This is a genomic window from Pseudomonas sp. PS02288 (assembly GCF_029959715.1).
GTDB lineage: Bacteria > Pseudomonadota > Gammaproteobacteria > Pseudomonadales > Pseudomonadaceae > Pseudomonas_O > Pseudomonas_O kuykendallii.
Window position 1 is genome coordinate 1 of record NZ_JASCPA010000028.1, and the last position, 56,882, is coordinate 56,882.

A 56,882-nucleotide genomic window follows, 5' to 3' on the forward strand; every position below is an offset into this window, starting at 1 on the left:
GTCTACAGCGAGTTCTGTGGGGTCGTAGAGCAGCGCCTGCCGGTGTTCCAGCCGCGCCCGGTGCCGCGCAGCCTGCCGGTCTTCCCGCAGGCTGCGCAGGACATGCTGCTGCCGATGCCCACGCTGTCGCAACTGGGCCTGGGCGAACCGCTCAGCGTGCCGAACAGCGCCTTCCCCTTCGCCGGTGGCGAGCCGGCGGCGCAATCGCGACTGCGCGACTACCTCTGGGAACGCCAGGGTGTGCGCAACTACATCGAAAACCGCCACGGGCTGATCGGCACCGAGTACTCCTCGAAGCTCTCGCCCTGGCTGGCCAACGGCAGCCTGTCGCCGAGAAGGGTCGCGGCCGAACTGCGTCGCCACGAGTCGCGCTACGGCCGCAACGAGTCCACCCACTGCCTGTGGCAAAAGCTGCTCTGGCGCGAATTCTTCCGCCTGACCCTCGAGCGCCACGGCCAGGCGTTGTTCGAGCCCGGCGGCGTGAAAGCGACCGCTCGCGCGCCGGACAAGATCGACGAACGCTTCCAGCAGTGGTGCCAGGGACGCACCGGGATGCCGATCGTCGATGCCAACATGCGCGAACTGGCCGATACCGGGTTCATGTCCTACTGCGGCCGGCAGATCGTCGCCAGCTACCTGGTTCACGACCTGAAGCAGGACTGGCGCCACGGCGCCGCCTGGTTCGAGGAACACCAGCTCGATTACGACCCGGCGAGCAGCTGGGGCAACTGGGCCTACGTCGCCGGTTACGCCAGCGATCCGAAGCGCAGCGACACCTTCAACGCCTTGCGCAAGGCGCGCGATCTCGATCCGGAGGGCACCTACGTCAGCCTCTGGCTGCCGGAATTGCGCGTGGTTTCGCCGCAGCTGCGGCACACGCCGTTCCTGCTGCCCTTGCTGCAACTGGAGATGATCGACTATCCACGCCTGTCGAAAGTCCCGGAATCCTGGACCGACTACCTGCCCAATGCCGAGGAGCAGTTCTACGGCGTACCCAATGAGGACAAGGAGTCGTTGCAGGCGTCATAGCGCTCACTCTCGATACGATTGCGCCCGCCACGCTTGGCGCGATACAGCGCCTGGTCTGCGCGCTCGAAGACCTGTTCGGCCACCTCGCCCGGGTGATACGCGGAAAGACCGCCGGACAGCGTGATCGTTACCGGTTGCCCCTTGAAGTGGAACGGACAGGCCTCGATGGCCGTGCGCAGCACGTCGAGCAGCTTGAGCCCACCTTCCATCGGCGTGGAAGGCATCAGCAGCACGAACTCCTCACCGCCGAAGCGCGCGATGAAATCGGTCACCCGCACCCGCTTGGCCAACTCGCCCGCGATGATCTTCAGCACCTTGTCACCGGCGAGGTGGCCATACTCGTCGTTGATCCGCTTGAAGTGGTCGATATCCAGCACCGCCATCAGCAGCTCGCCCCCATAGCGTTGCCAGCGCGCGCCCTCGATTTCCAGACGCTCGTTCCACGCCGCCCGGTTGGGTAGACAGGTGAGCGCGTCGACCAGCGCCTTCTGCCGCTGCTCCTCGAGGTTCTCGCGAAAGCCCTTGGCTTCCTGCGCCATGCTGGCGACCCGCTCGACCAGCGTCTGCAACCGGCCGGCGATCTGCTCCTCGCGCTGGTCGCGCTGGCGCTGGTACTCGTCCATGGTATGGAGCAGCCCTTCGAGGCGGCTTTCGATCACCTGCTTAAGGCCGGACAGATCATTCGCTTGCTGCACGCTGCTGTGCAGCCCGGTGACCTGCTGGCGCAAGTCGCTGTCCAGCTCGCGCGCCGACGCCAGGCCATCGACGTAGCCCTCCTGGGCGTCCACCAGGCTGCCCTGGAAACTCGCCAGGCGCTCGTTGAGCTGTCGGAGATACACCTCGAACTCGTGCTGCCCGCTGCCGACCACGGCCTGCATCAGCACGGCCAGGTCCTCCAGCGCCGGAACCAGCTCATACCAGTTGAGGCCGCCGCGAATCCGCTCGGCGAGCGCCGCGGACTGCGCGTGATGGCTCTCGGGCAACGGCAATTCGTCGAGCATGCCCAGCAGGATCGCCTCGACCCGGGCCGCGATGACGATGTAGGCCGGCTCGCTCTGCGCCGGCAGCGCATAGGCGGGATCGGCCGGCTCGAGTATCGCGGCGGCCATCGGCAGGCTGTCGAGGTGCATGCGCGGAAGGCCGACTCCCGCGGTCACTTTCGGCTGGGCCGGCAGCGCCTGGGCGACCGCCTCGGCATCCGGTTCGACCAGCGGCAAGGACTCTTCGGCAGGCGGCGCCGCAACGTCATCCGCGAGCGCCTCGCCCCCGGCGGAAATCGGCGGCGGCGCGACAGCGGCCTCGGCGGCAGGCTCGCCAAGAGCGCGCGGCGGACTCTCGACCGGCCCTTCATCGGTATCGGCCGCATCGACGGGGTCACGCGTGCCGAACAACCGTTGCAATAGGCCGGGACGCTCCTTCTCGTCGTTTTCCAGTTGGGTAAGCGCCTGGCGTTGCAGGTCGCTGAGCTCGATCATCAGCGCCGGCAATTCGCGTGTCTGCCCGGCGCGCTCTTCGATGCCGCGGGCGAACCGCTTCAACGCCTTGCGCACGTCGCGGGGCAACGGCAGCTGCTGCAACTGGGTGACCAGCGAGGCAAGCGCGCCGTTGAGCTGGCCGACGCGTTCCCCGCGGCGGCGCTCGGAATCGAGCACGGCCTTTTCCAGGCGCGGAATCAGCGCCGACAGGCTGGCGTCGAAGTCGTCGCGACGAACGATCTCGCGCAGCTCCTGCATGCACTGGTCGACGCCGCGGTCGCTGCCCTCGGCGGCGAGGCTGCTGCGCACCAGGCCGCGGCGCAGCAGATCGAGGCGAACCTCCCAGCGCTTCTCGAGCCGCTCCTGCTGCTCGAGGCTTTTCAGGTACTTGTCTTTCCAGCGCTGAAGATCGTCGCTCATGGCTCCACCGGTGTGAACGGGCGCGGCACCAGCGCAGAATCGCCACCGAGGCTGCTCGGCAGGCGGATTTCGACGGCGACCGGCAAGTGGTCGGAAATGGCCTGGCTCAGCACTTCCACTCGTTCGAGAGCGAGACCGGGGCTGAGCAGGATGTGGTCCAGGCAACGCACCGGGCGCCAGCTCGGGAAGGTCGCCTCCACCTGTGGCGCCAGCAGCCCGAGATCACGCAGCGGCGAATGTTCGATCAGGTCGGCGGCGAGGGTGTTCATGTCACCCATGAGGATCTGGTGGCGATAGCCGCCGATCAATTCGCGGATGTAGGCGAGTTGGCGGGATCGCGTCTTCGGCCCCAACGACAGGTGCATCATCACCACGACCAACGCGTCCTCGCCTTCGCCGAAGCGCATGAGAATCGCGCCGCGACCGGGCGGGCCGGGCAGCGGGTGGTCTTCGAGCTGGCTGGGGTTCAGCCGGCTGAGCAACCCGTTGCTGTGCTGGGCGAATCGTCCGAGGTTGCGGTTGAGCTGCTGGTACCAGTAGGGAAACTTGCCCAGCCGGGCCAGGTGTTCGACCTGGTTGACGTAGCCCGAGCGCAGGCTGCCGCCATCGACTTCCTGCAGGGCCACTAGGTCGTAACCGTCGAGCAGCGCGCCGATGCGCTGCAGGTTCAGCGACCGTCCGCCGTGCGGCAGCAGGTGCTGCCAGCTGCGGGTCAGGTAGTGGTGATAACGGGCGGTGCTGATTCCGACCTGGATATTGAAGCTGAGCAGGCGCAGGCGTCCGTCAGCCGGCAGGCCGTTGGACGAGAGAAAATGCGGGTTGACCTGCGCATTGCACAGGCTGACCGCGCGTTCAGAACTCCAGCGCCGCAACATGCCACGCTCCAGCGCGCGCCGCTCAACGTGCGGCACGCTCCTTCTCGATCAGGAAGTCGGCCAGTTTCAGCGTTTGCTCCGGGCCGCCGGCGGTGCCCAGGTCGAAACGGTACTTGCCATTCACGACCATGGTCGGCACACCGGTAATCTGGTAGGCCATGGCCAGCTTCTTGTCCTTCTCCATCTGGCTCTTCACGCCGAAGGAGTTGAAGGTCTTCAGGAAGGCTTCCTTGTCGACACCCTGGTCGGCGAGGAAGTCGGCCATCTCGTCTTCGTCGGCGAGCTTCTTGCCTTCCTTGTGGATCGCTGCGAAAACGGCGTCATGCACCTTGGCTTCCACGCCCATGGCTTCCAGGGTGATGAACAGCTGGCCGTGCACGTTCCACACGCCGCCGAACATGGCGGGTACACGAACGAAGTTCACGTCATCCGGCAGCTTCTTGGCCCACGGGGTGATCGTAGGCTCGAACTGGTAGCAGTGCGGGCAGCCGTACCAGAACAGCTCGACCACTTCGATCTTGCCGGGCTTGGATACCGGTACCGGGTTGCTCAGCTCGATGTACTGCTTGCCAGCCTCCGGATCGGCGGCCTGGGCGAGCCCGCCGATCAGACCCGCGGTGGCGAAAACGGCGCTGAGGATCAGGTTACGCATGCATGACTCCTTGGGTTTCATAGCCGCCCACGGCGGGCCTGGCTTCGACCGAGGCAAACGGTTCGGGTTCGGGCTATTGTAGCGGCGCCGGAAACGAAAAAGGGTGGCCATCGCCACCCTTTTTCCTACCCCTCGGCCGGCGTCAGTGCAGACCCTGGATGTAGCTGGATACCGCTTCGATATCCTTGTTGCTGAGCTTGGCGGCGATACCGCGCATGATCATGGTGTCGCCGTCGTTGGTGCGATTGCCTTCGCGGAAGTCGGTCAACTGCTTGGCGACGTAGGCGGCATGTTGGCCGCCGAGATGCGGGAAGCCGGCGGCGAAGTTGCCGCTGCCGTCGGGCGAATGGCAACCGGTGCAAGCTGGCATGCCGTCAGCTACCTTGCCACCCCGGAACAGCGCCTCGCCCTGCTTGACCAGCGCCGGATCGGCAGCGCCGATGGCGATCTTCTGGCTGGAGAAATAGGCGGCGATGTCGGCCAGATCCTGATCGTTGAAGCCCTCCAGCAACCCGGTCATCTCCAGCACCTTGCGGCCGGTACCCGGTTCGGCGGTCGGCGAGGTGCCGGCCTTGATGTCTTTCAACTGCTTCAGCAGGTAGCGCTCACCCTGGCCAGCCAGCTTCGGGAAGTTGGGCGCAGGGCTGTTGCCGTCCGCACCATGGCAGGCACCACAGACAGCGGCCTTGCCCTGGCCGGCAGCGGCATCACCCGCAGCGTGGGCCATACCGGTGATGCCCAGGGTCAACAGCAGACTCACGAGTACTTTGTTCATCAGCTAATCCAATTACGGCTAAGGTTGAAAGAGTTATGGACCGGGCTCATGGCGCACAAATCGGACCAGACAAGCCTCGGCTTTGCAGTCCATGCACAACCCGCGAGGCGGCATACAGCGAGACCGCCATGAGGTTCGCGTCTTGTCGCGCGAATCCATGGATCGACGTGAACTCACCCCCGTGCAACAGGATGAAAGCGCACACAAAATCTGCGGCATTATATACTGGCGTCGCCGAAACGGAAACGAAACCGCCTCCTGCGACACCCGGTCGCACTCTGGAAAACCCATGTCATTCAAGAACCCGATTCTCGGTCTGTGCCAACAGGCCGCCTTCCTCATCAGCGCAGCAAAAGTCGACCAATGTCCTGCGGACGAAGGTCTGGAAGTGGCGTTCGCCGGGCGCTCCAATGCCGGCAAGTCGAGCGCGCTGAACACCCTCACCCATGCCAGCCTGGCGCGCACCTCGAAGACGCCGGGGCGCACCCAGTTGCTGAACTTCTTCAGCCTCGACGAGCATCGGCGCCTGGTCGACCTGCCCGGTTATGGCTACGCCAAGGTGCCGATCCCACTCAAGCAGCACTGGCAGAAACACCTGGAAGCCTACCTGAGCAGCCGCAACAGCCTGGCCGGGCTGATCCTGATGATGGACATCCGCCATCCGCTCACCGACTTCGACCGGATGATGCTCGACTGGGCCACCGCCAGCCGCATGCCGATGCACATCCTGCTGACCAAGGCCGACAAGCTCGCCTACGGCGCGGCAAAGAACGCTCTGCTCAAGGTGCAGCGCGATATCCAGCAGGGCTGGGGCAAGGACGTGGTGAGCATCCAGCTGTTCTCGGCGCCCAAACGCCAGGGCATCGAGGAGGCGCAGCTGGTGCTTGCGCAATGGCTGGGACTGCTGGACGACGAGGAAAAGGAAGACCAGCCTGAGGAATAGGCCGTGGTCGAAATGCGCGCGAAAAAAAACCTCGAACTTCGTATGGGGAGGGAGAAGTTCGAGGTTTAAGTCCGGACCGCTAGGGCGGGGTCCAGATATCTGCCAACACTAAAACACAACAAGGAGCATTGAACGGCTTCACCCATTCAGAATCTGTGACCGGCCAGCTCCGGAAAAAGTTCCCGCCCGGGGCGCGGACCCGGGCCTGGAATCAGTGCGCTTCGTCCCAGTTGGCGCCGACGCCGGCCTCCACCAGCAGCGGCACGTCAAGCGTCGCGGCGCCGCTCATCAGCGCGCGGACCTTCTCGCGAGTCGGGTCGACCAGGTCCTCGCGCACTTCCAGCACCAGTTCATCGTGCACCTGAAGGATCACCCGGGCGTCCAGTTCGGATTCGTCCAGCCAGTCCTGCACCGCCACCATCGCGCGCTTCATGATGTCCGCCGCCGTGCCCTGCATCGGCGCGTTGATCGCCGTGCGTTCGGCCGCCTTTCGCAGGCCCTGGTTCTTCGCGTGGATTTCCGACAGGTACAGGCGCCGGCCGAACAGCGTCTCCACGTAGCCCTGATCGCTGGCCTGCTCGCGAGTGCGTTCCATGTAGGCGAGCACGCCCGGATAACGGGTGAAGTAGCGGTCGATATAGGCCTGCGACTGCTTGCGGTCGACGCCGATCTGCTTGGCCAGGCCGAAAGCGCTCATCCCGTAGATCAGCCCGAAGTTGATCGCCTTGGCGCTGCGCCGCTGCTCGTGGGTCACTTCTTCCAGGCTCACGCCCATGACTTCGGCGGCCGTCGCGCGGTGCACGTCAAGGTCGTTGCGGAAGGCATGCAGCAACCCTTCGTCCTGCGCCAGGTGGGCCATGATGCGCAGCTCGATCTGCGAGTAGTCCGCCGCCAGCAGCCTGTAGCCGGGCGCGGCGATGAACGCCTGGCGGATGCGCCGCCCCTCGGCGGTGCGGATCGGGATGTTCTGCAGGTTCGGGTCCGACGAGGACAGCCGCCCGGTGGCGGTGACTGCCTGGTGGTAGGACGTATGGATACGCCCGGTACGCGGATTGATCTGTTCCGGCAGGCGGTCGGTGTAGGTGCTCTTGAGCTTGCTCAGGGTGCGGTACTGCATGATCACCTTGGGCAGCGGGTAATCCTGCTCGGCCAGTTCGGCGAGCACCGCTTCGGCGGTCGACGGCTGGCCGGTGGCGGTCTTGCTGATCACCGGCAGGCCTAGCTTTTCGTAGAGGATGGTACCGAGTTGCTTGGGCGAGCCCAGGTTGAACTCCTCGCCAGCCAGCTCGAAGGCTTCGCGTTGCAGCGCGACCATCTTCTCGCCCAGCTCCAGGCTGTGGCGACCCAGCAGGTTGGCGTCGACCAGCGCACCGTTGCGCTCGATGCGCGCCAGCACCGGCACCAGCGGCATCTCGATGTCCCGCAGCACGCCCGCCAGCGACGGCGTGGCCTGCAGCTTCTCCCAGAGCGTCTGGTGCAGGCGCAGGGTGACGTCGGCGTCCTCGGCCGCGTAGGGGCCGGCCTGTTCGAGGGAAATCTGGTCGAAGGTCAGCTGCTTGGCGCCCTTGCCGGCGATGTCCTCGAAACGGATGGTTTCGTGCTCAAGGTAGCGCTGCGCCAGGCTGTCCATGTCGTGACGGGTCGCCGTGGCGTCCAGCGCATAGGACTCGAGCATGGTGTCGAAGGCCACGCCGCGCACCTCGATCGGCACCGTGGCGTTGGCCAGCACGTTGATATCGTACTTGGCGTGCTGGCCGACCTTGGCCTTGTTCGGGTCTTCGAGCAGCGGCTTGAGCGCGCGCAGCACGGCGTCGCGGTCGAGCTGTGTCGGCACGCCCATGTAGGAATGCGCCAGCGGCACGTATGCGGCCTCGAACGGCGTCACCGCGAAGGACACCCCGACCAGCTCGGCGACCTGCGCGTTGAGGCTGGTGGTCTCGGTGTCGAAGGCGAACAGCTCGGCGGCCTCGAGCTTCTTCAGCCAGGCATCGAACCGCGCCTGGTCGAGGATGGTTTCGTACTGCTGCGACACTTCCGCCTGCAGGTGATCGCTGCCTGGCGGCGGCACGTCCGGCGCGTCGAACAGGCCACCGCTGGCGGGCTGTTCGAGCTTCCTGGCCTTCGCTTCGCGCTGCAGGTCTTCCAGCCAGCTCTTGAACTCCAGTGCGCCGTAGAGCGCGGCGAGCGCCTCGCGGTCGGGCTCGCCGGGGTGCAGCGAGTCGATCTCGATGTTCAGCGGCACGTCCAGCTTGATGGTCGCCAGCTCGTAGGAGAGGTAGGCCATCTCCTTGTGCTCTTCGAGCTTGGCGGCCAGCGACTTGGCTCCGCGCAGCGGCAGCTCGGCGACCTTGCCGAGGTTGGCGTAGATCACGTCCAGCCCGCCGCCGATGCCGGCCAGCAGGCCCACCGCGGTTTTTTCGCCGACGCCGGGCACGCCGGGGATGTTGTCGATCTTGTCGCCCATCAGCGCCAGGTAGTCGATGATCAGCTCGGGGCCGATACCGAACTTCTCGACCACGCCGGCCGGGTCCATCACCAGCCCGGTCATGGTGTTGACCAGAGTGACGTGCGGGCAGACCAGTTGCGCCATGTCCTTGTCGCCGGTGGAAATCACCACGTCACGTTTTTCGCCGGCGGCCTGGCGCGCCAGCGTGCCGATCACGTCGTCGGCTTCGACGCCCTCGATGCACAGCAGCGGGAAGCCCAGCGCGCGAACGCTGGCGTGCAGCGGCTCGACCTGGTCGCGCAGATCATCGGGCATCGGCGGCCGGTTGGCCTTGTAGTCGGCGAAGATCTCGTCGCGGAAGGTGCCGCCCTTGGCATCGAAAACCACGGCGAAGGGGCTGTCCGGATACTGTTTGCGCAGGCTCTTGAGCATGTTCAGCACGCCCTTCACCGCGCCGGTCTGCATGCCTTTGGAGGTGGCCAGCGGCGGCAGGGCGTGGAAGGCGCGGTACAGGTAGGAAGAGCCGTCCACCAGGACGAGGGGGGCTTGGGACATGCGTGGGACCAACCTTTTGCATAGGGCCGGGTTAGAATGACCGGACCGTTGACGTTAAAGAAGGAAGGTTAACATGCGCGCACCCACCTACCTGCTGACTGGCCTCCTGGCTTGTCTGCCCTTGGCGGCGATCGCCCAGGAACGGCCCGATGCCGACCCCGAGGTGACCATTCGCCAGGACGGCGACAAGACTGTGCAGGAATACCGCCAGAACGGCTTTCTCTACGCGATCAAGATCACCCCCAAGCATGGCAAGCCGTACTTCCTGGTGCGCGCCGACGGCAGCGACGGCAACTTCATCCGCTCGGACCAGCCCGACATGCTGATTCCGGCCTGGGAAATCTTCAAATGGTAGGACGCTGATGTCGGTATTCACGCCGCTCGAACAGCCGCAGCTGGAAACCTTCCTCGCGCCCTACGGACTCGGGCGCCTGAGAAGTTTCCAGGGTATCGCTGCGGGTAGCGAGAACAGCAATTTCTTTGTCAGCCTGGAGCACGGCGAGTTCGTCCTCACGCTGATCGAGCGCGGCCCTTCGCAGGATCTGCCGTTCTTCATCGAACTGCTCGACGTGCTGCACGGTGCCGAGCTGCCAGTGCCCTATGCGCTGCGCAGCGCCAACGGCGACGCCCTGCGCAGCCTGGCTGGCAAGCCGGCACTGCTGCAGCCACGACTGCCGGGCAAGCACGTCGCCCAGCCGAACGCGCACCATTGCGTGGAGGTCGGCACCCTGCTGGGCAAGCTGCACAAGGCGACCTGCGAGAAGCCGCTGCAGCGGCGCAGCGACCGCGGCCTGGACTGGATGCTCGGTGAGGGACGGCGTCTCGGTACGCAACTGCCCGCCTCCGCCGCCAACCTGCTGCAGCCGGTGCTGGACGAGATCGAGGCGCAGCGCGCGGCGATCCTCTCGCTACCGCAGGCCAACCTGCATGCCGACCTGTTTCGCGACAACGTCCTGTTCGACGGCCCGCACCTGTCCGGGGTGATCGACTTCTACAACGCCTGCAGCGGGCCGATGCTCTACGACGTGGCGATCACCCTGAACGACTGGTGCTCCAGCGCCGACGGCGCCCTCGACCTGCCCCGCGCCCGCGCGCTGCTCGGTGCCTATGCCAGCCAGCGGCGCTTCAGCCCGGCCGAGGCGGAACTCTGGCCGGTGCTGCTGCGCGTTGCCTGCGTGCGCTTCTGGCTGTCCCGGCTGATCGCCGCCGATGCCAACGCCGGGCAGGAAGTGCTGATCCACGACCCCGCCGAATTCGAGCATCGCCTGGCGCAGCGCCAGCGGATCGACCTGGCCCTGCCGATCGCGCTGTAGGGCATCGGACCGGCGCACCGCGACCGGGCATTGCCGATGGGCTTCCGTCCACGCGATACGGTGAGGCGCTGGTGGGCAATGGTGGGCTGAAGCCCACCCTACTACTGCGCGTTGTAGGGCGTGCGAAACCCGCGATCGAGGCACATTCGAGATAGGGACACGTGCCTACGTGATGGCGCGGCTACGTAGGGTGGGCTTTAGCCCACGCGATACTGCACGGCCCCGGCCGGGCTGAAGCCCACCCTACGGGTACTGCGCGATCTGCCGGCTCAGAGCCCTTCCAGGCAGCCGGCCAGGTTGTTCGCCAGGTCGTCCAGCAGCCGCTCGTAGCCGTTCGCGTCGGCATTCAGCGTGGCGCCCAGCGCGTCGAGTTCGGCCATTTTCACCGGCAGCCCTTCGGCCAGGGTTTCGGTGAGCTTCGGCCGCCACGGCGGCTCGCTGAACACGCAGGCGGGGCCGGCCTGCTGCAGCTTCTCGCGCATCTCGGCGACGTGTCGCGCGCCCGGCTGCACCTCGGTCGCGGCGCTGAACACGCCGCTGTGCTGCAGGCCGTAGGCTGCCTCGAAGTAGTCGAATCCCTCATGGAACACGAAGTAGGGCTTGCCGGCGACGCCGGCGACGCGCTGGCGCAGGCGCTGGTCGAGCGCACCCAGGCGGCGCTCGAAGGCCTGCAGGTTGGCCTGGTAGCGCGCCGCGTTGTCCGGATCGGCCGCGCTCAGGTCGGCGGCCATGCGCGCGGCGATCACCCGCGCGTTGTCCGGCAGCAGCCAGAGGTGCGCGTCCAGCGTGCCGGGGCGATGTTCATGGTCGTGCTCGCCGTCATCGTCATGCGCCTCGCCTTCGCCGAAATGGCGCAGGTGCAGGCCGGGAAGCGTCTGCACCGTCACCGTGGGCGCGCTGCGGCCCTGCAATACGCGGGGGATGAAAGTCTCCAGATCCGGGCCGATCCAGTAGAACAGCTCGACCTCGCGCAGCTTGCGAACGTCCGACGGGCGCAGCGCATAGTGGTGCGGCGAGGCGCCGGGCGGCAGCAGCACGTCGGGCGTTCCGACGCCGTCCTGCACGGCGGCGGCGATCAGTTGCAGGGGTTTGATGCTGGTCAGCAGGCGCACGTCGGCGTGCGCGTAACCGGCCAGAAGCAGCAGCGGGAGCAGAAGAAAACGAAACACGGAAGGACACCTGAGCTTTCTAAAGTTATAGAATAACGTCTCTCCAGCCGAACGTCGCCGCCCATGAAAACGCCCCTGGCCTGCCTGCCCCACGATCACAGTCACTGCGTGCATAACGCACTGGCCGACGCCGAAGCGCTGTGCGAGCGCCAGGGTGCGCGGCTCACCGCCCTGCGCAAGCGGGTGCTGGAGCTGGTCTGGCAGAGCCACAAGCCGCTCGGCGCCTACGACATCCTCGGCGTACTGAGCGAGACCGACGGTCGCCGCGCGGCGCCGCCGACGGTCTACCGGGCGCTGGATTTCCTCCTGGAAAACGGCCTGGTGCACCGCATCGCCTCGCTCAACGCCTTCGTGGGCTGCAACCATCCCGGCGACGTGCACCAGGGCCAGTTCCTCATCTGCCGCCGTTGCCATACCGCCATCGAGCTGCAGCAACCGGCGATCGGCGCGGCGATTTCCGCCGCCGCCGAGGGCGTCGGGTTCAGCGCCGAGGGGCAGACCGTCGAGGTGGTCGGACTCTGCGCCAGCTGCCGGGAGGCGGCATGAGCAATGAACTGATCCGTCTGAGCGGCGTGGGCGTCGAGTTCAACGCCAAGGCGGTGCTGCAGGACGTGCAGCTGACCGTGAAGCCAGGCGAGATCGTCACCCTGATCGGCCCCAACGGCGCCGGCAAGACCACCCTGGTACGGATCGCCCTGGGCCTGCTCAAACCCGCGCGGGGTGAGGTCTGGCGCCTGCCGAAGCTGCGCATCGGCTACATGCCGCAGAAGCTGCAGATCGAGGCAACGCTGCCGCTCAGCGTGCTGCGCTTCCTGCGCCTGGTGCCGGGGGTGACGCGTTACTCGGCGCTGGCGGCGCTGGCCGAGGTCGGCGCCGAGCAGGTCATCGACAGCCCGCTGCGGAGCATCTCCGGCGGCGAGCTGCAACGCGTGCTGCTGGCGCGCGCGCTGCTGCGCAAGCCGCAGCTGCTGGTGCTCGACGAGCCGGTGCAGGGCGTCGACGTTGCCGGCCAGGCCGAGCTGTACCGGCTGATCACCCGCCTGCGCGACCGCTACGGCTGCGGCGTGCTGATGGTCTCTCACGACCTGCACCTGGTGATGAGCACCACCGACCAGGTGGTCTGCCTCAATCATCACGTGTGCTGCTCTGGCCATCCCGAGCAGGTCAGTGGCGACCCGGCGTTCATCGAGCTGTTCGGCCAGGACGCCAAGAGCCTGGCGATCTATCACCACCGCCACGATCACGACCACGCCCTGCATGGCGGCGTGGTCAAGGCGCACGTACACGGTCCGGACTGCAACCACGACCATGCCTGACTTCCTGCTCAACGCCCTGCTCTCCGGCCTTGCGCTGGCGCTGGTCGCCGGCCCGCTGGGCTCCTTCGTGGTCTGGCGGCGCATGGCCTATTTCGGCGACACCCTGTCCCACGCCGCGCTGCTCGGCGTCGCCCTGGGCTTTCTCCTCGACGTCAGCCCGACGCTGGCGGTGACCGTCGGCTGCGTGCTGCTCGCCGTGCTGTTGGTGACGCTGCAACAGCGCCAGCCGCTGGCTTCGGACACCCTGCTCGGCATCCTCGCCCACAGCACCCTGTCGCTCGGCCTGGTGGTGCTGAGTTTCATGCACGACGTGCGCATCGACCTGATGGGCTACCTGTTCGGCGACCTGCTGGCGGTGGGCCCGGCGGACCTGGCGTGGATTCTCGGCGGCAGTGCGCTGGTCCTGGCGGTGCTGGTGCCGCTGTGGAGGCCGCTGCTGGCGATCACCGTGCACGAGGAGCTGGCCAAGGTCGAAGGCCTGCCGGTGGCGGCGATCCGCCTGGCGCTGATGCTGCTGATCGCCATCGTCATCGCGGTGGCAATGAAGATCGTCGGCGTGCTGCTGATCACCTCGCTGCTGATCATTCCCGCTGCCGCCGCGCAACGCCACGCGCGCACCCCGGAGCAGATGGCCGGTGGCGCCAGCGCGCTGGGGCTGGTCGCGGTGTGCGCCGGGCTCGGCCTGTCCTGGTTCAAGGACACCCCGGCCGGGCCGTCCATCGTGGTCAGCGCCGCGCTGCTGTTCCTGCTCAGCTTCGCCTGGCCGAAGCGCGCCTGACGAACGCCCCGGTGCGCATGGCGCACCCTACGAAGCCGGGTTGTACCGCGGCCGTAGGGTGCGCCGCGCGCACCGTGGGGGCTCAGATCCAGCCGAGCCAGTGCCACCAGGTGGCGGCGAACAGCAGCATGCTGAGGTAGCCGAGCACCGTCACCAGCAGGCCGACCTTGGCGAACTGGCGCGCGTTGAAGGTCTCGGTGCCCAGGCAGACCATGTTCTGCGGCGCGTTGATCGGCAGGATGAAGCCGTAGCTGACGACGAAACCGAGCAGCATGCTCAGCCCTAGCCGGTTGAATTCGCCGGGCAGGTTGAGCAGCACCGCGATGAGGATCGGCAGCAGCGCCGCGGTCAGCGCGGTGGCGCTGGCGAATCCCAGGTGGACGACGATCAGGAAGGCCCCGAGCACCGCGAAGATGGCCAGCGGGCCGAGTCCGTCGAGGCCGGTGTAGGCGACCACCTGCACCGCCAGCCACTGCCCGGCCTGGGTGGTCAGCAGCACGCTACCGAGGCTGATGCCGACGCCGAAGACGATCACCGTGCCCCAGGGAATCCGTGCCTGCACATCCTTCCAGGTCATCACCCCGAAGCGCGGCAGCATAAGCAGCACCAATCCGGCGTAGGTCGTGGTGGTGGTGTCGAAGGGATGCAGCTTGCCCTCGGTGGCCCAGCACAACAGCAAAAGAACCGAGACCATCAGCAGGCGCTTCTGCGCGCCGGTCATCGGGCCCAGCTCACGCAGCTCGCGGGCGACCGCCTCCTTGCCGCCGGCCACCGAATCGGTTTCCGGCGGCATCAGCTTGATGACGATGAACAGCAGCACGACGGACATCAGCATCGCCCAGGGCGCGCCGGCGACCAGCCATTCGATCCAGCTCACCCGCGCCCCGAGCAGCTTGTCCATGAAGCCGACCAGCAGCAGGTTCTGCGCAGCGGCGGTCTGGATGCCGATGTTCCAGATGCTGGTGCCCTGGGCGACGATGATCATCATCCCGGCGGCGAAGTTGGAGCGCTTGTCGACGCCGAACGCGGCGATGATGCCCATCATGATCGGCACCACGCAGGCGCTGCGCGCCGTGGCGCTGGGCACCACCAGGCTGAGCAGGATGGTCACCAGGATGGTTCCGGCGAGGATATGCCGGGTGCTGGTGCCGACCTTCGACAGGGTGACCAGGGCGATGCGGCGGTCGAGCCCGGTGTGGGTCATCGCCGCGGCGATGAACAGCGCACCGGCGACCAGCGCCAGCGCCGGATTGGAGAAGCCGGCCAGGGCCATGCCGATCGCCGCCGTGCTGCCGTAGACCACCCCGGGGTTGGCCAGGGTCGGCGCGGTGCCGACCAGCACCGCCAGCAGCGCGGTGATCATGATCGCGCTGGCCTCGTAGGACACCGCCTCGGTGATCCACACGATCACTGCGAAGACCAGGATCGCCAGCACCCGGTGGCCCGCTACGGGCAGGTCGGCGGAGAGCGGCAGCAGGAGTACCACGACCATCGCCAGGATGCCGGCCAGCAGACCGACGGGAAGAGGAAAACGCGCGCGTGTTTCGGGTGTCGCGGCCGGGACGTTCATGGCTGTGCTCCGCCGGTGGATGTGCCACGAGTATGCGAAATTGTCGCACCCAGGTTACTGACCTGCGTCTAGCATGGGCCTTGGCGCCCGATTGCGACGATCGGGGGAATGCCTCGGCGTCCGCCGTGGTCAGATGCCCACACCCGTTGAAACGCTCCGATGGAGGACCCTACCCCGTGAGCAGCATTCCCGATATCACCCTGAACGACGGTACGCAGATTCCCCAGTTCGGCCTCGGCACCTGGCAGATCCCCGACAGCGAGGCCGCCGACGCCGTGCGCCATGCACTGGAGCTGGGCTACCGCCACATCGACACCGCGGCGATCTACAAGAACGAGCGCGGCGTCGGCGCCGGCATCGCCGCTGCCGGGCTGCCGCGCGAGCAGCTCTACGTGACCACCAAGCTGTGGAACCAGGACCAGGGCTACGACTCGGCGCTGCGCGCCTGCGAGGAGAGCCTGAAGCGCCTCGGCCTGGATCACGTCAACCTCTACCTGATCCACTGGCCGTGCCCGGACAAGGGCAAGTTCCTCGACGCCTGGAAAGCCATGATTCGCCTGCGCGAGGAAGGCCTGGTGACCTCCATCGGCGTCTCCAACTTCCGCCCGGACGACGCCGAGGTGCTGATCATGGAGACTGGCGTGGTGCCGGCGGTGAACCAGATCGAGGTGCACCCGTTCTTCCAGCAGAAGGAAATGCGCGACTTCAACCGCTACAAGGGCATCGCCACCCAGGCCTGGAGCCCGTTGGCGCGTGGCGGTGACCTGCTGCCGCACCCGACGATCCAGGCGCTGGCGCAGAAGCACGGCAAGACGCCGGCCCAGGTGGTGCTGCGCTGGCACATCGAGCTGGGCTCGATCGTGTTCCCGAAATCGGTGCACCCCGAACGCATCCGCGAGAACCTCGATGTGTTCGACTTCCGCCTCGATGCCGACGACCTGCTGCGCATCGCTGAACTGGAAGAAGGACGCCGCACCGGGCCCGACCCGTCCACCTTCAGCTGAGCCTTCGAAGCACATGAAAAAGCCCGGCATTTGCCGGGCTTCCGGTTTATATCGGCAGATCGACGGTGCGCACGGCGCACCCTACGGAGAGCCTCGCGCCCATCGCATCACCGTAGGGTGCGCCGCGCACCAGGCAGCGCGGCGTCACTCACGGATCAGGCCGGAACGCTCTTCGCCTTCGGCTCGCGCGCCCACACGCGGTGCTTGGCGATGGCGGCGATGAAGTCCTTCTGCACCGCGCCCGCATCGGCACCGGTGAGCAGGCCTTCGTCCTCCTCGAGGTTGACCACCTTGAGCAGGTCCTTCGCTTCGCCGGCCAGGGCGATCGCCTTGAGGTGCTTGTAGGCCTCCATCAGGTAGTGCTTGGCGACGCCATCGGCCGACAACGCCTCGACGCTCTTCGCGCCGCCCGGTACGAATACCGCATCCAGCGCCACCGACGGCATGCCTTCGGCGGAACCGTCCACCGGCAGCACGGAGCCGTCCGCCGCAGTGACCGGCGCCGCGTTCGGTCCGAGCACTTTGACGTGCGCGCCCTCGGCCAGCAAGGCGCTCTTGATCGCCTTGACGTCGTCGCCATTCACGCCATCGGCCACAAGCACGGCGATCTTGGTGCCCTTGATGTTGCCGGACAGCAGGTTGAGCTGGCTGAGCGCCGGGGATTTCTCCAGCGACAGCTTCTTCGGCTTCACCGTGGGCGCGCTGGGCGGCTCGACGCCGATGTTCTTCGCCACCTTCTGCGCCAGGCCCAGGTCGATGTTGGCGAGGATCTCGTTGACCTGGCGTTCGCGGATCCATTGCCGCTCGACCTTGCCCAGCTCGAAGCTGTACGCCGCGATGACGTGCTCCTGCTCGGGTGCCGAGAGGCTGTTGAAGAACAGCGTGGCCTGGGAGAAGTGGTCGCCGAACGACTCGCTGCGCTCGCGCACCTTGTGTGCGTCGACGCGCTCGTAGTAGCTCTCGAAGCCACCGTCCACCGGGCCGGCAGGGGTTTCCTTCGGCCAGCCGCCGTCGATGGAATTCGGCTCGTAGGACGCGCGGCCCTTGTCGATGGTGGTGCGGTGCTGGGCATCGCGCTGACCGTTGTGATTCGGCGCCAGCGGACGGTTGATCGGGATTTCATGGAAGTTCGGCCCGCCGAGGCGGCTGATCTGCGTGTCGGTGTAGGAGAACAGCCGGCCCTGCAGCAGCGGGTCGTTGGAGAAATCGATGCCCGGCACGACGTGGGAAGGGCAGAAGGCAACCTGCTCGGTCTCGGCGAAGAAATTGTCCGGGTTGCGGTTGAGCACCATCTTGCCCAGCGGCGTCACCGGCACCAGTTCCTCGGGGATGATCTTGGTCGGGTCCAGCAGGTCGAAGTCGAACTTGTGCTCGTCCTCTTCCTCGACGATCTGAACGCCCAGCTCCCACTCCGGGTAGTCACCCGACTCGATGGCTTCCCAGAGGTCGCGGCGATGCGCGTCGGTGTCCTTGCCCGCCAGCTTTTGCGCCTCGTCCCAGAGCAGCGAACGCACACCCTGGGCCGGCTTCCAGTGGAACTTGACGAAGCGCGACTTGCCGGCAACGTCGATCATCCGGAACGTGTGGATACCGAAGCCCTGCATGCTGCGCAGGTTCACCGGAATGGCGCGGTCGGTCATGGTCCAGAGCACCATGTGCGCGGACTCGGGCACCAGCGAGACGAAGTCCCAGAAGGTGTCATGGGCGCTGCCGCCGGTGGGAATCTCGTTGTGCGGCTCGGGCTTCACCGCGTGGACGAAGTCGGGAAACTTGATCGCGTCCTGGATGAAGAACACCGGCATGTTGTTGCCGACCAGGTCGAAGTTGCCCTCGTCGGTGTAGAACTTCACGGCGAAACCGCGCACGTCGCGCACCGTGTCGCCGGAGCCACGCGGGCCCTGCACGGTGGAAAATCGCACGAACACCGGGGTTTTCTTCGCCGGGTCCTGCAGGAAGCCGGCCTTCGACAGCTTCTTGCCCTGGGCTTCGTACACCTGGAAATAGCCGTGGGCGGCGGTGCCGCGGGCGTGCACGATGCGCTCTGGGATGCGCTCGTGGTCGAAGTGCGTGATCTTCTCACGCATGATGAAGTCTTCCAGCAGCGACGGCCCGCGCGCGCCGGCCTTCAGGGTGTTCTGGTTGTCCGCGATCTTCACGCCCTGATTGGTGCGCAGGGCGGCACCGGTAGCGTCGGAGCGGAAGTCTTCCAGCTGCTCCAGCTTGGCGTTGCTGTTGGCGCGGTCGAGGGTATCGGTGCCGGCGACTTCGCTGGCATTCGCGGCAGGCTTTTTGGTGGCCATCGGCGGTTTATCTCCTTATCGGGTCGGTTCGGGTTGCCGCCGGTCTGCAAGTGCCGGCTCAAGGGCTTCCCGTTAGTGACCGGAACCGTGGCGCGCCCGTTCCCTCCAACCGACCAGCAGCCACTGCGGCTCCCACAGCCCGCCGGCTTATGCCTTTGCATGCGCTACGCTCGACAAGAAATGCTAAGCGGGCCTAAGCAAACCCGCTAAAATGCGCGCCCCCTGGCCACCCCAGGCCGATCAGGCCCACGCCCAAAAGGTTCGTTTCCCGTGATCGAGTTTCACCAGGTCCACAAGACATACCGCGTCGCCGGCAAGCGCGCAGGCCGTGAAATCCCGGCCCTGCAGCCCACCGACCTGCGCATCGAGAGCGGCCAGATCTTCGGTCTGATCGGGCACTCCGGCGCCGGCAAGAGCACCCTGCTGCGCCTGATCAACCGCCTCGAAGAGCCCAGCGGCGGACGCATCCAGGTCGACGGCGAAGACGTCACCGCGCTGGACGCCGACGGCCTGCGGCAATTCCGCCAGCGCGTCGGGATGATCTTCCAGCACTTCAACCTGCTCGCCTCGAAAACCGTCGCCGACAATGTCGCGCTGCCGCTGAAACTGGCCGGCGTGCGTTCGCGTGCAGAGATCGATGCCCGCGTCGCCGAACTGCTGGCCCGCGTCGGCCTCGGCGATCACGCGAAGAAATACCCGGCGCAGCTTTCCGGCGGGCAGAAACAGCGCGTCGGCATCGCCCGCGCGCTGGCCACCGGGCCGACCATCCTGCTCTGCGACGAGGCCACCAGCGCACTCGACCCGCAGACCACCGCCTCGGTGCTGCAACTGCTGGCCCAGATCAACCGCGAGTTGCGCCTGACCATCGTCCTGATCACCCACGAAATGGACGTCATCCGTCGCGTCTGCGACCGCGTCGCGGTGATGGACGCCGGCGCGATCGTCGAACAGGGCGCGGTGGCGGACGTCTTCCTCCACCCGCAGCACCCGACCACCCGGCGTTTCGTGCTGGAGGCCGAGCAGGTCGACGAGGACGAACGCCGCGACGATTTCGCCCAGGTGCCGGGACGCATCCTGCGCCTGACCTTCCACGGCGAGTCGACCTACGCGCCGCTGCTGGGCAAGGTCGCGCGCGAGACCGGCGTGGACTACAGCATCCTCGCCGGCCGCATCGACCGCATTCGCGAGACACCCTACGGCCAGCTCACCCTGTCGCTGGTCGGCGGCGACATCGACGCCGCGCTGGCGCGGTTCCGCGCCGCCGATGTGCACCTGGAGGTATTGCGCTGATGGAGACTCTCGCCGCGCTGTTCGTCAACGTGGATTGGTACGAGATCTGGCAGGCGACCCTCGACACCCTGCTGATGCTCGGCGGTTCGCTGCTGTTCACCGTGCTGCTGGGCCTGCCGCTGGGCGTGCTGCTGTTCCTCAGCGGCCCGCGCCAGCTGTTCGACAACCGCCCGCTCTACGCGCTGCTGTCGCTGGTGGTCAACGTGCTGCGCTCGCTGCCGTTCATCATCCTGCTGATCGTGATGATTCCCTTCACCGTGCTGCTCACCGGCACCTCGCTGGGCGTCGCCGGGGCGATTCCGCCGCTGGTGGTGGGCGCCACGCCGTTCTTCGCGCGCCTGGTGGAAACCGCGCTGCGCGAGGTGGACCGCGGAATCATCGAGGCGACCCAGGCGATGGGCGCGACGACCCGCCAGATCATCCTCGACGCGCTGCTGCCGGAGGCGCGGCCGGGCATCTTCGCGGCGATCACCGTCACCGCGATCACCCTGGTGTCCTACACCGCGATGGCCGGCGTGGTCGGCGCCGGTGGCCTCGGCGACCTGGCGATCCGCTTCGGCTACCAGCGCTTCCAGACCGACGTGATGGTGGTCACCGTGATTCTCCTGCTGGTGCTGGTGCAGGTGCTGCAAAGCATCGGCGACCGCCTGGTGGTGCATTTCTCGCGCAAGTGACGCAACGCCCCGAATAACCGAAAAGCGGCAACCCGCCTGATGCGGGACCCGCAGAACTCTCCCACAAGGAACCTTACGATGAAAAAACTGCTCACTGCCCTCGCCGTCTTCGCGGCCTTCTCCGCCCAGGCCGCGGACAAGATCACCGTCGCGGCGACCGCCGTACCGCACGCGGAAATCCTCGAATTCGTCAAACCGGCGCTGGCCAAGGAAGGCGTCGAGCTGAACGTCAAGGTCTTCACCGACTACGTGCAGCCGAACGTGCAGGTCGCCGAGAAGCGCCTGGACGCCAACTTCTTCCAGCACCAGCCGTACCTGGATGAGTTCAACAAGGGCAAGGGCACCGACCTGGTCAGCGTCGCCGGCGTGCACGTCGAACCCTTCGGCGCCTACTCCAGTAAGATCAAGAACATCGACGCGCTGCCCGAAGGCGCCAACGTGGTCATTCCCAACGATGCCACCAACGGCGGCCGCGCGCTCCTGCTGCTGGCCAAGGCCGGCGTGATCACCCTGAAAGACGGCAGCGGCATCCTCGCCACGCCGAAGGACATCGCCAGCAACCCCAAGCACATCAAGGTGCGCGAGCTGGAAGCCGCGACCCTGCCGCGCGTGCTCAACCAGGTCGACCTCGCACTGATCAACACCAACTACGCGCTGGAAGCCGGCCTCAACCCGACCAAGGACGCGCTGATCATCGAAGGCAGCGACTCGCCCTACGTGAACATCCTCGTCGCCCGCCAGGACAACAAGGACAGCCCGGCCATCCAGAAACTGGCCAAGGCGCTGAACAGCCCCGAGGTGAAGCAGTTCATCAAGAACAAGTACAACGGCGCCGTGGTGCCGGCGTTCTGATTGCGCGCTCCGTCCCCTCCCATCATGGGAGGAGAGTCGGAAAAGGGAGCGCAACGCCGCGGCCCCTGGTAAACGACAAAGCCCGCTCGAAGCGGGCTTTTTCATGAGCGGCGTTCCGGCTGCGAGCAGATTCAGATATCGCCTCTGAGCTTGCCCAGGCCGAGGGAGAGGTGCGTCAGCGCCAGCCAGAGCAACGCAGGCGACCGGGCGACCGCAGCGCCCTTTCAGGCAAAGTAGCGCTCCAGATGCCCGGCGAAACGCTCGAAAGCCTCGATCACTGCGGCTTCCACCTCGCGTTCCTGCCGGCACCCAGCGCGCCGGACTCACCCCTCGCTGTTGAGCAGCGCCGGCAGCTGTGCGGCGAGCTTCTGGCTGTTCAAGGGCGCGCGGATGAAACCGCGCTGGCGACCGTCGGGCCCGATGATGACCAGATTGCCGCTATGGTCGACGGTGTAGCCGGGCTTGCTGGTGTCCGCCGGGATGAACGGGATGCTCACGCCGTTGGCGAGGGTCTGGATGCGCTCCAGGTCCCCGGTCAGGCCGATGAAGCTGGGGTCGAAATAGCCCAGGTACTGCTTGAGCTGCTGCGGGGTATCGCGGTTCGGGTCGACGCTGACCAGCACCACGCGCAGCCGCTCGCGCGCCTCGGCCGGCAGCAGGCCCTTGACCTCGCGCATCTGCGCCAGGGTGGTCGGGCAGATGTCCGGGCAGAAGGTGTAGCCGAAGAACAGCAGGCTCCAGCGGCCCTTCAGCTCGTCCACCGCGAGCGCCTTGCCGTCCTGGTCGGTCAGGCTCAACGATGGCACCTGGCGCGACTGCGGCAGCAGGATGATGCCGGCATCCAGCAGTTGCGCCGGGTCGGCGCCCCCACGACGGTCGAGCACCTTGTGCACGGTGAGGCCGATCACCAGGGCGATCAGCGCGACGAGAACGAAAACGGTCTTGTGGATGCGGGTCATAGGCTCACGAACAGGTAATGGTCGATCAGCAGCGCGATGAACAGCCCGAACAGATACAGGATGCTGTACTTGAAGGTCGCCATCGCGGCGTGTGGCCGGCTGTCCCGGTAGAGCATCCAGGCCCAGTACAGGAAGCGCCCGCCAAGGGCGACCGCGCAGGCCAGGTAGAGCATTCCGCTCATGCGGATGACGAAGGGCAACAGGCTGACGGCGAACAATACCAGCGTGTAGAAGAGAATGTGCAGCTTGGTGTAGTGCACACCGTGGGTCACCGGCAGCATCGGAATATCGGCCTTGGCGTACTCGGCGCGCCGGTGGATCGCCAGCGCCCAGAAGTGCGGGGGCGTCCAGGCGAAGATGATCAGCACCAGCAGCAGCGGTTCGGCGGACAGCTGCCCCGTCACCGCAACCCAGCCGAGCAACGGCGGCGCCGCCCCGGCCAGCCCGCCGATGACGATGTTCTGCGGCGTCGCGCGCTTGAGAAAACCGGTGTAGATCACCGCGTAACCGAGCAGCGAGGCCAGCGTCAGCCAGGCGGTCAGCGGGTTGGTGAAGGCCAGCAGCAACGCCTGCCCGGCCACCGCCAGCGTCAGAGCGAAGGTCAGCGCCGCGGCGGGCGACACTCGTCCCTCGGCCAGCGGCCGCTTGTGGGTACGCGCCATCAGCGAATCGATGCGCCGATCGACCACATGGTTCACCGCCGCCGCGCCGCCCGCGCACAGCGCGATGCCCAGGTTGCCGAACAGCAGCACGCTCCAGGCCACTCCGGCACGGCTCGCGAGGAACATGCCGACCAGCGAGGTGATCAGCATCAGCAGAACCACCTTGGGTTTGGTCAGCTCCAGATAGTCGCGCCAGGTGGCGGAGCGGGTGTTGGCTGTGGTGTTCATGGGGAACTCCTCTGTGGTCGAGGGACGTTTCCCTCACCCCGTCCCTTTCCCGCTGGAAAGGGGGTTGATCGTGCAATGCCTCGTTTGCTTCACGGCGTGGCCGGGACGCGCTAGATCCGCATCCCCTGCGCCGCCGGCCGGGACGCCAGCGGCACCCGCGCGCCGAGCGATACGCGATGCCGAACCCGGCCAACCCGCAGCCGATGGTTCACCAGCAGCAGCACCAGCAGCAGGCAGGCACCGCCGCCGTTGTGCGCGACCGCCACGGCCAGTGGCAGGTGCAGCAGGACGTTGCTCAGGCCGAGCCCGATCTGCATCGCCAGCGCGGCCAGCAGCACGCCGGCGTAGCGTGCCAGGCCATGGCGGAACAGCTGCGCGGCGAGTACCAGCAGCGCCACGCTGACCGCCAGCGCGCCGGCACGGTGGGCGAGATGGATCGCCGTGCGCGCCTCGCTGTCGAGCTGGCCGCCCAGGTAGTTCGGACCGATCTGCTGGCTGAGGTGGAAGCCGTTGGCGAAGTCCGCCTGCGGCCACCATTCGCCGTGGCAGGTCGGCAGGTCGACGCAGGCCACCGCGGCGTAGTTGGAACTGACCCAGCCGCCCAGCGCGATTTGCCCGATCACCAGCGCCAGCCCGGTCGCGGCCAGCCGGCGCAGATGGACGGGCAGTTCGGGACGCGGGGCGAAGGCGCCGGACAGGCGCAACGTCAGCAGGAACAACAGCCCCAGCGTGGCGAAACCACCGAGCAGGTGCGCCGTCACCACCTGCGGCCAGAGCTTGAGCGTCACCGTCCACATGCCGAACGTCGCCTGCGCCAGCACCACGCCGAGCAACAGCAACGGCAGACCCAGCGGCCGCTCGCTGTTGTCGCGGTGACGCAGCGCCTGCAGCGCCAGGGCGAACACCAGCAGCGCCAGCATCCCGGCGAAATAGCGGTGGATCATCTCGCTCCAGCCCTTGCGCGCCTCCACCGGCGCCTCCGGGAAACGCAGCTCGGCATGCGCCAGCTGCGCCTCGGTTTGCGGCACGTGGATGAAGCCGTAGCAGCCCGGCCAGTCGGGGCAGCCGAGGCCGGCGTGGGTCAGGCGCGTGTAGGCGCCGAGCAGAATCACCAGCAGGGCGAGCAGCGTGGCGAACAGGGCGAGGCGAAATCCGGGACGAGCCATGGGGGCGACTCCTGTTGTTGTTCTTATGGTCAGCGGTGCTTCGTTGTGCAGCGACTCCAGACGTCCAGAGCCTCGGGAGCTAGAGCCAGCCAAGGCATTTCCAACGCGGTCCGGCCGACGCGCAGCGGGCCGCGATCCGGCTCAGCCGATGCGCGAGATCTTCAGCAACAGCCGCAAGTCGTTGAGGATCGACTTGCCGTTGGCCCCGGCGCCGTAGCGCAGCACCAGGTTGCCGTGCGGGTCGACGATCCACAGCTGCGCGGCGCCGTCGGGCTGGGCCTGTCGATAGCGCTGCGGGTCCAGCGGGTAGCGCTGCAATTGCGGGTACTCGCGGCGCAGGCGGCTGGCGTATGCCTCGTCCAGCGGCTGCGCGCTGGCCAGCGCATGGCTGCCGCGGTCGGCATCGCGCCCCAGGCCGATGTTGATCTGCCGGGCCAGGTAGACCAGTTGCCGGCAATCCTCGGCGCAGCCTTGCGGCGCAGTGACCAGCAGTTGCCAGTGGCGGTCATCGCCCTGCACGCCGAGGCTGGCGCGGCTCTGGCCGTCACCCAGCAGCTCGCCATGGTAGTTGCGCCCGTCGGGCACCCAGAAGCGCCACTGGTACATCGCGGTGGCGAGCACCATCGGCCCGATCACCACGAAGAGGATCAGCAGCAGTTGCAGACGGCCGCGCCGCGGCGGTGCCTCATTCAGGGCGTAGGCTGAGTGCATGGCGAGTCTCCCGCGCGTTGTGGATTCCGAGGTAGACGAACAGGGCGACGAGCGCCGCGGCCAGGGCGAACCACTGCACGGCGTAGCCGAGGTGACGCTCCGGGCCCATGGCGACGATCGGCCAGTCGACCGCGTAGCTGGCCGGTCCGGGTTCCAGGCGCAGCTCGTCGGCCAGCCCGTCGATACCCAGCTCGCGCCAGAGGCCGGCGGTGTCGACGTGGTTGACCAGCCGCGGCCAGTCGTGGCCCTGGATGTCCTTCAGTTCGAAGCTCGCGCCCGGCGGCTGGTAGAGCCAGGCGACCAGCGTCTGCGCGCCGTCCGGCGTACTGAAGCGCACCCGGTCGCGGCGGTCCGGCCAGGCCAGCCAGCCGCGGTTGACGAGGACCCAGCGGCCGCTGTCGGTGTCGCGGAACGGCTGCAGCAGTTCGACGCCGGCCTGCCCGGCCTGGATGCGGTTATCCAGCAGCACGCTGTGGCGTTCGTCGAAATGACCGTGCAGGCGCACGCGGCGGAAGGCCCTGTCCGGCATCGCCTGCAAACGCGCCAGCTCGAGCGGCGCGGCGTTGCGCCGGGCCTCGTAGTCGCCCAGCAGTTCGCGCTTCTGCTCGGCGCGCGACAGTTGCCAGCAGCCCAGGCCGAGCAGCACCGGCAGCAGCGCCAGCACCACCAGGCTGGGCAGCCAGCCGGGCTGGAAGCGCCGCCGGGCGCCGGCCCGGAGGCCGGAGAGCGAGTGACTATACTGCACCGCGTTGCCCCTCCTCGGAGTCCGCCATGCTCAAGGCCGCGATCCTCCTGTTGCTGCTCGCCACACTGGTCAGCCTGTTCAGCGGGCTGTTCTTCCTGGTCAAGGACCAGGGCCGGGGCCAGCGCCTGCTCGGCTCCCTCTACCTCCGCGCCACCTGCGCCGCACTGACCCTGGCGCTGGTCGCCTGGGGTTTCTACAGCGGCCAGCTGACTTCGCAGGTGGCCTGGTAGCGCCCTCCGGCCTGAAGCTCACCCTACAACCTGCGCCCTGCGTTGCCCTCAGAGCACGTAGACGAAGACGAAAAGCCCGATCCACACCACGTCGACGAAGTGCCAGTACCAGCTCGCCGCCTCGAAACCAAAATGCTGATCGGCGCTGAAATGCCCGCGCAGGATGCGCACCAGCATCACCGTGAGGATCAGCGCGCCCATGGTCACGTGGGCGCCGTGGAAGCCGGTGAGCATGAAGAAGGTGGCGCCGTAGATCCCCGAACCGAGGGTCAGGCCCAGCTCGTGATACGCCTCGATGTACTCGGTGACCTGCAGGGCGATGAAGCTCGCGCCGAGCAGGATGGTCGCCGCCAGCCAGAGCTTGAGTGGCTTGCGCTGCCCCTTCTTCAGCGCGTGGTGGGCGAAGGTCACGGTGAAGCTGGAGCTGACCAGCAGCAGCGTGTTGATCAGCGGCAGCTTCCAGGGGTCAATCACGCCCTTGGGCGCCGGGAAGAGTTTCGGGTCGGGGTTGTTCAACAGTGGCCAGCTGTACTCGAAGTTAGGCCAGAGCATGTGCGCCACGCCCTTGGCGCCGTCGCCGGCCAGCCAGGGACCGGCCCAGTAGCGCACGTAGAACAGCACGCCGAAGAACGCGGCGAAGAACATCACCTCGGAAAAGATGAACCAGCCCATGCCCCAGCGGAACGAGCGGTCCATCTGCGCGCTGTAGAGCCCGGCACGGCTCTCGCGCACGACGTTGCCGAACCAGCCGAACAGCATGTAGGCGATGAACAGCGCGCCGACGAAGAAGATCAGCGGGCCGTGGGATTTCTCCCGCGCCGCCGACAGGTCGTTGAACCAGGTGCCCAGGCCGAACACCGTGATCAGCAGGCCGAGGGTGGCGATGATCGGCCATTTGCTCTGCGCCGGGACGTAATACTCTTCATGGGGTGGCGTCATTTTTCTTCTCCTTGGCCCCTGCTCAACCGCCGTTGAGGGCGACGGGCGGCTTGCGCGCGGTGATGTCGAACAGGGTGTAGGCCAGCGTCAGGTGATGCACGTCGCGCGGCAGGTCGCGGTCGACGATGAAGCGCACCGGCATCTCGATGCGCTCGCCCGGCTGCAGCATCTGCTGGGTGAAGCAGAAGCACTCGGTCTTGTGGAAGTACGCCGCCGCTTCCGAAGGCGCGATGCTGGGTATCGCCTGCGCGGTCATCGGCCGGTCGCTCGGGTTGCGCGCGACGAAGAGCATCTCACCCACCGCGCCGGGGCTGAGCACCAGCTCGTCGGCCTTGGGATGGAACTCCCAGCCCATGTCGGCTGAATTGGTGGCGAGGAACTGCACGCGCACCTGGCGCGCCTCGTCCACCACCTGGCTGCCCTGATAGGCATTGCCGGACGGCTTGCCGTTGATGCCGAAGGCGTCGCACATCACGTCGTAGAGCGGCACCAGGGCGAAGCCGAAGGCGAACATCGCCACCACCAGGACCAGCAGCCGACCGATCAGGCGACGGGTGGGAAGGGTCTCGCTCATGGCAACACCTCGTCGCCCGGCCCCTTGCGGTGTTCGTGCACCGGGTTCATGTCCGGCGGCACCTGGAAGGTGTGGTAGGGCGCCGGCGAGGGGATCGTCCATTCCAGGCCTTCGGCGCCGTCCCAGGGTTTGGCCGGCGCCGGCTTGCCGCCGCGGATGCACTTGATGACGATGAACAGGAAGAAGATCTGCGTGGCGCCGAAGGTGAAGGCGCCGATCGAGGAGATCATGTTGAAGTCGGCGAACTGCAGGTTGTAGTCCGGAATCCGCCGCGGCATGCCGGCGAGGCCAACGAAGTGCATCGGGAAGAACGCCACGTTCATGCCGACGAAGCTCAGCCAGAAATGCAGCTTGCCAAGGGTTTCGTCGTACATGTGCCCGGTCCACTTCGGCAGCCAGTAGTAGGCCGAGGCGAAGATGCCGAAGATCGCGCCGGGCACCAGCACGTAGTGGAAGTGCGCCACCACGAAATAGGTGTCGTGGTACTGGAAATCCGCCGGGGCGATGGCCAGCATCAGCCCGGAGAAGCCGCCGATGGTGAACAGGATGACGAAGGCCACGGCGAACAGCATCGGCGTCTCGAAGCTCAGCGAGCCCTGCCACATGGTGCTCACCCAGTTGAACACCTTCACCCCGGTCGGCACGGCGATCAGCATGGTCGCGTACATGAAGAACAGCTCGCCCACCAACGGAATGCCGACCACGAACATGTGGTGCGCCCAGACGATGAACGAGAGGAAGGCGATGGCCGCGGTGGCGTAGACCATCGAGGTGTAGCCGAACAGCGGCTTGCGCGAGAACGCCGGGATGATCGAGCTGACCGCGCCGAACGCGGGCAGGATCATGATGTACACCTCGGGGTGGCCGAAGAACCAGAACACGTGCTGGAACAGCACCGGGTCGCCGCCGCCGGCCGCGCTGAAGAAGCTGGTGCCGAAGTGGATGTCCATCAGCATCATGGTCACCACGCCGGCCAGCACCGGCATCACCGCGATCAGCAGAAAGGCGGTGATCAGCCAGGTCCAGACGAACAGCGGCATCTTCATCAGCGTCATGCCGGGCGCGCGCAGGTTGAGGATGGTGGCGATCACGTTGATCGCACCCATGATCGAGCTGATGCCCATCAGGTGGATGGCGAAGATGAAGAAGGTGACGCTCTCCGGCGCGTAGGTGGTGGACAGCGGCGCATAGAAGGTCCAGCCGAAGTTCGGCCCGCCGCCCTCCATGAACAGCGTGCTCACCAGCAGACCGAAGGCCGCCGGCAGCAGCCAGAAGCTGAAGTTGTTCATCCGCGGCAGCGCCATGTCCGGCGCGCCGATCATCAGCGGGATCATCCAGTTGGCCAGGCCGACGAAGGCCGGCATCACCGCGCCGAAGACCATGATCAGGCCATGCATGGTGGTCATCTGGTTGAAGAATTCCGGCTGCACGATCTGCAGCCCCGGCTGGAACAGCTCGGCGCGGATCACCATCGCCATCGAGCCGCCGAGCAGGAACGCGCAGAAGCTGAACCACAGGTACATCGAGCCGATGTCCTTGTGGTTGGTGGTCAGCACCCAGCGCATCAGCCCCTTAGCCGGGCCGTGGTGGTGGTCGCCGTGGGCCTGTTCGACATGGCCCGGTTCTACGCGACCCGGTTCGATGACTGCGCTCATGTCGTCACTCCTCGGATTGTTTCAGGGCCAGCACGTCTTTGGGCGTGACCATGTCGCCCTTGGCGTTGCCCCAGGCGTTGCGTTCGTAGGTGACCACGGCGGCGATGTCGACTTCCGAAAGCTGCTTGCCGAACGCCGCCATCGCGGTGCCGGGCTTGCCGTGGAAGACGATGCTCAGGTGCGCCTCGATCGGGCCGGTGGCGATCTTCGAGCCCTTCAGCGCCGGGAACATCGGCGGCAGGCCCTGGCCCTCGGGCTGGTGACAGGCGGCGCAGGTGGTGTGGTAGACCTTGTCGCCACGCGCCACCAGCTCTTCCAGCGTCCAGTCCTTGGCGGTGAGTTCCTTGACCTTGGCCGCCTCGGCCTTCTTGGTGCCGAGCCAGGCGTCGAAGTCCTCCTTGCTCTTCGCCTCCACCACCACCGGCATGAAGCCATGGTCCTTGCCGCACAGCTCGGTGCACTGGCCGCGGTAGATGCCGGGCGCATCGATGCGCGTCCAGGATTCGTTGATGAAGCCGGGAATGGCGTCCTTCTTCACCGCCAGCGCCGGCACCCACCAGGAATGGATGACGTCGGCGCCGGTGATCAGGAAGCGCACCTTGGTGCCGACCGGCAGCACCAGCGGCTCGTCCACCTCCAGCAGGTAGTGCTCGTCCTTGGCCTGCTGGTTGTTGATCTGCTCGCGCGGCGTGGCCAGGTTGCTGAAGAACTCGACGTCCTGGCCCAGGTACTTGTAGTGCCACTTCCACTGGTAGCCGGTGATCTGCACGTCCAGCTCGGATTCGGTGGGGTCGTAAATGTGGATCAGCGTGCGCGTGGCCGGCACGGCCATGACGATCAGGATCAGCAGCGGCACCACCGTCCAGAGGATTTCGACGCGGGTGTTCTCGTGGAAGTGCGCGGGCTGCTGCCCGCTGGAGCGGCGGTGGATGAGCATCGACCAGAACATCGCGCCGAAGACCAGCACGCCGATGACGACGCAGATCCAGAAGATGGTCATGTGCAGATCGAAGACCGAGCGGCTGACCTCGGTCGCACCGGGCTGCATGTTCACCGTCCAGGCCGCCTGGGCCTGGCCGATCAGCAACCACAGCGACGTGCACATCCAGACACGTGGATGTCGCATCATTGCGGGTTCCCCTTCTTGTTCTTGTTATTTCCGCCAGCACGGCTGGTGGCCAAGGGAACGGCTGCGAGACTACGAACTTCGACGGCCGATAAACCTCGGCAGGTGCACGCCGGGCTTCTCAGGTAACGCCTTTCGAATCCGAGTATAGACACCGACTCGCAGGCTGCAACGCAGGCGTTGCAGGCACTTTGGCGTTATATCCGCGTCGCATAACCGTGTTGTAATTATGACGATCCGGTCTGATGTACCTGATCGGAACGGCTATGTTGTCTGCTTCATTCGCCATCCCGGAGCCTTCATGAACACCCTCGCCTTGCGCGATCTGATCCAGCGTGCCCAGCGCCAGGAAACCACCACCGGCGACCTCGCCCGGCAGATCGAGGCGCGGCTGTTGCGCCTGCACCCGTCGATCCAGCTGGGCGTGCACGATCATCGCGGGGTGCTCACGCGCTTCGTCGAGCGCTATGTCGAACAGGTTCCGGCGATGCTGGAGGCGGCCGCTCGGGTAGCGGAGGACGCCGGCCTCGAGGCGCAAGTGAAGCCGCTGCTGGCAACCGCCAACACCTTCTTCGTCGGGCCCGGCGCACCAGTGGAGCGCAAGGACCTCGGCGCGCTGCTCGACGCCGCCTACCTCGCCCATCGCCTGGTAGAGGAGATCAACGACCGCTACATCACCCACCTCGGCCGGCCGCTGACGCCGCTGGATACCACGGTGGCCAATCTGATCGCCCACCAGCTGATCGGCGAGCGCTATGCCAACGATCTGGACCGGGCGGTCGCCGGCGCGGTGGCCGGGCAACTCGGTGCCGAGGTGTTCGAGCGCAGCTCGGTGCGGGCGTACCGGTTGCAGGTGGAGCTGCAGGAAGACGGCGCCGACTGGCCCGAGCTGGCGCGGCAACTCGGCGTCACCCTGGCGCTCGACCTGGCGGAAAGCGCCGAAAGCCTGCCGCGCCCGGACGACGCCGCGCCGGCTACAGCAGGCTCATCTGCCTACCGGGCACACTGAACAGGCTGCAATCCAGTCCCTCGTCGCCGCTGCGCTTATCCAGGCCCAGGCGCCGGCTGGCGAGCTTGAAACGCTGCGCCAGCAGGTCGGCGAAATGCCCCTCGCCACGCATCCGCGTACCGAAGCGGCTGTCGTAGTCCTTCCCACCGCGGGACTGGCGGATCAGGCTCATCACATGCTCGGCGCGCTCGGGAAAGTGCGCCGCCAGCCACTCCTCGAACAGCCCGGCGATCTCCAGCGGCAGACGCAGCAAGACGTAGCCGGCCGAGCGCGCGCCCGCATCGCGCGCGGCTTCCAGCATCGCCTCCAGCTCGCGGTCGTTGATCATCGGGATGATCGGCGCGGTCATCACGCTCACCGGTATGCCGTGCTCGTGCAGCGTGCGCATCGCCCGCAGGCGCGCGCCGGGCGAGGCGGCACGCGGCTCCATGATGCGTTTCAGCTCGTCGTCCAGGGTGGTCAGGCTGAACGCCACGCTGACCAGGCGCTGGCTGGCCAGCTCCTGCAGCAGGTCGAGGTCGCGCAGGATCAGCGAGCCCTTGGTGATGATGTGCAGCGGGTGTTTGTGGCGCAGGAGGATTTCCAGCGCGCGGCGGGTCAGGCGCTGCTCGCGCTCGATCGGCTGGTAGGCGTCGGTGTTGATGCCCAGGGCGATCGGCTGCGGCACGTAGCCGGGCTTGGCCAACTGCTCCTCGAGCACCTCGGCGAGGTTGGTCTTGGCGATCAGCCGGGTCTCGAAATCGATCCCCGGCGAAAGGTCCCAGTAGGCGTGGCTGGGCCGGGCGAAACAATAGATGCAGCCGTGCTATGTTATTGGTTCCATCCTTCAAGATTGGTTAAAAAATGACCAAAAAGTGCTTTCCCTATGTTCGTTTCTCATCTACTCGTCAGGAAGATGGAAGCACCAGAACACGCCAAAACGAGCTTATAGAGGCGTTTGTGGCTAAGCACGGCTTGGAGGTAGATCGACACCTTGAAGACGCAGGAACGTCTGCTTTTCACAGTAAACACGCAGGATCAGAAGGTGTTCTAGGTCAGTTTCTCAAAGAGGTAAGGAAAGGAGAAATTGAGAAAGGTTCTTATTTATTGATCGAAAACTTTGATCGCCTTTCAAGAGACAAAATCGTTCGCAGTAATAAGATTTTCACGGATCTTCTATTTTCAGGCATCAAAATAGTCATTCTTGATAAAAACAAGATTTATGACGCAGATAATCTTGATTTTGGTGATTGGATTACTGCTCTTGTGGAATTTGAAAGGGCAAACGCAGAAAGTCAGCGTAAAAGTGATTTTTCAAGCAAGGCTTGGAAACTCAATAGAGATAAGATGCACAATGGTGAAATAGTCACTAAAAAAGTGCCCAATTGGTTAAAAGTAGAAAATAATACATTCATCATTGATGAAGTGAAAATCGACAGAATAAGAACACTTTTTAGACTTTCACTTTCCAAAGGCCTACAAGAAGCAACCAAAGAATACAACACCTTATACGGTGAAAAATTGGCTATTCATCAAGCCCAATACCTATTAGGTAATAGAAAGTTAATCGGTGAGCATCAGCCCCAAAAAATTCATCACAACGAAAATGGCCGGCTCATTAGAAAAGATGAAGGAAATCCCATTCCAGATTATTACCCGCAGGTAATAGATGAAGATTTATTTTTAAAGGTTCAATCAGTCATTACCTCCCGAAAACCTTTTTCGGGAAGATATTCAGCACAGCGATATAATGTTTTTCGTGATTTGATTTTTTGCCGCTTTTGTGGCGGAACTATTCGCTACATGAACAAAGGTGAAAGAGATTATTTCATTTGCACAAACTCGATGACAGGCAAATGTGGTTTAAAAGGCCAGCAGTCAATTAGAGGTAAAAAAGTATTCAGCCGCTTTTTTAAATTCACTAATGGCATCAATATCGGAACACTATTAGAAGAAAATACAAACGCCGATGAAATAAAAAATGAATTGATGAAATTAGAGAACCAAAAAACCAAAATCTCTAATCGTCTTGATGGTTTTAAATCTCAAATCAAAAAGATGATTTTGGAAGGTGAAACCATTCCAGAAACCTATAATGAAATTATTGTTGATTTAGAAAACAGCATCATTAAACTTGATGATGAAATTGAAATCAAAAATAAAGAACTCAATAAAATAATTTCTTCATTCAAGTCATTCTACGACTTAAAAGAAATTGACATAGAAAAAATCATCTATGACAAATCACAAGAAGCAATTGAAAAAAGAGTTCAATACAACAATGAACTAAAAAACATCATCAAGAAAATCCAGATTGATTACTTGAATGATATTTTACATGTAGAATTTTCCAACGGTGTAAATCGCCACATTCTTAATGATGAATTGGCAAATGAATACAATAAAGATGAAATAGAAAATGCTTGGGCTAGCGTAGTCAAATCAATAGCAAATAAGACTAATCCCCAATCTTAATTTACCAGTTTTAGCAAAGCCACTTTTCAGTGGCTTTTTTTATGCGTGCTATACACTCTTGAAAACATTTTAATGTGTGGTTTAATGAATTAGAGGACATATATAAAAGTAAGCCACTTATATATACCTGCTATGTATACAGTCCCATTTTTGCTACGCAAAAAAGTGACGGTATACGCAGGTTCCTGGCCGGAATGGCAGAAGCAAAAAATCAACAGCCACAAGAGGATACTATGAATGATAATTTACAGACTATTACGCTAACTAAAAGAGACCAAAACTATTCAAATCTTAATGGGCTGAATAGTTCAATGCTTCATTCTTTACGATTAGACCAAAATGAATATGATGAGTTTGAGCGTAACCCAAACGCTCAATTCAATAATAAGATTACATTCAAAGGTATCAGGCAAGATTTAACACCAGAACTTGCCAAGTCTATACATGTAGAATTTCAAGACTTCTTACAAACAAAAATAAGAGATACAGCAGCATCACAAGATATTGCTGGCGAAAAAGAAAAACTCCGCAAGTTAAAGTCCAAACTTAATAAATTCCTAAAAGAAACAGATGTGGATTCAATATCCAATTATGTTGAATCTGCTATGGAGTTGAAAAGTGAATTTATTCCTGATGAATACTCTTCACTTTTAAATGAGCACGGAATAAAGAGAATTAACCAAAGAATTGAGTTATTAGGCAACTATATAGATAAGAAAAAAGAAATTGAAACAACAATGCCTAATAGAGCAGTTTCGGACAATACCAACAGAATAAAAGAGGTTTTCTTAACAATACCATCAACCAACAATTTACCAATAACGGAAGAATATACAAAACTAACCCAGAGAGCACTATATACATTCTATAAAGAGAACTTTCCAAATAATGAAATAATTCTTGCCGTTGAGCATTTAGATGAGACATCTAACCACTCGCACATATTCATTGACCTTGAAAACTCGAAAACAAAGAAATATGACTTTAACGAGCAAGAACAAGAGTTCGCTTTAAATTACTACGAAACTCATAAAGAAATACTTGGGCTTGAAAGACCTCCTGTTCTTGAAGACTTCAAAATACCTAATAGAACAGAAGAAAGACAGAGAAAACGATATTTTGAAGAAAGACAATCTTGGAAGTCCAGCATATTACAAAAGGCATTTTATGAGCACTTTAATAAAATGGCATTGGAGTATGGATTAAAAGCCAAATTCCTACCTAAAAATGAAGAACAAAAATCAAGAATGCGAATTATTGAAGAGCAAGCAAAAAAACCAAAAAGCGAAAGGGCATTTAATTATTATACAAAACAAATTGATGATTTGATGAAGCAAATACAAGAAAGCAATATGGAACTTGAACAGAAAAACGAGTTAATCCAAAACAAAGAAGCACTGATTGAAAAATATGAAGGTAAACAATCGGAATTGATAAATGCTCTTAATGAAAAGATTGAAGAACAAAAAGCAAAAGATGCTGAAATCAAAAAGTCTAATCAGATTTTACAAGAGCAAAAAACCAAAATATCAAACAATAATGAAAGCATCTTAAATCTTAATAATGCAATATCCAGCAAGAGAATAGCAGTTAGTGAACTAAACAAAACACTAACCCAAAAAGATGCCGAATTAAAAACAGTCAAAGAAGATATTTCATCGGAACTTGCCAAACTTAAAAAAGCCGAAGAGAAAAATAAAAATGCTATGGCTGAAAATGAAAAGTTGAACAAAAGTAATAAAAGACTTCAACATATCAATGAAACTATAAACAATAAGTTAAGCGTAAATATCGCAAAATTAGACAGCCGTATGGATAAGATGGTAAGAGATATAAGGATTGGTAATTCTAGCGAACTTGACTATAAAATAATGAAGGAAGAAATAATTGATACAGTAAAACACTATGGCAAAGAAATGAGGAAGGACTTTTTATTCCATTGGGAAGCCAATATGCAAGATAAAGGGCTTGATTTCAATAAAGTTAAACCAGACATTAAAGACAATATAAAACTATGGTGCAGCGATAAATTAACAAGCACCCAAGTAATAGAGTTTGATGCAGAAGAAAAAGTAGAAGCAGCAAAAGCAAGAAAGAGAAGAAGACCAAACGCCTACTAATTTGACTTTAAATATTAAAGTGATACCATAATTATAAGTGAACCCCAAATGTAGTTAACATTTAGGGTTCGGCGTTGATACTGATAGCAGCAGTTTCAACTGGTATATATAGTTATAACATATAATATTACCATTTCAAGACCTGCCGCTAAAACTTCATCATAATTATAAATTCAGTATTCACGCCTTTCGCAATGTTGGAAAGCCTGAGTTAGTCCATTGTGAAAGCGAAGCCACTAGAAAGGGGGATTGGAAAGTGGCAACCCGCAAGCCATCGAAAGATGTTGAACAGGGTTCCAAGTGCCGCGATATAGGTACTAAGTGTTCAAAGTCTAAGAGGTAGTATCGCCGACTTAGACCCTGTTTTGAAAAATAGGTAAAGCGAAAACCGAGCATTAAATTCAGTTCTTTTTTACTGATTTTGCTAGGGAGAAGCAGCTTTACCTGTTTTTTGTTCTGAAAGAATAAAAAGCAGGTGAAGCTGCAAAGCTTAAAGCGAAAACCCCCTAGGGTTTTCAAGACACGCATACACACACGACACACACATATATACACGCATCACACCCCCGCAAACCCATACCAACACACATACACCAAGCAATACCCTCTAAAACCTCCAAAAACTGCCCATAATCGAGCGATTAGCATTGGCTTGGTGCTTTGGGTATCAAAAACAAGAATACGCCTTAAAATGGCTTATTTTTGATTGATGTGATGATGTTGATTTCTTGCCCTAAAAAATCGTAAACCTTGATTTTTCACGCCTTTAAAAAATGGCGTTTTTAGCGTGGTTTTTATTTCTGCATACTAATATACGAAGGAAAATAAATCGCTTAATTTTGACCCTTTTCCGTGAATGCACTAAAAAAGTGCATATCAATTTTTATATGTTTTTATCTCAATTTTTTGATATTTCATATTTCCCGACCTTCAAATTTTGGCTTAAAAACAGCAAAAATCGTTGTCAATAGGTAAATGAAAATATTTTTATCGTTCGACGAAAATCACTAAATAGCGTCCGACCTTAATTTTCTTTTCTGCTCTTTTTTCATCAGCACAACCGAGCACTTGCTCGGTACGCTTTCGCTCTATCTGGTCATTTTTCACACTTGAACAAGTTCAACCGTTCAAAACGACCTTGCTATTTTATTCCGAGCATTTTCCTACCTTCACCTATAATGTTAGAAAAATTAGTCCAATGCTCTTCTCTAATTATATTCCTTGGCACTTCATAGCCGGCGATATTCTCTATTCGTAAGAGAATGTCAGACGCATCAACAAAAGCACCTCCCTTACAAAGATATAAGAAATAAGTGACTGCGACGTGCATTGCCGCTTCGTCTGTAGTCATTTTTAAAGCCCACGCAGCTTCAATTAATTTTGAATATCTAACCGAGCTTTGGAAGTCTTGGTTTACATCAGCGTGAATTTTAAATTCTTTACTTAACTTAAAATCTGTTAGTTCAATGTAATTTGTTTTTCTTCGAGTAAACCACAACATCACTGCTCCTGTTTTATGCGATGTAGTGACTTAATACTATAGCGGCGTCATACGTTAAAGCTACAGGATTATGGCGATGGAACCTTTTGCAGAGCATATCCAGCCGTGCTCGCATCCGCGGTAGGGGTTCACCGAGCGCTCGAAGCCGACATCCGGCGAGCGGTTGTAGCTGATCACCGTCTTCGCCCGTTCGCTGCGCAGCTCCGTGGCGCGGCTTGGCGGCACGTCCTCCTCGTACCAGTCGCTGGGCTCGACCTCGCTGCGAGTCGGCGCGAAACGGTTGTGCGGATTGCTGGCGGTTCCGCGACCACGCGGTGGAAGAACACTCATTCTCGGCCTCTCGATAACTGTTCATGCATACAGTATTTAAGCGGATTCGCGCGGCCCCCGCAGCTGCCGTTCGGCACTCGGTCGCCGTGAGGGGCCATCGCCGGCGAACCGGAACCCCCGACGAACGGCGCAGTCGCATATCAACGAACGCCCGTTCGATTCGTGCAAGGAATTCGCATGCCCACCCGCCGTCCCGTCCTCCCGTTGCGTTGCCTGTACGCCCTGCTCGCGCTCGCCCTGCTGGGCGGTTGCGACGACGACGCCCCGCGCGAGGCGCAGAAGCCGCGGGTCTACGTGCAGCAGGTGGAGGTCGTGCCGCACGAGGCCAACGCCACCCTGACCGGCGACGTACAGGCCCGCGTGCAGACGCAACTGTCGTTCCGCGTCGGCGGCAAGATCATCGAGCGGCGGGTGGAAGTCGGCGATTCGGTCACCGCCAACCAGGTGCTCGCCCGGCTCGATCCCCAGGATCAGCGCAACAACGTGAGCGCCGCCGAGGCCGCGGTGGAGGCCGAAAAAGCCCGCCTGAAGCAGGCCGAGGCCGACCTCTGGCGTCAGCAGAAGCTGCTGCCCAAGGGCTACACAAGCCGCAGCGAATACGACTCCGCCCTCGCCGCACAGCGCAGCGCGAAGAACTCCCTGGCCGCCGCCGAGGCGCAGTTGGCCAGCGCCCGCGAACAGTTGTCCTACACCGACCTGGTGGCCGAGGCGAATGGCGTGATCACCGAGCGCCAGGCCGAGGTCGGCCAGGTGGTCCAGGCGACCGCGCCGATCTTCGGCCTGGCCCGCGACGGCGAGCGGGACGCGGTGTTCAACGTCTACGAATCGCTGGTCGCGCCGGAAGACGAGGTCGTCGAGGTGGCGCTGCTCGACGACCCCCGAGTGAAGGCACGCGGACGCGTGCGCGAAGTGACGCCGACGGTGTCCGCGCAGAGCGGCACGGTACAGGTGAAGATCGCCCTGGAGGACGTGCCGGACGGCATGCCGCTGGGGGCGGCGGTAACCGCGCGGATCACCGCCGGCGAGCAGAGCAGCGTGGTGCTGCCCTGGGCGGCCCTGACCAAGAAGGAAAGCCGGCCGGCGGTGTGGCGGGTCGGCGCCGACGGCAAGGTCGATCTGCAGGCGGTGAAGGTGTCGCGTTACGCCACCGGCGAGGTGGTGATCGCCAACGGCCTGCAATCCGGTGCGCGGGTGGTGATCGCGGGCGGCCAGTTGCTGCATCCCGGCCAGCAGGTGGAGATCGCCGAACAGGAGCAGAAGCCATGAGCGCACGCCTGTTGGCCGGCCTGCTCGCCGGCCTCGCCCTCGCCGGTTGCGGCAACGACGAGCCGGCGCCGGCAGCGGTGCGCCCGGTGCTCTACAGCGAAGTCCAGGCACAGGCCGAGCAGAGCCTCGGGCGCTTCGCCGGGATCATCCAGGCGCGCTACGAAACCACGCTGGGTTTCCGCGTCGGCGGGCGCATCGCCCAGCGCCTGGCGGACGTGGGCACCGAGGTGAAGGCCGGCACCCGGCTGGCGACCCTCGACCCCACCGACCAGCAGAACGAGTTGCGCGCCAGCCAGGGCGAACTGGCGCGCAGCGAAGCGCAATGGATCAACGCCCAGGCCAACGCGCGCCGGCAGCAGGAACTGTTCGACCGCGGCGTCGGCGCCAAGGCGACCCTCGAACAGGCGCAGACCGAGCTCAAGACCCTCGCCGCGGCGCGCGACCAGGCCGCGTCCCGCGTGCAGCAGTCCAGCGATCGCCTCGGCTACAGCACGCTGAGCAGCGACTACGACGGCGTGGTCACCGCCTGGCACGCCGAAGCCGGGCAGGTGGTGGCCGCCGGGCAGGACGTCGTGACCCTGGCGCGCCCCGACGTGAAGGAAGCGGTGTTCGACCTGCCGGCCAACCTCGCCGACGCGTTGAGCCCCGACCTGCGCTTCGAGGTCGCCGCACAACTCGACCCGGACGCGCGCACCACCGGCACCCTGCGCGAGATCGAACCGCAGGCGGATTCCGCCACCCGTACCCGCCGCGTGCGCCTGACCCTGGCCGACACGCCGCCGGCGTTCCTGCTCGGCACCGCGGTCAGCGTGACCCTGCAGCAGAAGGTCGCGCCACGCAGCCAGCTGCCGCTCAGCGCCCTGCAGGAAGTGGACGGCAAGACCCGCGTCTGGGTGATCGACCGGCAGAGCATGACGGTGGCGCCGCGCGAGGTGACGCTGCTCGCCCGCGACGAGCGCAGCATCACCGTGGATGGCCAGTTGCAGCCCGGCGAGCGGGTGGTGATCGCCGGCCTCGGCGAACTCAAGCCCGGACAGGCCGTGAAGATGGACGAGGGCGTACAGCCATGACGGACCGCGACGACAAGCACGACGATGCACGCAGCGGCGGCTTCAACCTCTCGGAATGGGCGCTGCGCCACCAGTCGTTCGTCTGGTACCTGATGTTCGTCGGCCTGCTAATGGGGTTGTTCTCTTACAAGAACCTCGGCCGCGAGGAAGACCCGTCCTTCACCATCAAGACCATGGTGATCCAGACCCGCTGGCCCGGCGCCACGGTGGACGAAACGCTCAACCAGGTCACCGACCGCATCGAGAAGAAGCTCGAGGAACTCGACTCGCTGGACTACGTGAAGAGCTACACGCGACCGGGCGAGTCCACCATCATGGTGTTCCTGCGCGATACCACGGACGCCGAGGACATCCCGGAAATCTGGTACCAGGTGCGCAAGAAGGTCGACGACATCCGCGGCGAGTTTCCCCAGGGCATCCAGGGCCCGGCGTTCAACGACGAGTTCGGCGACGTGTACGGCTCGATCTACGCCTTCACCGCCGACGGCCTGAGCTTCCGCCAGCTGCGCGACTACGTCGAGCGGGTGCGCGCGGAAATCCGCAGCGTCGAAAACCTCGGCAAGGTGGAGATGGTCGGCGCCCAGGACGAAGTGATCTACCTCGACTTCTCCACCCGCAAGCTGGCCGCCCTCGGCATCGACCAGGCCCAGGTGATGCAGAGCCTGCAGGCGCAGAACGCGGTGACGCCGTCCGGCGTGATCGAGGCCGGGCCGGAGCGCATTTCCGTGCGCACCAGCGGCCAGTTCGCCTCGGAGAAGGACCTGGAGCAGGTCAACCTGCGCCTCGACGACCGCTTCTACCGGCTCTCCGACATCGCGCAGATCCGCCGCGGCTACGTCGACCCGCCGCAGATGCTGTTCCGCTACGACGGCAAGCCGGCCATCGGCCTGGCCATCGCGATGAAGGACGGCGGCAACATTCAGGTGTTCGGCAAGGCGCTGCACGAGAAGATGGCCGCGCTGAGCGCCGCGCTGCCGCTGGGCGTAGGCGTGCACAAGGTGTCCGACCAGGCCGAAGTGGTCGAGGAAGCCGTCGGCGGCTTCACCCGTGCGCTGTTCGAGGCGGTGGTGATCGTGCTGATCGTCAGCTTCGTCAGCCTCGGCGTGCGCGCCGGCCTGGTGGTGGCCTGCTCGATCCCGCTGGTGCTGGCGATGGTCTTCGTGTTCATGGAGTACAGCGGTATCACCATGCAGCGGATTTCCCTCGGCGCGCTGATCATCGCCCTCGGTCTGCTGGTGGACGATGCGATGATCACCGTGGAGATGATGGTCACGCGCCTGGAAGAAGGCGACACGCTGAAGGAGGCGGCGACCTTCGCCTACACCTCCACCGCCTTCCCGATGCTCACCGGCACCCTGGTCACCGTGGCCGGCTTCGTGCCCATCGGCCTCAACGCCAGCTCGGCGGGCGAATACACCTTCACCCTATTCGCGGTGATCGCCGTGGCGCTGCTGGTGTCCTGGGTGGTGGCGGTGTTCTTCGCCCCGGTGATCGCCGTGCACATCCTGAAGAAGAACCTGAAATCCAAGTCGGACCAACCCGGCCGCATCGCCCGCGCCTTCGACCGTGGCCTGCTGCTCGCCATGCGTCACCGCTGGTGGACCATCGGCCTGACCCTGCTGCTGTTCGCCGCCTCGCTGTTCGGCATGCGCTTCGTACAGAACCAGTTCTTCCCCTCTTCGGACCGCCCGGAAGTGCTGGTCGACCTCAACCTGCCGCAGGGAGCCTCGATCAACGAGACGCGCCTGCAGGTCGACCGCCTGGAAGCGACGCTCAAGGACGACCCGGACATCGCCCGCTGGAGCACCTACATCGGCCAGGGCGCGTTGCGTTTCTACCTGCCGCTGGACCAGCAGTTGCAGAACCCCTTCTATGCGCAGCTGGTGATCGTCAGCAAGGACCTGGAAGCACGGGGCCGGCTGATGGAAAAACTCCGCCAGCGCCTGCGCCAGGACTTCGTCGGCATCGGCAGCTTCGTCCAGCCGCTGGAGATGGGCCCGCCGGTGGGGCGGCCGATCCAGTACCGCATCAGCGGCAAGGACATCGACCAGGTGCGCAAGCACGCCCTCGACCTCGCCGGCCTGCTCGACGCCAACCCGAACATCGGCGAGATCGTTTACGACTGGAGCGAGCCGGGCAAGGTGCTGCGCATCGACGTGGCCCAGGACAAGGCGCGCCAGCTCGGGCTGTCCTCCGAGGACGTGGCGAACATCATGAACGGCGTGGTCACCGGCGCCAGCGTCACCCAGGTGAAGGACGACATCTACCTGATCAACGTGATCGGCCGCGCCGAGGACGCCGAGCGCGGCTCGCCGGAAACCCTGGAGAACCTGCAGATCGTCAACGCCAGCGGCGTGTCGATTCCCCTGCGCGCCTTCGCCACCCTCAGCTACGAGCTGGAGCAGCCGCTGGTCTGGCGCCGCGACCGCAAGCCGACGATCACCATCAAGGCGGCGGTCAACGGCGAGATCCAGCCGACCGACCTGGTCACCGAGCTGAAGCCGGCGATCGAGGAATTCGCCAGCAAGCTGCCCGACGGCTACCGGGTGGCCACCGGCGGCACGGTGGAGGAAAGCGGCAAGGCGCAGGGACCGATCGCCAAGGTACTGCCGCTGATGCTGTTCCTCATGGCGACCTTCCTGATGATCCAGCTGCACAGCGTGCAGAAGCTGTTCCTGGTGATCAGCGTGGCGCCGCTGGGGCTGATCGGCGTGGTCCTGGCGCTGGTGCCGACCGGCACGCCGCTGGGCTTCGTGGCGATCCTCGGGGTGCTGGCGCTGATCGGCATCATCATCCGCAACTCGGTGATCCTGGTGACCCAGATCGACGCCTTCGAGCGCGCCGGCTATTCGCCCTGGCGCGCGGTGATCGAGGCCACCGAGCACCGACGCCGGCCGATCCTGCTGACCGCCGCCGCGGCGAGCCTGGGGATGATCCCGATCGCCCGCGAGGTGTTCTGGGGCCCGATGGCCTACGCCATGATCGGCGGCATCTTCAGCGCGACGCTGCTGACCCTGCTGTTCCTCCCGGCGCTGTACGTCGCCTGGTACCGGATTCGCGAAGACGACACCGACCAGGAGCCCGCGAAAACCGCCTGACCTCGCAGAGCGTTCAGCGCTCCGCGAACGCTCTGGCACGGCCCTCTCGCCGAACTCTGCCGGCGCAACGCCGGTCCACTCCGGGTGAACGGGCTCAGCCCGAGGTTTCATTCGCGTTCGTACCGGCGCCCAACGGGCGGCCATTCCCGGCCGCAACGCGCGATGAAGCGTCGCCATACCCTGACGGAGGAACGCTGCGGATGCCGATCGACTGGAAAGACTACGTCTCCGATCCCTGGCTGCAATTGCTGATCGCCGCGCTGGTACTGATGGTCGTCGTGAGCATCGCCGCGCGCATTGCGGTGGCCGTGCTGAAGCGGGTGGCTAAGCACTTTTCCTTCGCACGGATTCTGCTCGATCACGTCGAGCAGGCGCTGCTCACGGTGGTGCCGTTGCTGGCGTTGCAGGGGCTGCTCGGCTCCGCCAGCGACGCGCTGCTGTGGATCAACGGGCTGCGCCACCTGACCACGCTGGCGCTGATCGCGGCGATCACCTGGTTCTTCATGGGCTGCGTGCGCGCGGTCGAGCAGAGCATCCTGATCAAGCACCCGCTGGACATCCGCGACAACCTCAACGCCCGCCGCATCCAGACGCAGACCCGCGTGCTGGTGCGCACGCTGTGGTTCCTGGTGCTGCTGCTCGGGGTCTCGGCGATGCTGATGACCTTCCCGCCGGTGCGCCAGATCGGCACCACCATCCTCGCCTCCGCCGGCCTCATCGGCCTGGCCGCCGGTCTCGCCGCCAAGCCGGTGCTGGGCAACCTGATCGCCGGCTTGCAGATCGCTGTCACCCAGCCGATCCGCATGGACGACGTGGTCATCGTCGAAGGCGAATGGGGCCGCATCGAGGAGATCACCGGCACCTACGTGGTGGTGCGCATCTGGGACGACCGGCGCATGGTGCTGCCGCTGCAGTGGTTCATCGAGAACCCGTTCCAGAACTGGACGCGCAAGGACGCCAGCATCCTCGGCTCGGTGTTTCTCTGGGTCGACTACCTGATTCCGCTGGAGCCGTTGCGCAGCGAACTGCAGCGCCTGTGCGAGGAAATCCCGCACCTGTGGGACGGCCGGGTAAGCGTTCTGCAGGTCACCGACACCTCGGAAAAGGCCATGCAGTTGCGCATTCTGGTCAGTTCGCCGGACGCCTCGCTGAACTTCGATGCGCGCTGCTACGTGCGTGAAAAGCTGATCGCCTTCATCGGCCGCGAGTTTCCGCAGTCCCTGCCGCAGCTGCGCACCGACATCCACAGCGACCTGGACCGCGGCAAGCCCACGCCCTCCCCCGAACACGCGCCGCCCACCGAGCCGGACCGGCAGCCGCCGGTCTAGGCGCCGCGCCGCGATTGTCGCGGTCCGCGTACTCAGGCAGGCTTGCCCCACTTTTGCCACGGATACCGCCATGCCGAAGCTCGTCCCCACCCTGCTCTCGCTCTGCCTGCTCGGCGGCGTACTGTCGGCCCGCGCGGGCGGCCTGCAGGTCGTCTGGCCGGCCGGCTGGGAAGTCAACGAGATGCCGGCGCCGCGTTCGCCCTTCGAGGACGGCGTGACCGGCGAGCGCCAGCAGGCGGTGAAGTTGCAGGCCGACGGCTCGCAGGCGCTGGTGCTGGAACTCACGCGCATGCCGCTGGCCGCCGGCGCCGCGGTGAACCTGGAGAACCTGCTGACGGAAATGCGCAAGGGCCTGCAACTGGGCTTCGCCCGGAGCGGCCTGCTGGCCAGTTGCAGCAAGCCGCAGGCGACCACCCTCGGCCACATCGCCGCCCACGAAGTGCGCTGCACCATCAGCCAGCAGGGCAACCCCGCGCTCAAGCAGACCCTGCTCGCCGCGCGCGGCAGCGACACCATCTACTCGCTGACCTACGCCATGCCGGTGGAACGCGAGAACGAAGTCGCCGGCGAAGTACAGGCACTGCGCGACAGCCTGGATTTCAACTAGCGCACCCCGCCCCAGACTCCCGACCTCCGTAGGGTGGGCTTTAGCCCACCAATCCCACCGGAGACCGCGCCATCGGTGGGCTGAAGCCCACCCTACGCGGCGTAGCCGTGAGCGGTCGCGCAACCCGCGCAGCGCCTTCAGGCCAGCCGCACCCGCTGCTCGCTGTAGCGGCCCTGCAACGAGCCCTCGAGATGCAACGCGCCGCGGGCCGCCAGTTCGCGGGCGCGCCAGGCGAGGAAGAAGTCGCTGGCGAAGAACCCGTCGCAGTGACGCATGGTGTCGCCCATCGGCTGGGCCAGCGGCTGCCATTCCGGCGTGCAGAAGTCCAGCAGGCTGGCGTCGATGGTGGCGAACGTCTCGCCGTGGAATTCGCCGTCCGACCAGCGGCGCACATCGGCATCCTCGGCCACCGCCGCGCGCCATTGGGCGGCCAGGGCATGGCGCCGTTCGGCGTCCATCAGGCGCGGCCGATGCAGCGCCAGCAACTCCTGAGGGTGGCGCATGGCGACGGCCTTGCGCTGCGCGACGCGAGTATCGCCGGTGCCGCAGGCGACTTCCCACAGCGCCACGCCCGAGCCGTCCAGCGCCGCCGCCACGCGCGCCAGCAGCAACTGTTCGGAGGTGCTGTCGCCATGCCACAGGGTGACCTCCGCAGCCCCGCGCGCCAGCCCGGCGAGCCATTGCGCGTCGGCCGCCAGATCGGTATCGAACGCCGGCACCGGCAGCACCTGCGCGGGCCACACGGCGCTCCAGAACGCCGCGCGGGCGGCGCACGGCGGGCGGTCGACGTCACGCAACGGGCCGACCGCGAGGTCGTCGCGCAGCACCCGCAGCGACTGCCGCGCCAGGGCCTCGCCGAGCACCGCGGCAACGCCGCCGGCCGCGTTGTCGCCGCACACCAGATGCCACATGGGCGCCGTCACTCGGGCTTCTTCAACTTCGGATTGGGGAAGAACTGCACCGGGACGATCTTCGGGTCGGCCCGCTTCGGCGCCGGCTTGCTGACCCGCGTGGGCAGTTCGCTGGGCACCGAATTACCCTGCGCGTCGAGGGTGTCGGAGAAGCCGCAGGCGACGCACTCGCGGTGCGGAACGTCATCGACGCTCCACATCTTGATGGTGTCGGCCGCGCTGCACGCCGGGCACACGGCACCGGCAATGAAGCGCTTCTTGATCACGGGCGTGTCGCTCATGCCGCCTCCGCGCTCAGGCCAAGGTGGCGCAGCAGCGCATCGATGCTCGGCTCACGGCCGCGGAAGTCGACGAACAGCACCATCGGCGCCTGCGAGCCACCACGCGCGAGGATCGCCTCGCGGAACGCGCGGCCGGTTTCACCGTTGAACACGCCCTCCTCCTCGAACCGGGAGAAGGCGTCGGCGGAGAGCACTTCGGCCCACTTGTAGCTGTAGTAACCGGCCGCGTAACCGCCGGCGAAGATGTGCGCGAAGCTGTTGGCGAAGCGGTTGAAGGCCGGCGGACGCAGCACCGACACCTCGTCCCGAATGCCTTCGAGCACCTCCAGCACGCTGCGCCCGTCGCCGTGGGTGGCGTGCAGCTCGAAGTCGAACAGCGAGAACTCGATCTGCCGCACCATCATCAGCCCGGACTGGAAGTTCTTCGCCGCCAGCATCTTGTCCAGCAGGGCCTGCGGCAGCGCCTCGCCGGTCTGGTAGTGGCCGGAGATCAGCGCCAGGCCCTCGGGCTCCCAGCACCAGTTCTCCATGAACTGGCTGGGCAGCTCGACCGCGTCCCAGGCCACGCCGTTGATGCCGGACACGCCGGCATGCTCGACACGGGTCAGCAGGTGGTGCAGCCCGTGGCCGAATTCGTGGAACAGCGTGGTGACTTCGTCATGGGTGAGCAGCGCCGGCTTGCCGCCGACCGCCGGAGTGAAGTTGCACACCAGGTTGGCCACCGGGCTGATCAGCTCGCCGCCGGCGGTGCGGCGCTTGTCGCGCGCGCCGTCCATCCAGGCGCCGCCGCGCTTGTTGGCGCGGGCGTAGAGGTCGAAGAAGAAGCGCCCGACGTGCTCGCCGTTCTCGCTGATCTCGAACAGGCGCACGTCCGGGTGCCAGCTGTCGAAGCCCTTCAGCTCGGCGATCTGGATGCCGTAGAGGCGCTCGACGATGACGAACAGGCCGGAGAGCACCTTGTCGATGGGGAAGTACGCGCGAAGGATTTCCTGGGAAATGCTGTAGCGCTGCTCGCGCAGTTTCTCGCTGTAGTAGCCGACGTCCCAGCTCTGCAGGTCGTGCAGGCCCTGTTCGGCGGCGAAGGCCTTTAGCTCGGCGAGGTCCTGCGCGGCGAAGGGCTTGCCGCGCACGCCGAGGTCACGCAGGAAGCTCAGCACCTGGTCCGTGGACTCGGCCATCTTGCTGGCCAGCGACAGCTCGGCGTAGTTGCCGAAGCCGAGCAGCTTCGCCAGTTCCTGGCGCAGGTCGAGGATCTGCTCCATCAGCGGGCCATTGTCGTTCTGCCCGGCGTTCGGGCCCTGGTCGGAGGCGCGCGTGCAGTAGGCGGTGTAGACCTCTTCGCGCAGGGCGCGGTCGTCGGCGTAGGTCATCACCGCGTAGTAGCTGGGGAATTCCAGGCTGATCAGCCAGCCTTCGACGCCCTTGGCCTCGGCCGCCTGCTTCATCTGCGCCTTGGCCGAATCGGTCAGGCCGGCCAGCTGCGCTTCGTCGTCGATCTGCTTGGTCCAGGCCTGGGTGGCGTCGAGCAACTGGTTGGAGAAGGCACTGGTCAGCTCGGAGAGCTTCATCTGGATTTCGCCGTAGCGCTTCTGCTCGGCGGGCGGGAGGTCGATGCCGGACAGGCGGAAGTCGCGCAGCGTGTGTTCGAGGATGGTCTTCTGCGCCACGTCGAAGCCGGCTGCTTCGGGACTGTTCGCCAGCGCCTCGTAGGCCTGGAACAGCGCGCGGTTCTGGCCCATCTCGGTGTAGTACTCGGAGAGCTTGGGCAGGCAGGCCTCGTAGGCACTGCGAAGTTCGGCACTGTTGCACACGGCGTTGAGGTGGCTGACCGGGCTCCACGCCTGGCCGAGGCGCGCGCCCAGTTCGTCGAGGGCCAGCACAAGGCTGCTCCAGCTCGGCGTCGACGGGGCGGCGAGCAGCGCGGCGATGGCGGCGCGGTTGTCGGCGAGGATGGCGTCCACCGCCGGCTCGACGTGCTCGGGCTTGATCGCGGAGTACGGCGGCAGGTCGAAGGACTGAAGCAGGGGATTTTCGGCGGTCAAGATGTTCACCTGTAGCGTGGATTCTCATGCTGTGACCACGCGCGGCGGCTGCCTTTCCCGCGGTCATCGTTCAGCGACATGCCTTCCATCTTAATTACAATCGGGGCTCACCGCAGCCAGAGAGGTTTCTATCGTGGCGATCAGAACATACAACAGCAGCACCCCGCGGCTCGGCGAGCGCGCCTTCGTCGACGCCTCGGCGGTGGTCATCGGCGACGTCGAGATCGGCGAGGACAGCTCGGTGTGGCCACTCAGCGTGATCCGCGGCGACATGCACCGCATCCGCATCGGCGCGCGCACTAGCATTCAGGACGGCAGCGTGCTGCACATCACCCACGCCGGCCCGTTCAATCCGGACGGCTTCCCGCTGATCATCGGCGACGAGGTCACCGTCGGCCACAAGGTCACGCTGCACGGCTGCACCCTGGGCAGCCGCATCCTGGTCGGCATGGGCAGCATCGTCATGGACGGCGCGGTGGTACAGGACGAGGTGATCATCGGCGCCGGCAGCCTGGTGCCGCCGGGCAAGGTGCTCGAAAGCGGCTTCCTCTACGTCGGCAGCCCGGTGAAACAGGCGCGCCCGCTGAGCGACAAGGAACGCAGCTTCTTCGCCTACACCGCCGGCAACTACGTGAAGCTCAAGGATCAGCACCTGGCCGCCGGTTTCGACCACTGACGGCCGCGGCGAACTTCGCCGGCCTCGCCCCGGTCATCTGCTCACATTCCCAGGGCACAGCGCATGGCACACGATCATTCCCACGACGGACACGGCAACCAGGCGAACGAGAAGGCCCTGTGGATCGCCCTGGCGCTGACCGGCGGCTTCATGCTCACCGAGCTGATCGGCGGGCTGCTCAGCCACTCGCTGGCGCTGCTCTCGGATGCCGCGCACATGGTCACCGACACCGCCGCGCTGCTCATCGCCCTGCTGGCGATCCGCGTGTCCAGGCGCCAGGCCGATGCGCGGCGGACCTTCGGCTACGCGCGCTTCGAGATCCTTGCCGCCGCGTTCAACGCCCTGCTGCTGCTCGGCGTGGCGGTGTACATCATGGTCGAGGCGGTGCGCCGCCTGATGCAGCCGCCGGAGCTGCAAACCGGCACCATGCTGGCGATAGCCGTACTCGGCCTGGTGGTGAACCTGATTTCCATGCGCGTGCTCAGCGCCGGCCAGGACGACAGCCTGAACCTGCGCGGCGCCTATCTGGAAGTGCTCAGCGACATGCTCGGCTCGGTGGGCGTGATCATCGCCGCGCTGATCGTGCGCTACACCGGCTGGACCCCGGCGGACCCGATCGTCGCCGTGCTGATCGCGCTCTGGGTGGTGCCGCGCACCTGGTCGCTGCTGCGCACCAGCTCCAACGTTCTGCTCGAAGGCGTGCCCTCGGGCATCGACCCGCAGGCGGTGCGCAAAGCCCTTGCCGCGCAACCTGAAGTCGAGGATGTGCACGACCTGCACATCTGGGGCCTGACCCCACAACGGCGACTGCTCTCGGCGCACCTGGTGATCGCCGGCACCCTAGACCCGGAGCACGGCGACCGCCTGATCGCACGGGTCAACGAACTGATGCACGACACCTTCGACATCAGCCACTGCACCCTGCAACTGGAACGCAGCCACTGCACCGGGCACAGCCGCCTTCACGCGCACGATGCGTTGCACGGCGAAGGCTGAATCGCCGCTCGGTGGGCACCCGCCCATGGGGCCAGTTACTTCCTGATCCCCCGCCATCTGGACCTTGCATCCACGTCGATGACGACCAGATAATTTTCGACAGTCACATGTTACCGGTAACACTCATAACCATTACAACAATAGAGAGGACTGTCGTGACGACTCATCCCGATCCCCATGTGGCGTCGCTCGCACGCCATGCCCAGCACATCCGCCGCCAGGTGGTTCGCCTGGTCGCCCAGCGCGGCCAGGGCTATGTCCAGCAAGGCCTCGGCGCGGCAGAGCTCTTCACCGCTGTCTATTTCAACGAACTGGATATCGATGCGGACTACCTGGAGCGCCCCGGGCGCAGCCGCTGCGTACTGTCCACCGCGCACAACTCGGCGGTGTTCCACGCCACCCTGGCCGAATGCGGGCTGATCGACGCCGCGAGCCTGGACAGCTATTGCCATGACGGCTCGCCACTCGAGGTGAACGTTTCCGAACGCCTCGGCCCGCTGGTCGAGGCCACCTGCGGCTCGCTCGGCCAGGGCCTTTCGGTGGCCACTGGCATGGCCCTGTCGGCGCGCCGGCGCGGCTTCGACGGGCGCTACTACGTGATCCTCGGCGACGGCGAAATGCAGGAAGGCCAGACTTGGGAAGCCGCGCTCTGTGCCGCCAGCTACGGCCTCGACAACCTGTGCCTGATCGTCGATCTCAACCGCATGCAGGTGGAAGGCAACATCGACAAGGTGCTGCGCATGGACCCCATCGAGGACAAGTGGAGGGCCTTCGGCTGGGCCACCGTGAGCCTCGACGGCCACGACCTGCCGGCCCTGCTCGATGCCCTGGCGCAGGCCCGCGCCTGCCCCGGCAAACCCTTCGCGATCATCGCCAACACCGTGCCAGGCAAGGGTGTCAGCTTCCTCGAGGGGCAAATGAGTCACAACATGGTGCTGAACGGGCAATCCGCCGCCGACGCGCTGAGCGAACTGGGAGAGCCGGCATGAATACCCGTACCGACCTGCATCTGGGCGACTTCACCGCGTCCGCCTCGGTCTATGGCAACCAGGCGATTCCGCGCTACTACGGCGAAGCGCTGCTGGAGCTCGCCGGGGAGAACCCGAATGTGGTCTGCCTGGGCTGCGACCTGTCCGCCTCCACCGAGACCGATCTGTTTCGCGACCGGCTGCCGGAGCGCTTCTTCATGATCGGCATGCAGGAGGCCAACGCTGTCGGCACGGCAGCCGGCATGGCGCGGATGGGCGACATCCCCTTCGTGCACAGCTTCGGTGTGTTCATGTCGCGACGGCCCTACGACCAGATCGCCATGCAGCTGGCCTACCCGAAAACCAACGTCAAGCTGGTCGGCTTCCTGCCCGGCCTGACCACCCTGCTCGGCGTCTCGCACCAGGCCATCGAGGACATCGCGCTGATGCGCGCGCTGCCGAACATGACCGTGGTCGAACCCTGCGGCCCGGCGCAGATCCGTGCCGCGGTCCGCGCGGTGGCGGCGCACCCGGGTCCGGTATACCTGCGCATGGAGCGCCCGGCCACGCCGCTGGCCGAGGGCGAGGAGCCGCTCGAACTGCACATCGGCCGCGCGCAGACCCTGCGCGAGGGCGCCGACGTAGCGATCTTCGCCTGCGGGCTGATGGTGCCCAAGGCGCTGCAGGCCGCGGAGCAGCTGCGCGCCCAGGGCGTCCAGGCGGCGGTGATCAACATGCACACGATCAAGCCACTGGATCGCGACGCCGTGCTCACGCGTGCCCGCCAGTGCAGGTCGATCGTCACCGCGGAAAACCACTCGATCATCGGCGGGCTGGGCACCGCCGTCGCCGAAGTTCTCGCCGAGTCAGGGATGGCCTGCCGCTTCGCCCGCGTCGGCGTGGCCGACACCTTCGCCCAGGGCGGCTCCACGCCGTTCCTCCAACAGCAGTACGGGCTGACCGCCGAACACATCGCCCGCGCCGCCAGCGGATTGCTCGGAGGTGCGCATGTCTGAGGCCTTCAGCGTTGCTTTCCTCGGCCTCGGCACCATGGGCGCGCCAATGGCGCGCAACCTCATCGAGGAGGGCTTCGCGCTGCGCGTGTTCGACGTCAGCACGGCGGCCCTGGCCGCTTTCGAGGGCTCGGCGTACTGCGCCGAGTCGCCCGCCGACGCCGCGCGCGAAGCCGACGTGGTGATCTGCATGCTGCCCAATTCAAGCTTCGTCGAAGCCGTGCTGTTCGGCACCGACGGCGCGGCCGCGAGCCTGCGCCGCGGCGGCCTGGTGATCGACATGAGTACCGGCTCGGCGCGGGAAACCCTGCGCACGGCACAACGTCTGCAGACCGAGGGGCGGCGCTTCGTCGACGCCCCGGTGGCGCGCGGAAAGCGCGAGGCCATCGACGGCACGCTGATCGTGGTCGCCGGTGGCGCGCCGGCGGACCTCGAGACGGCGATGCCACTGTTCCGCGCCATGGGCGAGAAGGTTCTGCACATGGGCCCGGTGGGCAGCGGCATCCGCGCCAAGCTGGTGAACAACTATGGCTCGATGGTGAACATGGTGATCGCCAGCGAGATGCTCGCCTTCGCCGGCAAGCTCGGGCTCGACCGCCAGCAATTCCTCGGACTGATCAGCGAGACGGCGGCCGGAAAGGGCCAGTTGCTGACCAATTTTCCAAAGAAGGTGCTGGCCGGCGACATCACCCCGGACTTTCCGCTGCTGATGGGGCTCAAGGACCTCGGCCTGGCACTCGAGCTGGGCGCCGACGTGGGTATGCCGCTGTGGCTGGGCGGCGCCGCGCGCGAGCTGTTCAGCCTCAGCCGCAACCGTGGGCGCGGACAGGACGACTGCACGGCCATGCTGCTGCTTCTGGAGGAGCTAATGGGGCCGGGCGATAGAGATCCCCGCTGAGCACGCCCGTCGTCGGAGGCACCGCGAACCGTCGAACCGTTTAACCGATCCCTCGCACCCACAGAGAACAAGAACAATGACAGACACTCGCCCCCGCACATCGATGAACAAGGTCGCGTCCGCCAGCTTCGCCGGCGCGGTACTCGAATGGTATGACTTCTTCATCTTCGGCACCGCCGCCGCGCTGGTCTTCGGCCCGCTGTTCTTTCCCTCCGAAGACCGCCTGACCGGCATCATCGCCGCCTTCGCCGCCTCCGCCGTGGGCTTTCTCGCGCGACCGCTGGGCGGGCTGGTATTCGGTCATTTCGGCGACCGCGTCGGGCGCAAGAAGAGCCTGCTCGCCACCCTGGTGATCATCGGCGTCGCCACCACCCTGATCGGCTGCCTGCCGACCTACGGGCAGGTCGGCATCTGGGCGCCGATCCTGCTTTCCGTGCTGCGCCTGCTGCAGGGCTTCGGCCTCGGCGGCGAATACGCCGGCGCCGCGCTGCTGACCATCGAGCACGCGCCGGAAGGCAAGCGCGGCTTCTGGGGCAGCGTGCCGCAATCGGCCGCCGCGGCCGGCGTGCTGCTGGCCACCGGAGTGTTCGCCCTGGTCATGCAGCTACCGGAGGACGCGGTGTTCAGCTGGGGCTGGCGGATACCCTTCCTGCTCAGCTCGATCATGATGGTGGTCGGCCTGGTGATCCGCTTCAACATCACCGAAACGCCGGACTTCAAGAAGGCCGTCGAAGAGGCAGCCGGCAAGCCGAGCCGCCCGCCGCTGCTGATCCTGCTCAAGGAAAGCCCACGCGCGCTGCTGCTGACCATCGGCGCACGGCTGGCGGAAACCACCGCCTCCAACGTGATCAACACCTTCACCATCGTCTATGTGTCGAGCCAGTTGGCGATGGACCGCTCGATCCCGCTGCGCGGTGTGCTGATCGCCTCGGCCATCGGCATCTTCATGTGTCCGCTCGTGGGCTGGCTGTCCGACCGGGTCGGCCGGCGCACCATGTACGTGGCCGGCGCGGCGTTCATGGCGCTGTTCGCCTTCCCCTACTTCATGCTGCTCAACACGCAGAGCGTCACGCTGATCTTCCTGGCCATGGTATTGGGCTTCAACTTCGGCCAGATGACCATGTTCGCCGTGCAGCCGACCTTCTTCAGCGAGCTGTTCGGCGCCGGGGTGCGCTACACCGGGCTGTCGATCGCCTATCAGTTCTCCGCTATCTTCGGCGGCTTCTCGCCACTGATCGCCGCCTCGTTGCTCAAGTTCAGCGGCGGCGAACCCTGGTATGTGGCGATGTTCCTCGCCGTGGTCTGCCTGGTTTCGCTGATCTGCGCGGTAGTGGTGAAGGGCGACGCGTTGTCGGTGGGCGTCGCCCTGGGCAAGCCGGGCACGCTACGCGGCGGCGTCTAGCGTACCGAGGGCAATGCGGGGGCCTTCGACACGCCGGCCCCGCCGGTTTCAGGCGCTGTCGCGCTCGACCAGCTCGAAGCCCAGATCGAAGATACGCTGGCCGCTATCGCGCTGGTTCAGGCGGTCGAGAATGCACTGCGCCACCTGCGCACCGATGGCCTTGCGCGGCACGTGCAGCGTGGTCAGCGAGGGGCTCATCATCGAGGAAATCCCGGTGTCGTCGAAACCGGCGATGGCCAGGTCGGCGGGCAGCTTCAGGCCGCGTTGCAGGCAGGCCAGCATGACACCGACGGCAAGAATGTCGGAGCTGGCGAACACTGCATCCAGCGCGTGCGCGGCGAGCAGGCTGTCGATCGCCTCGCCGCCGGCGACGAACTCGAACGGCGCATGGACCAGTTGCCAGGGTTCGCATGGCAGCCCGGCCTCCTCCAGGGCCGCGCAGAACCCCAGCTCGCGCTGCTGCGCGCGGTCGTTGTTCTCCAGCAGGCCGCCGATATAACCGATGCGCCGGTGACCCTTGCCGATCAGGTAGCGGGTCATCTGCAGCGCCGCCTCGTAGTTCGACATTCCGACGCAGACATCGATGGGCGTGTCGGTCAGGCTCCACATCTGGATCACCGGGATCTGCGCCGCGCGCACCAGTGCCTCGGTGGCCGGCGTCTGGATGCAACCGGTGAGGATCAGCGCGTTCGGCCGGTAGGCGAGGAAGGTGCGCACCAGCTCTTCCTCGGTCTGCGCCGAGTAATGGCTGTGGCCGATCAGCAGGTGCAGCCCGGCCGGACGCAGGATGCGCTCGATCTCCTGTAGGGTTTCGGAAAAGATCGAGTTGGAGAGGTTCGGCACGATCGCCGCGACGATGGGACCGCGGTTCGACGCCAGCGTCATTGCCGCCAGGTTCGGTGTGTAGTCGAGCCGCTTCACCGCCGCCTCGATGGCCTCTCGGGTGGCGCTGGCGACCTTCTCCGGCAGTTTGAAATAGCGCGACACCGTGATCGACGAAACTCCTGCCTCGCGGGCGACGTCGTGGATCGTGACCTTCTGCGAGAAGCCGCGGCGCTTCCTGGGTTTCTTTTCGCTCATGACGACCTGCGCCTGCGTCGCTATGGAAAATTCCACCCGATTATGCCGGACAAGAAGCGCGAACTTGGGAGAATGTGAGCCGGCGCCCGGCTGCCCGGCGCACGAGAACACCTGGGCGGCTGTGAACGTGCCACCGATGGGATTTTCGCCAGCGGTTCTTGGAGTGCCTAGGCGGCAGTGAAGGGGTGGCGCGACGAAAGCGGCGTATTGAGGATTTCTGAGCTGCCTACGCGGCAGTGAAGAGAGATACAGACGTTCCGCGCCTGGCTTGAGCTTTCTGAGCTGCCTACGCGGCAGTGAAGCCGCCTCCCTCCGCGAGATGGGCGAGCTGCTCTTTCTGAGCTGCCTACGCGGCAGTGAAGGTATTGGTGGCGGACCAGGACTTTGACGTTCTTTTCTGAGCTGCCGATAGGCAGCTCAGAAAGAGGGGCGCCGGCCTCATACGGCGAGGCCTCCTTCACTGCCGGATAGGCAGCTCAGAAATGAACCTCATGGTCCCCTGCCGGATAGGCAGCTCAGCAATTCTGCGCTTGATCTTCTTCAGGCTGCGGCGACTTCACTGCCGGATAGGCAGCTCAGAAATTGCGCCTTCCATCAACTACTCACTCGGAACCCTTCACTGCCGCATAGGCAGCGCAAAAAATGGCGCGCGGGTTCGAGATGCCGTGCCACCGCTTCATTTCCGGACAGGCAGCTCAACATCCTCTCCACGCGACGTAACCGATTTCCCGTTGGCGATTTGCGGCTCGGGGTGGGGTGCGGGACAATTCGCGCCCGTTCTCAGTGCGCGACAGGCCCCATGCATCAGTCCACCGTTCTCTTCGACCTCGACGGCACCCTCACCGACCCGCGCGTGGGCATCACGCGGTCGATTCAGCATGCGCTGGCGCAGCTGGGTATCGACGAGCCGGATCTGGCGAAGCTGGAGCCTTTCATCGGGCCGCCGCTGCTGCAGGCGTTCATGCAGCAGTACGGCTTCGACGAGGCGCGGGCGTGGGAGGCGGTCGGGCATTACCGCGAGCGGTTCAAGGTCACCGGGCTGTACGAGAACCGGGTGTTCGAGGGCGTGCTGGAGATGCTCGACGCGCTCAACGCCCAGGGCCGCACGCTGTACATCGCGACCTCGAAGCCAACCGTGTTCGCCCGCGAGATCGCCCGCCACTTCGGCTTCGACCGCCACTTCAAGGTGATCTACGGCAGCGAACTGGACGGCACGCGCACCGACAAGGTCGAGCTGATCCGCCACCTGCTCGCCGAGGAAGGCCTGGCCCCGGCCGACTGCCTGATGATCGGCGACCGCAAGCACGACCTGATCGGCGCCCATCGCAATGGCCTGCAGGCGGTCGGCATCGGCTACGGCTTCGGCAGCCACGCCGAGCTGATGGCCGAGTCGCCGGCCTG

General features: G+C 64.0%; 49 protein-coding genes, 2 pseudogenes and 1 CRISPR repeat array (1 of these 52 running past the window's edge). Of the genes and pseudogenes, 27 read left to right on the forward strand and 24 right to left on the reverse strand.

Annotated elements, in window-relative coordinates; genetic code table 11:
• On the forward strand, positions 1-1,029 hold a 1,029-nt coding region (locus QMX85_RS12615), incomplete at its 5' end, for a DASH family cryptochrome (protein WP_282341347.1).
• Here the strand turns inward: QMX85_RS12615 and QMX85_RS12620 are convergent.
• The 4 genes from QMX85_RS12620 to QMX85_RS12635 form a co-directional block, all read right to left on the reverse strand.
• The gene (locus QMX85_RS12620; RefSeq protein WP_282341349.1) at positions 984-2,924 is read right to left on the reverse strand and encodes a GGDEF domain-containing protein; all 1,941 of its coding nucleotides are present in this window, start codon (positions 2,922-2,924) and stop codon (positions 984-986) included. The two genes, QMX85_RS12615 and QMX85_RS12620, sit on opposite strands and share 46 nt — an antisense overlap.
• The gene (locus QMX85_RS12625) at positions 2,921-3,799 is read right to left on the reverse strand and encodes an endonuclease/exonuclease/phosphatase family protein (protein ID WP_282341431.1); all 879 of its coding nucleotides are present in this window, start codon (positions 3,797-3,799) and stop codon (positions 2,921-2,923) included. Before QMX85_RS12625 ends, QMX85_RS12620 begins: the two co-directional genes overlap by 4 nt.
• A 22-nt stretch (positions 3,800-3,821) precedes the next feature.
• Entirely contained in the window at positions 3,822-4,451 is a 630-nt protein-coding gene (locus tag QMX85_RS12630; protein WP_282341351.1) for a thiol:disulfide interchange protein DsbA/DsbL, read from the reverse strand.
• Positions 4,452-4,593: 142 nt separating this feature from the next.
• Positions 4,594-5,226, reverse strand: a complete 633-nt coding sequence (locus tag QMX85_RS12635; RefSeq protein WP_273231044.1) for a c-type cytochrome — start codon at positions 5,224-5,226, stop codon at positions 4,594-4,596.
• A gap of 289 nt (positions 5,227-5,515) precedes the next feature.
• Between QMX85_RS12635 and yihA the strand changes: the two genes are divergently transcribed.
• Entirely contained in the window at positions 5,516-6,169 is a 654-nt protein-coding gene (yihA, locus tag QMX85_RS12640) for a ribosome biogenesis GTP-binding protein YihA/YsxC (RefSeq protein ID WP_282341354.1), read from the forward strand.
• 211 nt (positions 6,170-6,380) lie between these two features.
• On the opposite strand, the gene polA is transcribed toward yihA, so the two are convergent.
• The gene (gene polA, locus QMX85_RS12645; RefSeq protein WP_282341356.1) at positions 6,381-9,170 is read right to left on the reverse strand and encodes a DNA polymerase I; all 2,790 of its coding nucleotides are present in this window, start codon (positions 9,168-9,170) and stop codon (positions 6,381-6,383) included.
• A 73-nt stretch (positions 9,171-9,243) separates the two neighbouring features.
• Between polA and QMX85_RS12650 the strand changes: the two genes are divergently transcribed.
• Positions 9,244-9,525 (forward strand): DUF2782 domain-containing protein, encoded by a 282-nt coding sequence (locus QMX85_RS12650; RefSeq protein ID WP_090224468.1) that lies wholly within the window; start codon positions 9,244-9,246, stop codon positions 9,523-9,525.
• A 7-nt stretch (positions 9,526-9,532) separates the two neighbouring features.
• Positions 9,533-10,483, forward strand: a complete 951-nt coding sequence (locus QMX85_RS12655; RefSeq protein ID WP_282341359.1) for a homoserine kinase — start codon at positions 9,533-9,535, stop codon at positions 10,481-10,483.
• 269 nt (positions 10,484-10,752) lie between these two features.
• Here the strand turns inward: QMX85_RS12655 and QMX85_RS12660 are convergent, their stop codons facing one another.
• A complete protein-coding gene (locus QMX85_RS12660) occupies positions 10,753-11,652 on the reverse strand; it encodes a zinc ABC transporter substrate-binding protein (RefSeq protein WP_282341360.1) in 900 nt (299 codons plus the stop codon).
• 63 nt (positions 11,653-11,715) lie between these two features.
• Here QMX85_RS12660 and zur point away from each other — a divergent pair, with 63 nt between their 5' ends.
• From zur to znuB, 3 genes are read left to right on the forward strand one after another with little or no spacing between them, the layout of a single operon-like run.
• Positions 11,716-12,198, forward strand: coding sequence for a zinc uptake transcriptional repressor Zur (gene zur, locus QMX85_RS12665; RefSeq protein WP_282341361.1), 483 nt, complete (start codon positions 11,716-11,718; stop codon positions 12,196-12,198).
• Complete coding sequence (gene znuC / locus QMX85_RS12670; RefSeq protein WP_282341363.1) at positions 12,195-12,968, forward strand: zinc ABC transporter ATP-binding protein ZnuC; 774 nt, start codon at positions 12,195-12,197, stop codon at positions 12,966-12,968. The genes zur and znuC overlap by 4 nt, the downstream gene beginning before the upstream one ends.
• Positions 12,961-13,746 (forward strand): zinc ABC transporter permease subunit ZnuB, encoded by a 786-nt coding sequence (gene znuB / locus QMX85_RS12675; RefSeq protein WP_282341366.1) that lies wholly within the window; start codon positions 12,961-12,963, stop codon positions 13,744-13,746. The genes znuC and znuB overlap by 8 nt, the downstream gene beginning before the upstream one ends.
• A gap of 82 nt (positions 13,747-13,828) precedes the next feature.
• Here the strand turns inward: znuB and QMX85_RS12680 are convergent, their stop codons facing one another.
• Positions 13,829-15,316: a DASS family sodium-coupled anion symporter gene (locus QMX85_RS12680; protein WP_282341368.1), complete on the reverse strand. Its 1,488-nt coding sequence runs from the start codon at positions 15,314-15,316 to the stop codon at positions 13,829-13,831.
• A gap of 176 nt (positions 15,317-15,492) precedes the next feature.
• Between QMX85_RS12680 and QMX85_RS12685 the strand changes: the two genes are divergently transcribed.
• Positions 15,493-16,320: an aldo/keto reductase gene (locus tag QMX85_RS12685; protein WP_282341370.1), complete on the forward strand. Its 828-nt coding sequence runs from the start codon at positions 15,493-15,495 to the stop codon at positions 16,318-16,320.
• 155 nt (positions 16,321-16,475) lie between these two features.
• Here QMX85_RS12685 and katE read toward each other — a convergent pair whose 3' ends face one another.
• Positions 16,476-18,620: a catalase HPII gene (katE, locus tag QMX85_RS12690; RefSeq protein WP_282341372.1), complete on the reverse strand. Its 2,145-nt coding sequence runs from the start codon at positions 18,618-18,620 to the stop codon at positions 16,476-16,478.
• A gap of 270 nt (positions 18,621-18,890) precedes the next feature.
• On the opposite strand from katE, the gene QMX85_RS12695 reads away from it, so the two are divergent.
• The 3 genes from QMX85_RS12695 to QMX85_RS12705 all read left to right on the forward strand — a co-directional run bounded on the left by QMX85_RS12695 (position 18,891) and on the right by QMX85_RS12705 (position 21,436).
• Entirely contained in the window at positions 18,891-19,910 is a 1,020-nt protein-coding gene (locus tag QMX85_RS12695) for a methionine ABC transporter ATP-binding protein (protein ID WP_282341374.1), read from the forward strand.
• Complete coding sequence (locus tag QMX85_RS12700; RefSeq protein ID WP_282341434.1) at positions 19,901-20,584, forward strand: methionine ABC transporter permease; 684 nt, start codon at positions 19,901-19,903, stop codon at positions 20,582-20,584. The genes QMX85_RS12695 and QMX85_RS12700 overlap by 10 nt, the downstream gene beginning before the upstream one ends.
• A 78-nt stretch (positions 20,585-20,662) precedes the next feature.
• Positions 20,663-21,436 (forward strand): MetQ/NlpA family ABC transporter substrate-binding protein, encoded by a 774-nt coding sequence (locus QMX85_RS12705; protein WP_282341376.1) that lies wholly within the window; start codon positions 20,663-20,665, stop codon positions 21,434-21,436.
• 323 nt (positions 21,437-21,759) lie between these two features.
• Here the strand turns inward: QMX85_RS12705 and QMX85_RS12710 are convergent, their stop codons facing one another.
• From QMX85_RS12710 to QMX85_RS12730, 5 genes are all read right to left on the reverse strand, one after another.
• The gene (locus QMX85_RS12710) at positions 21,760-22,395 is read right to left on the reverse strand and encodes an SCO family protein (protein WP_282341378.1); all 636 of its coding nucleotides are present in this window, start codon (positions 22,393-22,395) and stop codon (positions 21,760-21,762) included.
• Positions 22,392-23,285, reverse strand: a complete 894-nt coding sequence (cyoE, locus tag QMX85_RS12715; protein WP_282341380.1) for a heme o synthase — start codon at positions 23,283-23,285, stop codon at positions 22,392-22,394. Before cyoE ends, QMX85_RS12710 begins: the two co-directional genes overlap by 4 nt.
• Before the next feature lie 110 nt (positions 23,286-23,395).
• A complete protein-coding gene (locus QMX85_RS12720) occupies positions 23,396-24,451 on the reverse strand; it encodes a COX15/CtaA family protein (protein ID WP_282341382.1) in 1,056 nt (351 codons plus the stop codon).
• A gap of 141 nt (positions 24,452-24,592) precedes the next feature.
• A complete protein-coding gene (locus tag QMX85_RS12725; protein WP_282341384.1) occupies positions 24,593-25,162 on the reverse strand; it encodes a hypothetical protein in 570 nt (189 codons plus the stop codon).
• A complete protein-coding gene (locus QMX85_RS12730) occupies positions 25,137-25,907 on the reverse strand; it encodes an SURF1 family protein (RefSeq protein ID WP_282341386.1) in 771 nt (256 codons plus the stop codon). The genes QMX85_RS12725 and QMX85_RS12730 overlap by 26 nt, the downstream gene beginning before the upstream one ends.
• Positions 25,908-25,933: 26 nt before the next feature.
• Between QMX85_RS12730 and QMX85_RS12735 the strand changes: the two genes are divergently transcribed.
• Positions 25,934-26,137 carry a DUF2909 family protein gene (locus tag QMX85_RS12735; protein ID WP_090224513.1) on the forward strand — a complete coding sequence of 68 codons (204 nt, stop codon included), beginning with the start codon at positions 25,934-25,936 and terminating at the stop codon, positions 26,135-26,137.
• Positions 26,138-26,185: 48 nt separating this feature from the next.
• Here QMX85_RS12735 and QMX85_RS12740 read toward each other — a convergent pair whose 3' ends face one another.
• Genes QMX85_RS12740 through coxB form a run of 4 tightly spaced genes read right to left on the reverse strand, consistent with a single transcriptional unit; the run spans position 26,186 to position 30,434 of the window.
• On the reverse strand, positions 26,186-27,076 hold the full coding sequence (locus QMX85_RS12740) for a cytochrome c oxidase subunit 3 (RefSeq protein ID WP_273230989.1): 891 nt from the start codon (positions 27,074-27,076) through the stop codon (positions 26,186-26,188).
• 22 nt (positions 27,077-27,098) lie between these two features.
• Positions 27,099-27,650: a cytochrome c oxidase assembly protein gene (locus QMX85_RS12745; RefSeq protein ID WP_282341389.1), complete on the reverse strand. Its 552-nt coding sequence runs from the start codon at positions 27,648-27,650 to the stop codon at positions 27,099-27,101.
• Complete coding sequence (gene ctaD / locus QMX85_RS12750; protein WP_282341391.1) at positions 27,647-29,305, reverse strand: cytochrome c oxidase subunit I; 1,659 nt, start codon at positions 29,303-29,305, stop codon at positions 27,647-27,649. Before ctaD ends, QMX85_RS12745 begins: the two co-directional genes overlap by 4 nt.
• Before the next feature lie 4 nt (positions 29,306-29,309).
• Positions 29,310-30,434 carry a cytochrome c oxidase subunit II gene (gene coxB / locus QMX85_RS12755; RefSeq protein ID WP_282341393.1) on the reverse strand — a complete coding sequence of 375 codons (1,125 nt, stop codon included), beginning with the start codon at positions 30,432-30,434 and terminating at the stop codon, positions 29,310-29,312.
• Between the two features lie 298 nt (positions 30,435-30,732).
• Here coxB and QMX85_RS12760 point away from each other — a divergent pair, with 298 nt between their 5' ends.
• Positions 30,733-31,440, forward strand: coding sequence for a hypothetical protein (locus tag QMX85_RS12760; protein WP_282341395.1), 708 nt, complete (start codon positions 30,733-30,735; stop codon positions 31,438-31,440).
• On the opposite strand, the pseudogene QMX85_RS12765 reads toward QMX85_RS12760, so the two are convergent.
• Positions 31,406-32,245 (reverse strand): annotated as a pseudogene (locus QMX85_RS12765) (PA0069 family radical SAM protein); the annotation flags it as partial. The gene QMX85_RS12760 and the pseudogene QMX85_RS12765 overlap by 35 nt on opposite strands.
• A gap of 38 nt (positions 32,246-32,283) precedes the next feature.
• Between QMX85_RS12765 and QMX85_RS12770 the strand changes: the two are divergent.
• Together QMX85_RS12770 and QMX85_RS12775 are read left to right on the forward strand one after the other, a co-directional pair.
• Positions 32,284-33,894: a recombinase family protein gene (locus tag QMX85_RS12770; protein ID WP_282341397.1), complete on the forward strand. Its 1,611-nt coding sequence runs from the start codon at positions 32,284-32,286 to the stop codon at positions 33,892-33,894.
• 194 nt (positions 33,895-34,088) lie between these two features.
• Positions 34,089-36,014: a hypothetical protein gene (locus tag QMX85_RS12775; RefSeq protein WP_282341399.1), complete on the forward strand. Its 1,926-nt coding sequence runs from the start codon at positions 34,089-34,091 to the stop codon at positions 36,012-36,014.
• A gap of 1,141 nt (positions 36,015-37,155) precedes the next feature.
• On the opposite strand, the gene QMX85_RS12780 is transcribed toward QMX85_RS12775, so the two are convergent.
• The gene (locus QMX85_RS12780; protein ID WP_282341401.1) at positions 37,156-37,515 is read right to left on the reverse strand and encodes a hypothetical protein; all 360 of its coding nucleotides are present in this window, start codon (positions 37,513-37,515) and stop codon (positions 37,156-37,158) included.
• Positions 37,516-37,587: 72 nt separating this feature from the next.
• Positions 37,588-37,845, reverse strand: a pseudogene (locus tag QMX85_RS12785) (radical SAM protein); the annotation flags it as partial.
• Positions 37,846-38,022: 177 nt separating this feature from the next.
• On the opposite strand from QMX85_RS12785, the gene QMX85_RS12790 reads away from it, so the two are divergent.
• The 5 genes from QMX85_RS12790 (at position 38,023) to QMX85_RS12810 (ending at position 45,214) form a co-directional block, all read left to right on the forward strand.
• Positions 38,023-39,111, forward strand: a complete 1,089-nt coding sequence (locus QMX85_RS12790) for an efflux RND transporter periplasmic adaptor subunit (RefSeq protein WP_282341403.1) — start codon at positions 38,023-38,025, stop codon at positions 39,109-39,111.
• Positions 39,108-40,181: an efflux RND transporter periplasmic adaptor subunit gene (locus tag QMX85_RS12795; RefSeq protein WP_282341405.1), complete on the forward strand. Its 1,074-nt coding sequence runs from the start codon at positions 39,108-39,110 to the stop codon at positions 40,179-40,181. Before QMX85_RS12790 ends, QMX85_RS12795 begins: the two co-directional genes overlap by 4 nt.
• Complete coding sequence (locus QMX85_RS12800; protein ID WP_282341406.1) at positions 40,178-43,279, forward strand: efflux RND transporter permease subunit; 3,102 nt, start codon at positions 40,178-40,180, stop codon at positions 43,277-43,279. Before QMX85_RS12795 ends, QMX85_RS12800 begins: the two co-directional genes overlap by 4 nt.
• A gap of 200 nt (positions 43,280-43,479) precedes the next feature.
• Positions 43,480-44,607 (forward strand): mechanosensitive ion channel family protein, encoded by a 1,128-nt coding sequence (locus tag QMX85_RS12805; RefSeq protein WP_348775232.1) that lies wholly within the window; start codon positions 43,480-43,482, stop codon positions 44,605-44,607.
• 70 nt (positions 44,608-44,677) lie between these two features.
• A complete protein-coding gene (locus QMX85_RS12810) occupies positions 44,678-45,214 on the forward strand; it encodes a DUF4946 domain-containing protein (protein WP_273230972.1) in 537 nt (178 codons plus the stop codon).
• 137 nt (positions 45,215-45,351) lie between these two features.
• Here the strand turns inward: QMX85_RS12810 and QMX85_RS12815 are convergent, their stop codons facing one another.
• Genes QMX85_RS12815 through prlC form a run of 3 tightly spaced genes read right to left on the reverse strand, consistent with a single transcriptional unit; the run spans position 45,352 to position 48,448 of the window.
• Positions 45,352-46,125 (reverse strand): DUF1835 domain-containing protein, encoded by a 774-nt coding sequence (locus tag QMX85_RS12815; protein ID WP_282341408.1) that lies wholly within the window; start codon positions 46,123-46,125, stop codon positions 45,352-45,354.
• An 8-nt stretch (positions 46,126-46,133) separates the two neighbouring features.
• Positions 46,134-46,406 carry a YheV family putative zinc ribbon protein gene (locus tag QMX85_RS12820; RefSeq protein ID WP_090224532.1) on the reverse strand — a complete coding sequence of 91 codons (273 nt, stop codon included), beginning with the start codon at positions 46,404-46,406 and terminating at the stop codon, positions 46,134-46,136.
• Positions 46,403-48,448: an oligopeptidase A gene (gene prlC, locus QMX85_RS12825; RefSeq protein WP_282341410.1), complete on the reverse strand. Its 2,046-nt coding sequence runs from the start codon at positions 48,446-48,448 to the stop codon at positions 46,403-46,405. Before prlC ends, QMX85_RS12820 begins: the two co-directional genes overlap by 4 nt.
• Before the next feature lie 133 nt (positions 48,449-48,581).
• On the opposite strand from prlC, the gene QMX85_RS12830 reads away from it, so the two are divergent.
• The 6 genes from QMX85_RS12830 (at position 48,582) to QMX85_RS12855 (ending at position 54,401) form a co-directional block, all read left to right on the forward strand.
• The gene (locus tag QMX85_RS12830) at positions 48,582-49,124 is read left to right on the forward strand and encodes a gamma carbonic anhydrase family protein (RefSeq protein WP_282341412.1); all 543 of its coding nucleotides are present in this window, start codon (positions 48,582-48,584) and stop codon (positions 49,122-49,124) included.
• A 63-nt stretch (positions 49,125-49,187) separates the two neighbouring features.
• Positions 49,188-50,120: a cation diffusion facilitator family transporter gene (locus QMX85_RS12835; protein WP_282341414.1), complete on the forward strand. Its 933-nt coding sequence runs from the start codon at positions 49,188-49,190 to the stop codon at positions 50,118-50,120.
• A 155-nt stretch (positions 50,121-50,275) separates the two neighbouring features.
• On the forward strand, positions 50,276-51,109 hold the full coding sequence (locus QMX85_RS12840; protein ID WP_282341416.1) for a transketolase: 834 nt from the start codon (positions 50,276-50,278) through the stop codon (positions 51,107-51,109).
• On the forward strand, positions 51,106-52,104 hold the full coding sequence (locus QMX85_RS12845; RefSeq protein WP_282341418.1) for a transketolase C-terminal domain-containing protein: 999 nt from the start codon (positions 51,106-51,108) through the stop codon (positions 52,102-52,104). Before QMX85_RS12840 ends, QMX85_RS12845 begins: the two co-directional genes overlap by 4 nt.
• A complete protein-coding gene (locus QMX85_RS12850) occupies positions 52,097-52,999 on the forward strand; it encodes an NAD(P)-dependent oxidoreductase (protein WP_282341420.1) in 903 nt (300 codons plus the stop codon). Before QMX85_RS12845 ends, QMX85_RS12850 begins: the two co-directional genes overlap by 8 nt.
• A gap of 103 nt (positions 53,000-53,102) precedes the next feature.
• Positions 53,103-54,401 carry an MFS transporter gene (locus QMX85_RS12855; protein ID WP_282341423.1) on the forward strand — a complete coding sequence of 433 codons (1,299 nt, stop codon included), beginning with the start codon at positions 53,103-53,105 and terminating at the stop codon, positions 54,399-54,401.
• 48 nt (positions 54,402-54,449) lie between these two features.
• On the opposite strand, the gene QMX85_RS12860 is transcribed toward QMX85_RS12855, so the two are convergent.
• Positions 54,450-55,481 (reverse strand): LacI family DNA-binding transcriptional regulator, encoded by a 1,032-nt coding sequence (locus QMX85_RS12860; protein WP_282341425.1) that lies wholly within the window; start codon positions 55,479-55,481, stop codon positions 54,450-54,452.
• Positions 55,482-55,636: 155 nt separating this feature from the next.
• Positions 55,637-55,960: a CRISPR direct-repeat array (repeat unit 29 nt; unit sequence CTTTCTGAGCTGCCTACGCGGCAGTGAAG).
• Positions 55,961-56,280: 320 nt separating this feature from the next.
• Here QMX85_RS12860 and QMX85_RS12865 point away from each other — a divergent pair.
• A protein-coding gene (locus tag QMX85_RS12865) for an HAD family hydrolase (RefSeq protein ID WP_282341427.1) crosses the window boundary here: on the forward strand, positions 56,281-56,882 show its 5' portion. 49 nt of this gene lie beyond the right edge of the window; 602 of the gene's 651 nt are visible here — the first part of the coding sequence; its start codon is at positions 56,281-56,283; its stop codon lies off the right edge, out of view.

Excerpts from the sequence above, each read along its gene's own strand:
- QMX85_RS12720 (WP_282341382.1), bottom strand. The coding sequence starts at position 24,451 with ATGGCTCGTCCCGGATTTCGCCTCGCCCTGTTCGCCACGCTGCTCGCC.
- QMX85_RS12760 (WP_282341395.1), top strand. The coding sequence starts at position 30,733 with ATGAACACCCTCGCCTTGCGCGATCTGATCCAGCGTGCCCAGCGCCAG.
- QMX85_RS12790 (WP_282341403.1), top strand. The coding sequence starts at position 38,023 with ATGCCCACCCGCCGTCCCGTCCTCCCGTTGCGTTGCCTGTACGCCCTG.
- QMX85_RS12850 (WP_282341420.1), top strand. The coding sequence starts at position 52,097 with ATGTCTGAGGCCTTCAGCGTTGCTTTCCTCGGCCTCGGCACCATGGGC.
- QMX85_RS12625 (WP_282341431.1), bottom strand. The coding sequence starts at position 3,799 with ATGTTGCGGCGCTGGAGTTCTGAACGCGCGGTCAGCCTGTGCAATGCG.
- QMX85_RS12815 (WP_282341408.1), bottom strand. The coding sequence starts at position 46,125 with ATGTGGCATCTGGTGTGCGGCGACAACGCGGCCGGCGGCGTTGCCGCG.
- katE (WP_282341372.1), bottom strand. The coding sequence starts at position 18,620 with ATGGCCACCAAAAAGCCTGCCGCGAATGCCAGCGAAGTCGCCGGCACC.
- QMX85_RS12740 (WP_273230989.1), bottom strand. The coding sequence starts at position 27,076 with ATGACGCCACCCCATGAAGAGTATTACGTCCCGGCGCAGAGCAAATGG.
- QMX85_RS12805 (WP_348775232.1), top strand. The coding sequence starts at position 43,480 with ATGCCGATCGACTGGAAAGACTACGTCTCCGATCCCTGGCTGCAATTG.
- QMX85_RS12650 (WP_090224468.1), top strand. The coding sequence starts at position 9,244 with ATGCGCGCACCCACCTACCTGCTGACTGGCCTCCTGGCTTGTCTGCCC.
- QMX85_RS12795 (WP_282341405.1), top strand. The coding sequence starts at position 39,108 with ATGAGCGCACGCCTGTTGGCCGGCCTGCTCGCCGGCCTCGCCCTCGCC.
- QMX85_RS12775 (WP_282341399.1), top strand. The coding sequence starts at position 34,089 with ATGGCAGAAGCAAAAAATCAACAGCCACAAGAGGATACTATGAATGAT.
- QMX85_RS12835 (WP_282341414.1), top strand. The coding sequence starts at position 49,188 with ATGGCACACGATCATTCCCACGACGGACACGGCAACCAGGCGAACGAG.
- QMX85_RS12780 (WP_282341401.1), bottom strand. The coding sequence starts at position 37,515 with ATGTTGTGGTTTACTCGAAGAAAAACAAATTACATTGAACTAACAGAT.
- QMX85_RS12820 (WP_090224532.1), bottom strand. The coding sequence starts at position 46,406 with ATGAGCGACACGCCCGTGATCAAGAAGCGCTTCATTGCCGGTGCCGTG.
- ctaD (WP_282341391.1), bottom strand. The coding sequence starts at position 29,305 with ATGAGCGCAGTCATCGAACCGGGTCGCGTAGAACCGGGCCATGTCGAA.
- coxB (WP_282341393.1), bottom strand. The coding sequence starts at position 30,434 with ATGATGCGACATCCACGTGTCTGGATGTGCACGTCGCTGTGGTTGCTG.
- QMX85_RS12860 (WP_282341425.1), bottom strand. The coding sequence starts at position 55,481 with ATGAGCGAAAAGAAACCCAGGAAGCGCCGCGGCTTCTCGCAGAAGGTC.
- QMX85_RS12745 (WP_282341389.1), bottom strand. The coding sequence starts at position 27,650 with ATGAGCGAGACCCTTCCCACCCGTCGCCTGATCGGTCGGCTGCTGGTC.
- QMX85_RS12620 (WP_282341349.1), bottom strand. The coding sequence starts at position 2,924 with ATGAGCGACGATCTTCAGCGCTGGAAAGACAAGTACCTGAAAAGCCTC.
- QMX85_RS12655 (WP_282341359.1), top strand. The coding sequence starts at position 9,533 with ATGTCGGTATTCACGCCGCTCGAACAGCCGCAGCTGGAAACCTTCCTC.
- QMX85_RS12810 (WP_273230972.1), top strand. The coding sequence starts at position 44,678 with ATGCCGAAGCTCGTCCCCACCCTGCTCTCGCTCTGCCTGCTCGGCGGC.
- QMX85_RS12855 (WP_282341423.1), top strand. The coding sequence starts at position 53,103 with ATGAACAAGGTCGCGTCCGCCAGCTTCGCCGGCGCGGTACTCGAATGG.
- QMX85_RS12735 (WP_090224513.1), top strand. The coding sequence starts at position 25,934 with ATGCTCAAGGCCGCGATCCTCCTGTTGCTGCTCGCCACACTGGTCAGC.
- QMX85_RS12800 (WP_282341406.1), top strand. The coding sequence starts at position 40,178 with ATGACGGACCGCGACGACAAGCACGACGATGCACGCAGCGGCGGCTTC.
- yihA (WP_282341354.1), top strand. The coding sequence starts at position 5,516 with ATGTCATTCAAGAACCCGATTCTCGGTCTGTGCCAACAGGCCGCCTTC.
- QMX85_RS12635 (WP_273231044.1), bottom strand. The coding sequence starts at position 5,226 with ATGAACAAAGTACTCGTGAGTCTGCTGTTGACCCTGGGCATCACCGGT.
- polA (WP_282341356.1), bottom strand. The coding sequence starts at position 9,170 with ATGTCCCAAGCCCCCCTCGTCCTGGTGGACGGCTCTTCCTACCTGTAC.
- cyoE (WP_282341380.1), bottom strand. The coding sequence starts at position 23,285 with ATGAACACCACAGCCAACACCCGCTCCGCCACCTGGCGCGACTATCTG.
- QMX85_RS12710 (WP_282341378.1), bottom strand. The coding sequence starts at position 22,395 with ATGACCCGCATCCACAAGACCGTTTTCGTTCTCGTCGCGCTGATCGCC.
- zur (WP_282341361.1), top strand. The coding sequence starts at position 11,716 with ATGAAAACGCCCCTGGCCTGCCTGCCCCACGATCACAGTCACTGCGTG.
- QMX85_RS12630 (WP_282341351.1), bottom strand. The coding sequence starts at position 4,451 with ATGCGTAACCTGATCCTCAGCGCCGTTTTCGCCACCGCGGGTCTGATC.
- QMX85_RS12705 (WP_282341376.1), top strand. The coding sequence starts at position 20,663 with ATGAAAAAACTGCTCACTGCCCTCGCCGTCTTCGCGGCCTTCTCCGCC.
- QMX85_RS12845 (WP_282341418.1), top strand. The coding sequence starts at position 51,106 with ATGAATACCCGTACCGACCTGCATCTGGGCGACTTCACCGCGTCCGCC.
- QMX85_RS12680 (WP_282341368.1), bottom strand. The coding sequence starts at position 15,316 with ATGAACGTCCCGGCCGCGACACCCGAAACACGCGCGCGTTTTCCTCTT.
- znuC (WP_282341363.1), top strand. The coding sequence starts at position 12,195 with ATGAGCAATGAACTGATCCGTCTGAGCGGCGTGGGCGTCGAGTTCAAC.
- QMX85_RS12725 (WP_282341384.1), bottom strand. The coding sequence starts at position 25,162 with ATGCACTCAGCCTACGCCCTGAATGAGGCACCGCCGCGGCGCGGCCGT.
- QMX85_RS12770 (WP_282341397.1), top strand. The coding sequence starts at position 32,284 with ATGACCAAAAAGTGCTTTCCCTATGTTCGTTTCTCATCTACTCGTCAG.
- znuB (WP_282341366.1), top strand. The coding sequence starts at position 12,961 with ATGCCTGACTTCCTGCTCAACGCCCTGCTCTCCGGCCTTGCGCTGGCG.